This window comes from Pseudomonas sp. GM79 (genome assembly GCF_000282495.1).
In the GTDB taxonomy this organism is placed as follows: domain Bacteria; phylum Pseudomonadota; class Gammaproteobacteria; order Pseudomonadales; family Pseudomonadaceae; genus Aquipseudomonas.
The window spans coordinates 1-55,101 of record NZ_AKJE01000080.1; the positions used below are offsets into that span (position 1 = coordinate 1).

63 protein-coding genes and 4 tRNA genes (1 of these 67 only partly in view) are annotated in these 55,101 nt (G+C 56.1%); 55 read left to right on the forward strand and 12 right to left on the reverse strand.

Annotation, left to right across the window (positions count from 1 at the left end; translation table 11 throughout):
- Positions 1–98: 98 nt before the first annotated feature.
- The 50 genes from birA (at position 99) to bfr (ending at position 36,691) form a co-directional block, all read left to right on the forward strand.
- On the forward strand, positions 99–1,058 hold the full coding sequence (gene birA / locus PMI36_RS08520; protein ID WP_008073871.1) for a bifunctional biotin--[acetyl-CoA-carboxylase] ligase/biotin operon repressor BirA: 960 nt from the start codon (positions 99–101) through the stop codon (positions 1,056–1,058).
- Positions 1,048–1,797 (forward strand): pantothenate kinase, encoded by a 750-nt coding sequence (locus PMI36_RS08515; RefSeq protein WP_008073873.1) that lies wholly within the window; start codon positions 1,048–1,050, stop codon positions 1,795–1,797. Before birA ends, PMI36_RS08515 begins: the two co-directional genes overlap by 11 nt.
- A 7-nt stretch (positions 1,798–1,804) precedes the next feature.
- Complete coding sequence (locus tag PMI36_RS08510) at positions 1,805–2,245, forward strand: hypothetical protein (protein ID WP_008073874.1); 441 nt, start codon at positions 1,805–1,807, stop codon at positions 2,243–2,245.
- 142 nt (positions 2,246–2,387) lie between these two features.
- Positions 2,388–2,472: transfer RNA gene (locus PMI36_RS08505), tRNA-Tyr, on the forward strand.
- A gap of 24 nt (positions 2,473–2,496) precedes the next feature.
- A tRNA-Gly gene (locus tag PMI36_RS08500) sits at positions 2,497–2,570 on the forward strand.
- A 26-nt stretch (positions 2,571–2,596) separates the two neighbouring features.
- A tRNA-Thr gene (locus PMI36_RS08495) sits at positions 2,597–2,672 on the forward strand.
- A gap of 84 nt (positions 2,673–2,756) precedes the next feature.
- Positions 2,757–3,950 carry an elongation factor Tu gene (gene tuf, locus PMI36_RS08490; protein WP_007896619.1) on the forward strand — a complete coding sequence of 398 codons (1,194 nt, stop codon included), beginning with the start codon at positions 2,757–2,759 and terminating at the stop codon, positions 3,948–3,950.
- Positions 3,951–4,003: 53 nt separating this feature from the next.
- Positions 4,004–4,079: transfer RNA gene (locus PMI36_RS08485), tRNA-Trp, on the forward strand.
- 45 nt (positions 4,080–4,124) lie between these two features.
- Positions 4,125–4,493 carry a preprotein translocase subunit SecE gene (secE, locus tag PMI36_RS08480; RefSeq protein ID WP_008073875.1) on the forward strand — a complete coding sequence of 123 codons (369 nt, stop codon included), beginning with the start codon at positions 4,125–4,127 and terminating at the stop codon, positions 4,491–4,493.
- Between the two features lie 9 nt (positions 4,494–4,502).
- Positions 4,503–5,036 (forward strand): transcription termination/antitermination protein NusG, encoded by a 534-nt coding sequence (gene nusG / locus PMI36_RS08475; RefSeq protein WP_007896622.1) that lies wholly within the window; start codon positions 4,503–4,505, stop codon positions 5,034–5,036.
- Positions 5,037–5,153: 117 nt separating this feature from the next.
- Positions 5,154–5,585: a 50S ribosomal protein L11 gene (gene rplK / locus PMI36_RS08470; protein ID WP_008008888.1), complete on the forward strand. Its 432-nt coding sequence runs from the start codon at positions 5,154–5,156 to the stop codon at positions 5,583–5,585.
- Positions 5,585–6,280 carry a 50S ribosomal protein L1 gene (gene rplA, locus PMI36_RS08465; protein ID WP_007896626.1) on the forward strand — a complete coding sequence of 232 codons (696 nt, stop codon included), beginning with the start codon at positions 5,585–5,587 and terminating at the stop codon, positions 6,278–6,280. The genes rplK and rplA overlap by 1 nt, the downstream gene beginning before the upstream one ends.
- A 198-nt stretch (positions 6,281–6,478) precedes the next feature.
- The gene (rplJ, locus tag PMI36_RS08460; protein ID WP_007896629.1) at positions 6,479–6,979 is read left to right on the forward strand and encodes a 50S ribosomal protein L10; all 501 of its coding nucleotides are present in this window, start codon (positions 6,479–6,481) and stop codon (positions 6,977–6,979) included.
- An 80-nt stretch (positions 6,980–7,059) separates the two neighbouring features.
- A complete protein-coding gene (rplL, locus tag PMI36_RS08455) occupies positions 7,060–7,425 on the forward strand; it encodes a 50S ribosomal protein L7/L12 (RefSeq protein WP_008073881.1) in 366 nt (121 codons plus the stop codon).
- 220 nt (positions 7,426–7,645) lie between these two features.
- The gene (rpoB, locus tag PMI36_RS08450; RefSeq protein WP_007896631.1) at positions 7,646–11,719 is read left to right on the forward strand and encodes a DNA-directed RNA polymerase subunit beta; all 4,074 of its coding nucleotides are present in this window, start codon (positions 7,646–7,648) and stop codon (positions 11,717–11,719) included.
- A 64-nt stretch (positions 11,720–11,783) separates the two neighbouring features.
- A complete protein-coding gene (rpoC, locus tag PMI36_RS08445) occupies positions 11,784–15,983 on the forward strand; it encodes a DNA-directed RNA polymerase subunit beta' (protein WP_007896632.1) in 4,200 nt (1,399 codons plus the stop codon).
- 216 nt (positions 15,984–16,199) lie between these two features.
- Positions 16,200–16,571: a 30S ribosomal protein S12 gene (gene rpsL, locus PMI36_RS08440; RefSeq protein WP_002555494.1), complete on the forward strand. Its 372-nt coding sequence runs from the start codon at positions 16,200–16,202 to the stop codon at positions 16,569–16,571.
- Positions 16,572–16,689: 118 nt separating this feature from the next.
- Complete coding sequence (gene rpsG, locus PMI36_RS08435; RefSeq protein ID WP_002555493.1) at positions 16,690–17,160, forward strand: 30S ribosomal protein S7; 471 nt, start codon at positions 16,690–16,692, stop codon at positions 17,158–17,160.
- A gap of 30 nt (positions 17,161–17,190) precedes the next feature.
- Positions 17,191–19,296 carry an elongation factor G gene (gene fusA / locus PMI36_RS08430; RefSeq protein ID WP_007896659.1) on the forward strand — a complete coding sequence of 702 codons (2,106 nt, stop codon included), beginning with the start codon at positions 17,191–17,193 and terminating at the stop codon, positions 19,294–19,296.
- A 31-nt stretch (positions 19,297–19,327) separates the two neighbouring features.
- Positions 19,328–20,521 carry an elongation factor Tu gene (gene tuf, locus PMI36_RS08425; RefSeq protein WP_007896660.1) on the forward strand — a complete coding sequence of 398 codons (1,194 nt, stop codon included), beginning with the start codon at positions 19,328–19,330 and terminating at the stop codon, positions 20,519–20,521.
- Between the two features lie 157 nt (positions 20,522–20,678).
- Complete coding sequence (rpsJ, locus tag PMI36_RS08420; RefSeq protein WP_003186070.1) at positions 20,679–20,990, forward strand: 30S ribosomal protein S10; 312 nt, start codon at positions 20,679–20,681, stop codon at positions 20,988–20,990.
- Positions 20,991–21,070: 80 nt separating this feature from the next.
- On the forward strand, positions 21,071–21,706 hold the full coding sequence (rplC, locus tag PMI36_RS08415; RefSeq protein ID WP_003186059.1) for a 50S ribosomal protein L3: 636 nt from the start codon (positions 21,071–21,073) through the stop codon (positions 21,704–21,706).
- Between the two features lie 12 nt (positions 21,707–21,718).
- Positions 21,719–22,321, forward strand: coding sequence for a 50S ribosomal protein L4 (gene rplD / locus PMI36_RS08410; protein WP_007896707.1), 603 nt, complete (start codon positions 21,719–21,721; stop codon positions 22,319–22,321).
- Complete coding sequence (rplW, locus tag PMI36_RS08405; RefSeq protein WP_002555488.1) at positions 22,318–22,617, forward strand: 50S ribosomal protein L23; 300 nt, start codon at positions 22,318–22,320, stop codon at positions 22,615–22,617. The genes rplD and rplW overlap by 4 nt, the downstream gene beginning before the upstream one ends.
- 14 nt (positions 22,618–22,631) lie before the next feature.
- The gene (rplB, locus tag PMI36_RS08400; RefSeq protein ID WP_003176423.1) at positions 22,632–23,456 is read left to right on the forward strand and encodes a 50S ribosomal protein L2; all 825 of its coding nucleotides are present in this window, start codon (positions 22,632–22,634) and stop codon (positions 23,454–23,456) included.
- A 16-nt stretch (positions 23,457–23,472) separates the two neighbouring features.
- On the forward strand, positions 23,473–23,748 hold the full coding sequence (gene rpsS, locus PMI36_RS08395; RefSeq protein WP_002555486.1) for a 30S ribosomal protein S19: 276 nt from the start codon (positions 23,473–23,475) through the stop codon (positions 23,746–23,748).
- A 13-nt stretch (positions 23,749–23,761) separates the two neighbouring features.
- On the forward strand, positions 23,762–24,094 hold the full coding sequence (gene rplV, locus PMI36_RS08390) for a 50S ribosomal protein L22 (protein WP_003103908.1): 333 nt from the start codon (positions 23,762–23,764) through the stop codon (positions 24,092–24,094).
- 13 nt (positions 24,095–24,107) lie between these two features.
- Positions 24,108–24,794 carry a 30S ribosomal protein S3 gene (rpsC, locus tag PMI36_RS08385; RefSeq protein WP_003176422.1) on the forward strand — a complete coding sequence of 229 codons (687 nt, stop codon included), beginning with the start codon at positions 24,108–24,110 and terminating at the stop codon, positions 24,792–24,794.
- 12 nt (positions 24,795–24,806) lie between these two features.
- Positions 24,807–25,220, forward strand: coding sequence for a 50S ribosomal protein L16 (rplP, locus tag PMI36_RS08380; RefSeq protein WP_007896757.1), 414 nt, complete (start codon positions 24,807–24,809; stop codon positions 25,218–25,220).
- Entirely contained in the window at positions 25,220–25,411 is a 192-nt protein-coding gene (gene rpmC, locus PMI36_RS08375) for a 50S ribosomal protein L29 (protein ID WP_008030901.1), read from the forward strand. Before rplP ends, rpmC begins: the two co-directional genes overlap by 1 nt.
- 2 nt (positions 25,412–25,413) lie before the next feature.
- On the forward strand, positions 25,414–25,680 hold the full coding sequence (gene rpsQ, locus PMI36_RS08370) for a 30S ribosomal protein S17 (protein WP_003176419.1): 267 nt from the start codon (positions 25,414–25,416) through the stop codon (positions 25,678–25,680).
- A gap of 23 nt (positions 25,681–25,703) precedes the next feature.
- Positions 25,704–26,072: a 50S ribosomal protein L14 gene (rplN, locus tag PMI36_RS08365; protein WP_002555479.1), complete on the forward strand. Its 369-nt coding sequence runs from the start codon at positions 25,704–25,706 to the stop codon at positions 26,070–26,072.
- An 11-nt stretch (positions 26,073–26,083) separates the two neighbouring features.
- Positions 26,084–26,398: a 50S ribosomal protein L24 gene (rplX, locus tag PMI36_RS08360; protein ID WP_003176416.1), complete on the forward strand. Its 315-nt coding sequence runs from the start codon at positions 26,084–26,086 to the stop codon at positions 26,396–26,398.
- A 20-nt stretch (positions 26,399–26,418) separates the two neighbouring features.
- Positions 26,419–26,958, forward strand: coding sequence for a 50S ribosomal protein L5 (gene rplE, locus PMI36_RS08355; RefSeq protein WP_003176415.1), 540 nt, complete (start codon positions 26,419–26,421; stop codon positions 26,956–26,958).
- Positions 26,959–26,971: 13 nt separating this feature from the next.
- Positions 26,972–27,277: a 30S ribosomal protein S14 gene (gene rpsN, locus PMI36_RS08350; protein ID WP_003176414.1), complete on the forward strand. Its 306-nt coding sequence runs from the start codon at positions 26,972–26,974 to the stop codon at positions 27,275–27,277.
- A gap of 210 nt (positions 27,278–27,487) precedes the next feature.
- Complete coding sequence (gene rpsH, locus PMI36_RS08345; protein ID WP_003186040.1) at positions 27,488–27,880, forward strand: 30S ribosomal protein S8; 393 nt, start codon at positions 27,488–27,490, stop codon at positions 27,878–27,880.
- A 12-nt stretch (positions 27,881–27,892) separates the two neighbouring features.
- Positions 27,893–28,426 (forward strand): 50S ribosomal protein L6, encoded by a 534-nt coding sequence (gene rplF, locus PMI36_RS08340; protein ID WP_003176412.1) that lies wholly within the window; start codon positions 27,893–27,895, stop codon positions 28,424–28,426.
- Between the two features lie 10 nt (positions 28,427–28,436).
- Positions 28,437–28,787 (forward strand): 50S ribosomal protein L18, encoded by a 351-nt coding sequence (gene rplR, locus PMI36_RS08335; protein ID WP_003186037.1) that lies wholly within the window; start codon positions 28,437–28,439, stop codon positions 28,785–28,787.
- Between the two features lie 3 nt (positions 28,788–28,790).
- Entirely contained in the window at positions 28,791–29,291 is a 501-nt protein-coding gene (gene rpsE, locus PMI36_RS08330) for a 30S ribosomal protein S5 (RefSeq protein ID WP_003186035.1), read from the forward strand.
- A gap of 2 nt (positions 29,292–29,293) precedes the next feature.
- Positions 29,294–29,470: a 50S ribosomal protein L30 gene (gene rpmD / locus PMI36_RS08325; RefSeq protein ID WP_003186033.1), complete on the forward strand. Its 177-nt coding sequence runs from the start codon at positions 29,294–29,296 to the stop codon at positions 29,468–29,470.
- A 3-nt stretch (positions 29,471–29,473) separates the two neighbouring features.
- Positions 29,474–29,911, forward strand: a complete 438-nt coding sequence (gene rplO / locus PMI36_RS08320) for a 50S ribosomal protein L15 (RefSeq protein ID WP_007896782.1) — start codon at positions 29,474–29,476, stop codon at positions 29,909–29,911.
- Complete coding sequence (gene secY, locus PMI36_RS08315) at positions 29,912–31,240, forward strand: preprotein translocase subunit SecY (protein ID WP_008073883.1); 1,329 nt, start codon at positions 29,912–29,914, stop codon at positions 31,238–31,240.
- Between the two features lie 27 nt (positions 31,241–31,267).
- Positions 31,268–31,384 (forward strand): 50S ribosomal protein L36, encoded by a 117-nt coding sequence (gene rpmJ / locus PMI36_RS0129775; RefSeq protein ID WP_002555468.1) that lies wholly within the window; start codon positions 31,268–31,270, stop codon positions 31,382–31,384.
- 130 nt (positions 31,385–31,514) lie between these two features.
- Complete coding sequence (gene rpsM / locus PMI36_RS0129780; RefSeq protein WP_003186020.1) at positions 31,515–31,871, forward strand: 30S ribosomal protein S13; 357 nt, start codon at positions 31,515–31,517, stop codon at positions 31,869–31,871.
- A gap of 30 nt (positions 31,872–31,901) precedes the next feature.
- Positions 31,902–32,291, forward strand: coding sequence for a 30S ribosomal protein S11 (gene rpsK, locus PMI36_RS08310; protein WP_002555466.1), 390 nt, complete (start codon positions 31,902–31,904; stop codon positions 32,289–32,291).
- Between the two features lie 18 nt (positions 32,292–32,309).
- On the forward strand, positions 32,310–32,930 hold the full coding sequence (gene rpsD / locus PMI36_RS08305) for a 30S ribosomal protein S4 (RefSeq protein ID WP_003176404.1): 621 nt from the start codon (positions 32,310–32,312) through the stop codon (positions 32,928–32,930).
- Between the two features lie 22 nt (positions 32,931–32,952).
- Positions 32,953–33,954 (forward strand): DNA-directed RNA polymerase subunit alpha, encoded by a 1,002-nt coding sequence (locus tag PMI36_RS08300; RefSeq protein ID WP_003186012.1) that lies wholly within the window; start codon positions 32,953–32,955, stop codon positions 33,952–33,954.
- 42 nt (positions 33,955–33,996) lie between these two features.
- Complete coding sequence (rplQ, locus tag PMI36_RS08295) at positions 33,997–34,383, forward strand: 50S ribosomal protein L17 (RefSeq protein WP_007896790.1); 387 nt, start codon at positions 33,997–33,999, stop codon at positions 34,381–34,383.
- Positions 34,384–34,622: 239 nt separating this feature from the next.
- Complete coding sequence (locus PMI36_RS08290; RefSeq protein ID WP_008073886.1) at positions 34,623–36,071, forward strand: catalase; 1,449 nt, start codon at positions 34,623–34,625, stop codon at positions 36,069–36,071.
- Positions 36,072–36,226: 155 nt separating this feature from the next.
- Positions 36,227–36,691, forward strand: coding sequence for a bacterioferritin (gene bfr, locus PMI36_RS08285; RefSeq protein WP_007896795.1), 465 nt, complete (start codon positions 36,227–36,229; stop codon positions 36,689–36,691).
- Positions 36,692–36,754: 63 nt separating this feature from the next.
- On the opposite strand, the gene uvrA is transcribed toward bfr, so the two are convergent.
- Entirely contained in the window at positions 36,755–39,589 is a 2,835-nt protein-coding gene (gene uvrA / locus PMI36_RS08280; protein WP_008073888.1) for an excinuclease ABC subunit UvrA, read from the reverse strand.
- Positions 39,590–39,780: 191 nt separating this feature from the next.
- On the opposite strand from uvrA, the gene PMI36_RS08275 reads away from it, so the two are divergent.
- Both PMI36_RS08275 and PMI36_RS08270 read left to right on the forward strand, forming a co-directional pair.
- A complete protein-coding gene (locus tag PMI36_RS08275; protein WP_008073890.1) occupies positions 39,781–41,178 on the forward strand; it encodes an MFS transporter in 1,398 nt (465 codons plus the stop codon).
- Between the two features lie 9 nt (positions 41,179–41,187).
- Positions 41,188–41,715 carry a single-stranded DNA-binding protein gene (locus PMI36_RS08270; RefSeq protein ID WP_008073892.1) on the forward strand — a complete coding sequence of 176 codons (528 nt, stop codon included), beginning with the start codon at positions 41,188–41,190 and terminating at the stop codon, positions 41,713–41,715.
- Positions 41,716–41,776: 61 nt separating this feature from the next.
- Here PMI36_RS08270 and PMI36_RS08265 read toward each other — a convergent pair whose 3' ends face one another.
- The 10 genes from PMI36_RS08265 to PMI36_RS08220 all read right to left on the reverse strand — a co-directional run bounded on the left by PMI36_RS08265 (position 41,777) and on the right by PMI36_RS08220 (position 51,118).
- Positions 41,777–43,981 (reverse strand): OsmC domain/YcaO domain-containing protein, encoded by a 2,205-nt coding sequence (locus tag PMI36_RS08265; RefSeq protein ID WP_008073894.1) that lies wholly within the window; start codon positions 43,979–43,981, stop codon positions 41,777–41,779.
- 105 nt (positions 43,982–44,086) lie between these two features.
- Positions 44,087–45,244 carry a glutathionylspermidine synthase family protein gene (locus tag PMI36_RS08260; protein ID WP_008073896.1) on the reverse strand — a complete coding sequence of 386 codons (1,158 nt, stop codon included), beginning with the start codon at positions 45,242–45,244 and terminating at the stop codon, positions 44,087–44,089.
- Between the two features lie 12 nt (positions 45,245–45,256).
- Positions 45,257–45,982, reverse strand: a complete 726-nt coding sequence (locus PMI36_RS08255) for a DUF1190 domain-containing protein (protein WP_007896804.1) — start codon at positions 45,980–45,982, stop codon at positions 45,257–45,259.
- Between the two features lie 19 nt (positions 45,983–46,001).
- Positions 46,002–46,430 carry a DUF350 domain-containing protein gene (locus PMI36_RS08250; protein ID WP_008073898.1) on the reverse strand — a complete coding sequence of 143 codons (429 nt, stop codon included), beginning with the start codon at positions 46,428–46,430 and terminating at the stop codon, positions 46,002–46,004.
- Between the two features lie 15 nt (positions 46,431–46,445).
- Positions 46,446–47,120: a DUF2491 family protein gene (locus tag PMI36_RS08245; RefSeq protein WP_008073900.1), complete on the reverse strand. Its 675-nt coding sequence runs from the start codon at positions 47,118–47,120 to the stop codon at positions 46,446–46,448.
- The gene (locus tag PMI36_RS08240) at positions 47,107–48,141 is read right to left on the reverse strand and encodes an ion channel (protein WP_008073902.1); all 1,035 of its coding nucleotides are present in this window, start codon (positions 48,139–48,141) and stop codon (positions 47,107–47,109) included. Before PMI36_RS08240 ends, PMI36_RS08245 begins: the two co-directional genes overlap by 14 nt.
- A 71-nt stretch (positions 48,142–48,212) precedes the next feature.
- A complete protein-coding gene (locus PMI36_RS08235) occupies positions 48,213–48,776 on the reverse strand; it encodes a rhomboid family intramembrane serine protease (protein WP_008073904.1) in 564 nt (187 codons plus the stop codon).
- Between the two features lie 156 nt (positions 48,777–48,932).
- Entirely contained in the window at positions 48,933–49,631 is a 699-nt protein-coding gene (locus tag PMI36_RS08230) for a PspA/IM30 family protein (RefSeq protein WP_008073905.1), read from the reverse strand.
- Positions 49,632–49,655: 24 nt separating this feature from the next.
- Positions 49,656–50,237 carry a YjfI family protein gene (locus tag PMI36_RS08225; RefSeq protein WP_032830562.1) on the reverse strand — a complete coding sequence of 194 codons (582 nt, stop codon included), beginning with the start codon at positions 50,235–50,237 and terminating at the stop codon, positions 49,656–49,658.
- A 332-nt stretch (positions 50,238–50,569) separates the two neighbouring features.
- Positions 50,570–51,118, reverse strand: a complete 549-nt coding sequence (locus PMI36_RS08220) for a cysteine hydrolase family protein (RefSeq protein WP_008073908.1) — start codon at positions 51,116–51,118, stop codon at positions 50,570–50,572.
- Positions 51,119–51,219: 101 nt separating this feature from the next.
- Between PMI36_RS08220 and PMI36_RS08215 the strand changes: the two genes are divergently transcribed.
- The 3 genes from PMI36_RS08215 (at position 51,220) to PMI36_RS08205 (ending at position 54,379) form a co-directional block, all read left to right on the forward strand.
- Entirely contained in the window at positions 51,220–52,215 is a 996-nt protein-coding gene (locus tag PMI36_RS08215; protein WP_008073910.1) for a GlxA family transcriptional regulator, read from the forward strand.
- 306 nt (positions 52,216–52,521) lie between these two features.
- Positions 52,522–53,631, forward strand: coding sequence for a DUF3182 family protein (locus PMI36_RS08210; RefSeq protein WP_008073912.1), 1,110 nt, complete (start codon positions 52,522–52,524; stop codon positions 53,629–53,631).
- Complete coding sequence (locus tag PMI36_RS08205) at positions 53,621–54,379, forward strand: alpha/beta hydrolase family protein (protein ID WP_008073914.1); 759 nt, start codon at positions 53,621–53,623, stop codon at positions 54,377–54,379. Before PMI36_RS08210 ends, PMI36_RS08205 begins: the two co-directional genes overlap by 11 nt.
- Before the next feature lie 129 nt (positions 54,380–54,508).
- Here PMI36_RS08205 and PMI36_RS08200 read toward each other — a convergent pair whose 3' ends face one another.
- Positions 54,509–55,101: the 3' portion of a lysylphosphatidylglycerol synthase domain-containing protein gene (locus PMI36_RS08200; RefSeq protein WP_008073916.1), read on the reverse strand. It continues 394 nt past the right edge of the window; the window shows 593 of its 987 coding nt (coding positions 395–987); the start codon falls outside the window, past its right edge — the gene reads right to left on this strand; the stop codon is at positions 54,509–54,511.

Genomic DNA, 55,101 nt, shown 5'->3' on the forward strand with positions numbered 1-55,101 from the left:
GTTTTGTTTTGTCCGCAGGAAAATCTCGCTTGTAGGGTTTCTATGCAACAGCCCGGGGCATGGATATCATGCGGGCCTCATTGTGAGGCGAGACTTGCATGCTGACGTTGTTAAAGCTTCTTAAGGATGGTCGATTCCATTCGGGCCAAGCCCTGGGTGCTGCCTTGGGCGTCAGTCGTAGCGCTGTATGGAAGCAACTTCAGCACCTGGAAGCTGAACTCGGTTTATCCATTCACAAAGTGCGCGGTCGCGGCTATCAACTAACTGCGCCATTGACACTGCTTGATCCTGCGGAAATAAGCGCGCGGGCGCCTTCTTGTGAGTGGCCCATTCTAGTCTTCGACTCAATTGACTCCACCAACGCTGAAGCCTTGCGCGCTATCGAGCGTGGCCAGCCTGCGCCATTTCTGGTGCTCGCTGAGCGGCAAACGGCCGGTCGTGGACGGCGTGGGCGCAAATGGGTCAGCCCGTTCGCGGAAAACATCTATTACAGTCTGGTGCTGCGTATTGATGGCGGGATGCGGCAGCTGGAGGGCTTGAGTCTTGTTGTCGGGCTTGCCGTAATGCAGGCCTTGCGAGAGCTTGGTGTCTCGGGTGTGGGGTTGAAGTGGCCGAATGATGTTCTGGTGGGGCAGCAAAAGATTGCTGGAATACTGCTCGAGTTGGTGGGGGATCCTGCTGATGTGTGTCACGTGGTGATCGGTGTCGGAATAAATGTGAACATGCAGATGACCGATGAGGTTGATCAGCAATGGACGTCCATGCGCCTCGAGTCGGGTAAGGCAGTTGATCGCAATCATCTGGTTGCGGAGTTAGGGTTGATGCTCCAGGCCTATTTAAATCGCCACCAGGCCGGCGGATTTTCGGCTATCCAGGCGGAGTGGGAGCAAAATCATCTATGGCAGGGGCGGGCGGTATCGTTGATTGCCGGTGTGAGTCAGATAGATGGGGAGGTGCTGGGTATCGATAGTCAGGGTGCCTTGCGCTTGAAGGTGAATGGTGTGGAGAAGGTCTTTAGTGGTGGCGAGCTCAGCCTGAGGTTGCGTGATGATTCTTGAGCTCGATTGTGGAAACAGTTTCATCAAATGGCGTGTACTCGGCGAGGATGTCCGGCGGGTGATTGGCGAGGGGGTCGTTGATACAGATCTCGCATTGCTGGAGAGCTTGAGGGGGCTCAAGGGGCTCGCTCTCATGCATTGTCGTTTGGTTAGTGTCAGAACCGCCGAAGAAACCAGTGCATTGATTTCTCTGTTGACCGAGGCTTTTGGCGTTTCCGTCGTGTGCGCGGCACCGGCTCGGGAGATGTCCGGGGTTCGAAATGGCTATGAGGAGTTCGAGCGGCTAGGGCTTGATCGCTGGCTTGCAGTGCTCGGAGGATTTCATCTGGCTTCGGGTGCTTGTCTGGTGCTCGACTTTGGTACGGCTGTTACGGCTGACTTTATTGCAGGAGATGGTGAGCATCTCGGCGGATTCATCTGTCCAGGGATGCCTTTGATGCGCAACCAGTTGCGTACCCATACCCGTAGAATTCGCTATGGAGATCTTGCTGCCGAGCGCGCTTTGGAGAGTCTTGTTCCTGGGCGCACAACCGTCGAGGCGGTCGAGCGAGGTTGTTTGCTAATGTTGAGAGGGTTTGTCCTGACTCAGCTAGAGTTGGCGCGCAGCTATTGGGGAGAAGATTTCGCAGTCTTCCTGACAGGAGGGGATGCTGATCTGATCTCCGAGATTGTGCCCGAGGCCAGGGTGGTTCCAGACCTGGTATTTGTAGGTTTGGCGATGGCGTGTCCCTTGTCCTGAGGTTTTTATGCGTTGGTTGTTCCTGCTGTTGCTTGTTCTCAATGTGTTCTATTACGTCTGGCACCAACAGGAGGCTCCGCTTCGCGCGAAGGATGTAACCCCCTTGAGTTTGTATCGCGGCTCGCAGCAGGATATTCGTTTGTTGAGCGAGGCGACGGATACGGCTCGAGACAAAGGAAAATCCACGCAGGCGGATAGCAGTTGTCTCTATCTGGGAGGTTCTGCTCGGCAGGACGTCGCCCAGGTAATCGAGCGTCGATTGAGTGACATGGATATCATGTTTCAGTCCTTGCCGAAGGATCTCCCCGAATATGCTGGTTACTGGGTGCGCATAGCCCCGGAAAGCCGGCGTTTGCTGGGTGACTCGCAGTTGCAAAACCTTTCTAAAGAATTCAATGAGTTAAAACATAAAATAATGCCGTGCGAGGGGGTTGCACCCGTCGAATAGTTTGCATAGAATGGCGCCCGCTTCGCAGTGAAGACCTTTAGCGGTCAGCAGTGTGAAGCGAGGTCAACGCAGCTAACCTCAGGTTTTTAATGAGAAAATGCTTGACAGAAGGCTGGCATGATATAGAATGCCGGCTCGCTTAGGAGGGGTTCCCGAGCGGCCAAAGGGATCAGACTGTAAATCTGACGTCTACGACTTCGAAGGTTCGAATCCTTCCCCCTCCACCATTTTTAGCGAGAGCTGCAAGCTCCGCGGGTATAGTTTAGTGGTAGAACCTCAGCCTTCCAAGCTGATGATGCGGGTTCGATTCCCGCTACCCGCTCCAAGTTTGCAGGTCCTGCAAAGTGTTACGCTCTTGTAGCTCAGTTGGTAGAGCACACCCTTGGTAAGGGTGAGGTCAGCGGTTCAAATCCGCTCAAGAGCTCCATATAACAAGGCAGATATGAAAATATCTGCCTTTGTTTTAATGGCTGATAGTACTTGCTTAATTCTTCTGCTAGGGGTGATTTCGATGGCTAAGGAAAAGTTCGAGCGTAACAAGCCGCACGTCAACGTTGGCACCATTGGTCACGTAGACCATGGCAAGACGACCTTGACCGCTGCTCTGACCCGTGTCTGCTCCGAAGTGTTCGGTTCGGCAAAGGTTGACTTCGACAAGATCGATAGCGCCCCAGAAGAAAAAGCTCGTGGTATCACCATTAACACTGCTCACGTTGAGTATGATTCGGCTGTGCGTCACTACGCACACGTTGACTGTCCAGGTCACGCCGACTACGTAAAAAACATGATCACCGGTGCTGCGCAGATGGATGGTGCGATTCTGGTTTGCTCGGCCGCTGATGGTCCGATGCCGCAAACCCGTGAGCATATCCTGTTGTCCCGTCAGGTTGGCGTTCCGTATATCGTTGTCTTCCTGAACAAGGCTGACATGGTCGACGACGCTGAGTTGCTGGAACTGGTTGAGATGGAAGTGCGCGATCTGTTGAGCACTTACGATTTCCCAGGTGATGACACTCCGATCATTATTGGTTCGGCGCTGATGGCGCTGAATGGTCAAGACGATAACGAGATGGGTACTACTGCCGTCAAGAAGTTGGTCGAGACTCTGGATAGCTATATTCCGCAGCCTGAGCGTGCTATCGATAAGCCGTTCCTGATGCCGATCGAGGATGTGTTCTCGATCTCCGGTCGCGGTACTGTTGTGACTGGTCGTGTTGAGCGTGGCATTGTCCGCATTCAGGAAGAAGTTGAGATTGTTGGTCTTCGTGACACTGTCAAAACTACTTGTACTGGTGTTGAAATGTTCCGCAAGCTGCTCGACGAAGGTCGTGCGGGTGAGAACTGCGGCGTTTTGCTGCGTGGTACCAAGCGTGATGATGTTGAGCGTGGCCAGGTCCTGGTTAAGCCCGGCACTGTCAAGCCGCATACCAAGTTCACTGCTGAGGTTTACGTTCTGAGTAAGGAAGAAGGCGGTCGTCACACTCCGTTCTTCAAGGGCTACCGTCCACAGTTCTACTTCCGTACAACTGACGTGACTGGTAACTGTGAGCTGCCAGAAGGTGTTGAAATGGTGATGCCGGGCGATAACGTTCAAATGACCGTTACCCTGATCAAAACCATCGCGATGGAAGATGGTCTGCGTTTCGCTATCCGCGAGGGCGGTCGTACCGTCGGCGCTGGTGTCGTAGCAAAAGTCATCGAGTAAGTTGTTGTAATGTCTTTTTCGGGCCGGCATAATGGTCGGCCTGATTTTGTTTTAGGTCAGTAGCTCAATTGGCAGAGCGACGGTCTCCAAAACCGTAGGTTGGGGGTTCGATTCCCTCCTGACCTGCCAGATTCACTTGGTGTGTCTGGCTTTCTTTTCACAGGATCTTCATAGATGACTCCTAAAGCTGAAGCTCAAGGCTCTCGCTTCGATCTGTTCAAGTGGCTAGTAGTAGTCGCTTTGGTGGTTGTTGGCGTTGTTGGCAATCAGTATTACTCTGCTTCGCCGATCCTGTACCGCGTACTTGCTTTGCTTGTCATCGCTGCTGTAGCTGCCTTTGTAGGCCTGCAGACAGTCAAGGGCAAGTCTTTCTTTGTACTGGTTAAGGAAGCTCGCACCGAGATTCGTAAAGTCGTATGGCCAACTCGCCAAGAAACCACGCAGACCACGCTGATTGTTGTGGCTGTTGTCCTGGTTATGGCGTTGCTGTTGTGGGGGCTTGATTCCCTGCTCGGCTGGCTTGTTTCCTTGATTGTCGGCTAAGGGTGTCCCGTGGCTAAGCGTTGGTACGTTGTGCATGCTTACTCCGGTTACGAGAAGCATGTCATGCGCTCGTTGGTAGAGCGCGTAAAGCTGGCTGGCATGGAAGATGGCTTTGGCGAAATTCTGGTTCCCACTGAAGAAGTGGTTGAAATGCGTAATGGCCAGAAACGCAAAAGCGAGCGCAAGTTCTTCCCAGGTTATGTGCTGGTCCAGATGGACATGAACGAGGGTACTTGGCACTTGGTCAAGGATACTCCTCGGGTGATGGGTTTCATTGGCGGTACTGCTGATAAGCCTGCACCGATCACGGATAAAGAGGCAGAAGCGATTCTGCGTCGCGTTGCTGATGGTAGCGACAAACCGAAGCCGAAGACGTTGTTCGAGCCGGGTGAGTCGGTACGTGTCAATGACGGGCCGTTTGCTGATTTTACTGGCACGGTTGAAGAAGTTAACTACGAGAAGAGCCGGATCCAAGTGGCAGTGCTCATTTTCGGTCGCTCTACTCCGGTAGAGCTAGAGTTCAGCCAGGTCGAAAAGGTCTAGCTGAGCAAGCATCCCAACCCCGCAGCCCTAGGCTGTGGGGTTTTGTCGTCACTGGGATAAACGCGCAAGTAACCGGGGAGCCTTTCGAGGCGTTCGAACCCGTAATTGGAGTGCCTCATGGCCAAGAAGATTACCGCTTACATCAAGCTGCAAGTGAAGGCCGCTCAGGCTAACCCAAGTCCACCTGTTGGTCCTGCTCTGGGTCAGCACGGCGTGAACATCATGGAATTCTGCAAGGCTTTCAACGCCCGTACTCAGGGTATTGAGCCAGGTCTGCCGACTCCAGTGATCATCACTGTCTACAGCGACCGTAGCTTCACTTTCGAAACCAAATCCACACCTGCTTCGGTTCTGCTGAAGAAGGCTGCTGGTCTGACTAGCGGTTCCGCTCGTCCGAACACCGTTAAGGTTGGCACCGTGACCCGTGCTCAGCTGGAAGAAATCGCGAAAACCAAAAACGCGGATCTGACTGCAGCTGATATGGAAGCAGCCGTGCGTACTATCGCCGGTTCTGCTCGTAGCATGGGCCTTAACGTGGAGGGTGTGTAATGGCTAAGTTGACCAAGCGTCAAAAGGCTATCGCCGGCAAAATCGAAGCAGGCAAGTCCTACAACTTTGTAGACGCTGCTGCTCTGCTGGCTGAGCTGTCGACTGTAAAGTTCAGCGAGTCGTTCGACGTTGCTGTGAACCTGGGTGTTGACCCGCGTAAATCCGACCAGGTCGTTCGTAGCGCTACCGTGCTGCCACACGGCACTGGCAAGACTGTTCGCGTTGCTGTGTTCACCCAGGGTCCAGCTGCCGAGGCTGCTCTGGCTGCCGGCGCTGACCGTGTAGGCATGGACGACCTGGCTGCCGAAATGAAAGGCGGCGACCTGAACTATGACGTAGTTATCGCATCCCCGGATGCCATGCGCGTTGTTGGTCAGTTGGGTCAGATCCTGGGCCCACGCGGCCTGATGCCTAACCCTAAAGTCGGCACTGTAACTCCAGACGTAGCTACCGCGGTTAAAAACGCCAAGGCTGGTCAGGTTCGTTATCGCACCGACAAAAACGGCATCATCCACACCTCCGTTGGCAAAGTCGGCTTCGATGCCGTCAAGCTGAAGGAAAACGTTGAAGCCCTGATCGCTGATCTGAAGCGTATCAAGCCAGCTTCCTCGAAAGGTATTTACGTCAAGCGCGTTACCCTGAGCACCACCATGGGTCCAGGTCTGGTCATCGACCAAGGCTCGCTCGACGCGTAAGACACAGGTTGGCGCAAGCGATTGCGCCAATTGAAAGATTGGGGTCCCTGCCTGGCGGGGGCTATCCAAGACCGTAGGCGACGCAAGTCTTAAACCACAAGCCTACGCAGATGGTGCTCCCGGTTCCTTACCGAATCAGACACCAAAACGACATCCGGCTTCGGTTGGATGAAACGGTAACAAGCAGGAGTTAAACCCGTGGCAATTAAACTCGAAGACAAGAAGGCCATCGTCGCTGAAGTCAACGAGGCTGCCAATGTTGCCCTGTCTGCTGTTGTGGCTGATGCCCGCGGCGTGACAGTTGGCGCTATGACCGGACTCCGTAAAGAGGCTCGTGAAGCTGGCGTTTACGTACGTGTTGTACGTAACACCCTGCTCAAGCGCGCCGTTGCTGGCACTCAATATGACGTGCTCAACGACGTGTTCACCGGCCCGACCTTGATTGCATTTTCGAAAGAGCATCCGGGCGCTGCTGCTCGTATCTTCAAAGAATTCGCAAAAGGTCAGGATAAGTTCGAGATCAAGGCAGCTGCGTTCGAGGGCAAGTTCCTCGCAGCTAATCAGATCGACGTACTGGCAAGTCTGCCGACCCGTGACGAAGCAATTTCTCAGCTGATGAGCGTGATTCAAGGCGCAACCAGCAAATTGGCTCGTACTCTGGCGGCCCTTCGCGACCAGAAAGAAGCTGCCGCAGCCTAAGGCTGAGCGACTCCTTTCAGCGTTTATTGTTTATTTCGATGGCCGCGTAGGCTGTCACCCCAATACAGGAATTTATAGTCATGTCTCTGACTAACGACCAAATCATCGAAGCAATCGGCGAAAAATCCGTTCTGGAAATCGTTGAGCTGATCAAGGCCATGGAAGAGAAGTTCGGCGTTTCCGCTGCCGCTGCTTCCGCTGGTCCAGCTGCTGTTGCTGCCGTTGTTGAAGAACAAACTGAATTCAACGTCATGCTGACCGAAGCTGGCGAGAAGAAAGTTAACGTGATCAAGGCAGTGCGTGAACTGACCGGTCTGGGCCTGAAAGAAGCCAAGGCTGTAGTTGACGGCGCTCCTGCCATGGTTCTGGAAGCTGTTTCGAAAGACGCAGCTGACAAAGCCAAAGCAACTCTGGAAGAAGCAGGCGCTAAAGTCGAGCTGAAGTAAGCATCGACTTTGCACCTCCAGCCCGAGCGTTAAGCGAAAGGCTGATGGCTGGTGGCTCTTGCCACCGGCCTTTTTCCGTTATTGGCAGCCGACTGGGTCGGTGCTGGTAACGAGCTGTAACCACCCGATGCGGTGGCGCAAACCATGGGGTTTGCACGATTTTCTGGCTGCTCCCGTCGGGAGGGGCCAAACAAGCAGGTGACCAAGCTGGGGAACGCTGATGGCTTACTCATATACTGAGAAAAAACGTATCCGCAAGGACTTTAGCAAGTTGCCGGACGTCATGGATGTGCCGTACCTCCTGGCCATCCAGCTGGATTCGTATCGTGAATTCTTGCAAGCGGGAGCGACTAAAGATCAGTTCCGCGACGTGGGCCTGCATGCGGCCTTCAAATCCGTTTTCCCGATCATCAGCTACTCCGGCAATGCTGCGCTGGAGTACGTCGGTTATCGCCTGGGCGAACCGGCATTTGATGTCAAAGAATGCGTATTGCGCGGTGTAACTTACGCCGTACCTTTGCGGGTAAAAGTGCGCCTGATCATTTTCGACAAAGAATCGTCGAACAAAGCGATCAAGGACATCAAAGAGCAAGAAGTCTACATGGGTGAAATCCCCCTGATGACTGAAAACGGTACCTTCGTAATCAACGGTACCGAGCGTGTAATCGTTTCCCAGCTGCACCGTTCCCCGGGCGTGTTCTTCGACCACGACCGTGGCAAGACGCACAGCTCCGGCAAACTGCTGTACTCCGCGCGCATCATTCCTTACCGCGGTTCGTGGCTGGACTTCGAGTTCGACCCGAAAGACTGCGTGTTCGTGCGTATCGACCGTCGTCGCAAGCTGCCTGCATCGGTACTGCTGCGCGCGCTGGGCTATACCACTGAAGAAGTGCTGGACGCGTTCTACACCACCAACGTCTTCCACGTGCAAGGTGAAAACCTCAGCCTGGAACTGGTGCCTCAGCGCCTGCGTGGTGAAATTGCTGTCCTGGATATCCTGGATGACAAAGGCAAGGTTATTGTCGAGCAAGGTCGTCGTATCACTGCTCGCCACATCAACCAGCTGGAAAAAGCAGGGATCAAAGAGCTGCAAGTGCCTCTGGACTACGTCCTGGGTCGCACTACCGCCAAGGTCATCGTGCATCCGGCAACCGGCGAAATCCTGGCAGAGTGCAACACCGAGCTGAACACCGAGATCCTGGCAAAAATCGCCAAGGCTCAGGTTGTTCGCATCGAAACTCTGTACACCAACGATATCGACTGCGGTCCGTTCGTCTCCGACACTCTGAAGATCGACTCCACCAGCAACCAATTGGAAGCGCTGGTCGAGATCTATCGCATGATGCGTCCTGGCGAGCCGCCAACCAAAGACGCTGCCGAAACCCTGTTCAACAACCTATTCTTCAGCCCTGAGCGCTATGACCTCTCTGCGGTCGGCCGGATGAAGTTCAACCGTCGTATCGGTCGTACCGAGATCGAAGGTTCGGGCGTGTTGTGCAAAGAAGACATCGTCGCGGTACTGAAGACTCTGGTCGACATCCGTAACGGTAAAGGCATCGTCGATGACATCGACCACCTGGGTAACCGTCGTGTTCGCTGCGTAGGCGAAATGGCCGAGAACCAGTTCCGCGTTGGCCTGGTACGTGTTGAGCGTGCGGTCAAAGAGCGTCTGTCGATGGCTGAAAGCGAAGGCCTGATGCCGCAAGACCTGATCAACGCCAAGCCAGTGGCTGCGGCGGTGAAAGAGTTCTTCGGTTCCAGCCAGCTTTCCCAGTTCATGGACCAGAACAACCCGCTGTCCGAGATCACCCACAAGCGTCGTGTTTCTGCACTCGGCCCTGGCGGTTTGACTCGTGAGCGTGCTGGCTTTGAAGTGCGTGACGTACACCCGACTCACTACGGTCGTGTATGCCCGATTGAAACGCCGGAAGGTCCGAACATCGGTCTGATCAACTCCTTGGCTGCCTATGCGCGCACCAACCAGTACGGCTTCCTCGAGAGCCCGTACCGTGTGGTGAAAGACGCTCTGGTCACCGACGAGATCGTGTTCCTGTCCGCCATCGAAGAAGCTGATCACGTGATCGCTCAGGCTTCGGCCACGATGAACGACAAGAAAGTCCTGATCGACGAGCTGGTAGCTGTTCGTCACTTGAACGAGTTCACCGTCAAGGCGCCGGAAGACGTCACCTTGATGGACGTATCGCCGAAGCAGGTAGTTTCGGTTGCAGCGTCGCTGATCCCGTTCCTCGAGCACGACGACGCCAACCGTGCGTTGATGGGTTCGAACATGCAGCGTCAAGCTGTACCAACCCTGCGCGCTGACAAGCCGCTGGTCGGTACCGGCATGGAGCGTAACGTAGCCCGTGACTCCGGCGTTTGCGTCGTGGCTCGTCGTGGCGGCGTGATCGACTCCGTCGACGCCAGCCGTATTGTGGTTCGTGTTGCTGATGATGAGGTTGAAACCGGCGAAGCTGGTGTCGACATCTACAACCTGACCAAGTACACCCGCTCCAACCAGAACACCTGCATCAACCAGCGTCCGCTGGTGAGCAAGGGTGATCGGGTTCAGCGCAGCGACATCATGGCCGACGGTCCGTCCACCGACATGGGTGAACTGGCTCTGGGTCAGAACATGCGCATCGCGTTCATGGCATGGAACGGCTTCAACTTCGAAGACTCCATCTGCCTGTCCGAGCGTGTTGTTCAGGAAGACCGTTTCACCACGATCCACATTCAGGAACTGACCTGTGTGGCGCGTGACACCAAGCTTGGGCCAGAGGAAATCACTGCAGACATCCCGAACGTGGGTGAGGCTGCACTGAACAAGCTGGACGAAGCCGGTATCGTTTACGTAGGTGCTGAAGTTGGCGCAGGCGACATCCTGGTTGGTAAGGTCACTCCGAAAGGCGAGACCCAACTGACTCCGGAAGAAAAACTGCTGCGTGCCATTTTCGGTGAAAAAGCCAGCGACGTTAAAGACACTTCCCTGCGTGTGCCTACCGGCACCAAGGGTACTGTCATCGACGTACAGGTCTTCACCCGTGACGGCGTTGAGCGTGATGCTCGTGCACTGTCGATCGAGAAGACTCAACTCGACGAGATCCGCAAGGATCTGAACGAAGAGTTCCGTATCGTTGAGGGCGCCACTTTCGAACGTCTGCGTTCCGCTCTGGTCGGCCACAAAGCCGAAGGCGGCGCCGGTCTGAAGAAAGGTCAGGAAATCACCGACGAAGTTCTCGACGGTCTTGAGCATGGTCAGTGGTTCAAACTGCGCATGGCTGAAGATGCTCTGAACGAGCAGCTCGAGAAGGCTCAGGCCTACATCGTTGATCGCCGCCGTCTGCTGGACGACAAGTTCGAAGACAAGAAGCGCAAACTGCAGCAGGGCGATGACCTGGCTCCAGGCGTGCTGAAAATCGTCAAGGTTTACCTGGCAATCCGTCGTCGCATCCAGCCGGGCGACAAGATGGCCGGTCGTCACGGTAACAAAGGTGTGGTCTCCGTGATCATGCCGGTTGAAGACATGCCGCACGATGCCAATGGCACCCCGGTCGACGTCGTCCTCAACCCGTTGGGCGTACCTTCGCGTATGAACGTTGGTCAGATCCTTGAAACCCACCTGGGCCTCGCGGCCAAAGGTCTGGGCGAGAAGATCAACCGGATGGTCGAAGAGCAGCGTAAGGTTGCTGAGCTTCGCACCTTCCTGGACGAGATCTACAACCAGATCGGCGGTCGTAACGAAGATCTGGATAGCTTCTCCGACCAGGAAATCCTGGATCTGGCGAAGAACCTGCGTGGCGGCGTACCAATGGCCACTCCAGTGTTCGACGGTGCCAAGGAAAGCGAAATCAAGGCCATGCTGAAACTGGCAGACCTGCCAGAAAGCGGCCAGATGCAGCTGACCGACGGCCGTACCGGCAACAAGTTCGAGCGCCCGGTTACTGTTGGCTACATGTACATGCTGAAGCTGAACCACTTGGTAGACGACAAGATGCACGCTCGTTCTACCGGTTCGTACAGCCTGGTTACCCAGCAGCCGCTGGGTGGTAAGGCACAGTTCGGTGGTCAGCGTTTCGGGGAGATGGAGGTCTGGGCACTGGAAGCATACGGTGCTGCTTACACTCTGCAAGAAATGCTCACAGTGAAGTCGGACGATGTGAACGGTCGGACCAAGATGTACAAAAACATCGTGGACGGCGATCACCGTATGGAGCCGGGCATGCCCGAGTCCTTCAACGTGTTGATCAAAGAAATTCGTTCCCTCGGCATCGATATCGATCTGGAAACCGAATAACACGTGACGCGAATCGAGAGCGGGGCAGGATTGCCCGCTCTCTGCTCCGCCAGGAGGAAAGGCCTTGAAAGACCTACTGAATTTGCTGAAAAACCAGGGTCAAGTCGAAGAGTTCGACGCCATCCGTATTGGATTGGCATCGCCTGAGATGATCCGTTCGTGGTCGTTCGGTGAAGTTAAAAAGCCGGAAACCATCAACTACCGTACGTTCAAACCTGAACGTGACGGCCTGTTCTGCGCCAAGATCTTTGGCCCGGTAAAGGATTACGAGTGCCTGTGCGGTAAGTACAAGCGCTTGAAGCACCGTGGTGTGATCTGCGAGAAGTGCGGCGTTGAAGTCGCGCTGGCAAAAGTTCGTCGTGAGCGCATGGCGCACATCGAACTGGCCTCGCCAGTTGCCCACATCTGGTTCCTGAAATCGCTGCCGTCGCGTATCGGCTTGCTGATGGACATGACCCTGCGTGATATCGAACGCGTTCTCTACTTCGAGAGCTATGTCGTTATCGATCCAGGCATGACCACCCTTGAAAAGGGTCAGCTGCTCAACGACGAGCAGTACTTCGAAGCGCTGGAAGAGTTCGGCGACGATTTCGATGCCCGCATGGGTGCCGAAGCTGTCCGTGAACTGCTGCACGCTATCGACCTGGAGCACGAGATTGGCCGCCTGCGTGAAGAAATTCCGCAAACCAACTCCGAAACCAAGATCAAGAAGCTGTCCAAGCGTCTGAAGTTGATGGAAGCCTTCCAGGGTTCCGGCAACCTGCCAGAGTGGATGGTGCTGACCGTTCTGCCGGTTCTGCCGCCAGATCTGCGTCCACTGGTCCCGCTGGATGGCGGTCGCTTCGCGACTTCCGACCTCAACGATCTGTATCGTCGAGTGATCAACCGTAACAACCGCTTGAAGCGTCTGCTCGATCTGTCCGCTCCGGACATCATCGTGCGCAACGAAAAGCGTATGTTGCAGGAAGCCGTCGATGCACTGCTCGACAACGGTCGTCGTGGCCGAGCTATCACTGGTTCCAACAAGCGTCCTCTGAAATCCCTGGCTGACATGATCAAGGGTAAGCAGGGTCGTTTCCGTCAGAACTTGCTCGGTAAGCGTGTTGACTACTCCGGTCGTTCGGTAATTACCGTAGGTCCGACCCTGCGTCTGCATCAGTGCGGTCTGCCGAAGAAGATGGCTCTCGAGCTGTTCAAGCCGTTCATTTTCGGCAAGCTGGAAATGCGTGGTCTTGCTACCACCATCAAAGCTGCCAAGAAGATGGTCGAGCGCGAGCTGCCAGAGGTTTGGGACGTTCTCGCTGAAGTGATTCGCGAACACCCGGTTCTCCTCAACCGTGCACCGACCCTTCACCGTCTGGGTATCCAGGCGTTTGAACCGGTACTGATCGAAGGTAAGGCTATCCAGCTGCACCCTCTGGTCTGTGCTGCGTACAACGCCGACTTCGACGGCGACCAAATGGCCGTGCACGTACCGCTGACACTGGAAGCCCAGTTGGAAGCGCGTGCGTTGATGATGTCGACCAACAACATTCTGTCGCCAGCCAACGGTGAGCCAATCATCGTTCCGTCGCAGGACGTTGTATTGGGTCTGTACTACATGACTCGTGAAGCGATCAACGCCAAGGGCGAAGGTCGTGTGTTCGCGGATCTGCAAGAAGTTGACCGTGTGTTCCGTGCCGGCGAAGCCGCACTGCACGCCAAGGTCAAAGTGCGGATCAACGAAACCGTCAACGATCGTGATGGTGGCAGCGTCAAGAACACCCGTATCGTCGACACCACTGTCGGCCGTGCGCTGTTGTTCCAGGTTGTTCCACCTGGCCTGTCGTACGACGTCGTCAACCAGCCGATGAAGAAAAAGGCGATCTCCAAGCTGATCAACCAGTGCTACCGCGTGGTTGGTTTGAAAGAGACCGTGATCTTCGCTGACCAGTTGATGTACACCGGTTTTGCTTACTCGACCATCTCCGGCGTTTCCATCGGTGTTAACGACTTCGTTATCCCGGATGAAAAAGCCCGCATCATCGGTGCTGCTACCGACGAAGTGAAAGAGATCGAAAGTCAGTACGCCTCCGGCCTGGTAACCCAGGGCGAGAAGTACAACAAAGTGATCGACCTTTGGTCCAAGGCGAACGACGAAGTTTCCAAGGCGATGATGGCCAACCTCTCGAAAGAGAAAGTCATCGACCGTCATGGCGTTGAAGTCGACCAAGAGTCTTTCAACTCGATGTACATGATGGCCGACTCGGGCGCACGGGGTTCTGCTGCGCAGATCCGTCAGCTCGCCGGTATGCGTGGCCTGATGGCCAAGCCGGACGGTTCCATCATCGAAACGCCGATTACTGCGAACTTCCGTGAAGGTTTGAGCGTACTTCAGTACTTCATCTCCACTCACGGTGCTCGTAAAGGTTTGGCGGATACCGCATTGAAAACTGCGAACTCCGGTTACCTGACTCGTCGTCTGGTAGACGTGGCGCAGGATCTGGTTGTGACCGAGATCGATTGCGGCACCGAACATGGCCTGGTAATGACTCCGCACATTGAAGGCGGTGACGTTGTTGAGCCGTTGGGTGAGCGCGTATTGGGTCGTGTTATCGCCCGTGACGTATTCAAGCCAGGTACCGAGGAAATCATCGTTCCTGCCGGCACTCTGGTAGACGAGAAGTGGGTCGAGTTCATCGAGCTGAACAGCATCGACGAAGTGATCGTGCGTTCGCCGATCAGCTGCGAAACCCGCTACGGCATTTGCGCCAAGTGCTACGGCCGTGACCTGGCTCGTGGTCACCAGGTGAACATCGGTGAAGCGGTCGGCGTTATCGCTGCCCAGTCCATCGGTGAGCCGGGTACCCAGCTGACGATGCGTACGTTCCACATCGGTGGTGCGGCAAGCCGGACCTCCGCAGCCGACAGTGTTCAGGTGAAGAATGGCGGTACCGTCCGTCTGCATAACCTGAAGCATGTTGAGCGAGTGGATGGTTGCCTGGTTGCTGTGTCCCGTTCCGGTGAGCTGGCGATCGCTGATGACTTCGGTCGTGAGCGCGAGCGTTACAAGCTGCCGTACGGTGCTGTGATTTCGGTTAAAGAAGGTGACAAGGTCGACGCTGGCGCAATCGTGGCCAAGTGGGATCCGCACACTCACCCAATCGTTACCGAAATGAAAGGTACCGTTACCTACGTGGGCATGGAAGAAGGCATCACGATCAAGCGTCAGACTGACGAATTGACCGGTATGACCAACATTGAAGTACTCGACGCCAAAGACCGTCCAGCTGCCGGTAAAGATATCCGTCCTGCTGTGAAGATGGTTGATGATAACGGCAAGGATCTCTTGCTGCCGGGTACCGACGTAATTGCTCAGTACTTCCTGCCTGCTAACGCCCTGGTCGGTGTAGCGGACGGTGCGAAAATCGCGATCGGTGATGTTATCGCTCGTATTCCGCAAGAGACTTCGAAGACCCGTGACATCACCGGTGGTCTGCCGCGTGTTGCCGACTTGTTCGAAGCCCGTCGTCCGAAAGAAGCCTCGATTCTGGCTGAAGTCAGCGGCACCATCGCGTTCGGTAAAGAGACCAAAGGCAAGCGCCGTCTGGTTATCACCCCGAACGACGGCAGTGATCCGTACGAAGAGCTGATTCCGAAGTGGCGTCACCTGAACGTCTTCGAAGGCGAACAGGTAAACCGCGGCGAAGTTATCTCCGACGGCCCGAGCGACCCACACGACATCCTGCGTCTGCTGGGTGTGAGTGCGCTGGCCAAGTACATCGTGAACGAGATCCAGGACGTTTATCGTCTACAAGGCGTGAAGATCAACGATAAGCACATCGAGACCATCCTGCGTCAGATGCTGCGTAAAGTTGAAATCGCTGAATCCGGCGACTCCAGTTTCATCAAGGGCGACCAGATGGAATTGACTCACGTTCTGGTAGAGAACGAGCGTCTGGCTGGCGACGAGAAGTTCGTTTCCAAGTTCACTCGCGTACTGCTGGGTATCACCAAGGCGTCGTTGTCCACCGAATCGTTCATCTCGGCGGCTTCCTTCCAGGAAACCACTCGCGTACTGACCGAAGCGGCGGTAACCGGCAAGCGCGATTACCTGCGCGGCCTGAAAGAAAACGTGGTCGTGGGTCGTTTGATCCCGGCAGGTACCGGTCTGGCTTACCACAGCGAGCGTAAGCGCCGCCGTGATGCTGACAAACCGTTGCGCGTAAGCGCCAGTGAAGTGGAAGCTGCACTGACCGAAGCGCTGAACTCTAGCGGTAACTGAGTTCTGCGATAAATAAGCGTAAGGCCCTGGCCATTCCGTTCATCGAATCGAGACAATTTGTCGAGGTTGGATGAGCGGGGAGGTCGGGGCCTTGCCTTGACTGGGGGCAAGATCCTCTTTAGACTCTTGTACCCCTAAATTTGGCGGGAATTCGTTCCTGCCATTTTGCTTTTCTTGCAAGACAATAGCGTCGCAAGACAACAGTGGAGCTAGTAGATGGCAACTATCAACCAGCTGGTACGTCAGCCGCGTAAGCGTATCGTCGAGAAATCCGACGTGCCTGCGCTGCAGAACTGCCCGCAACGTCGTGGCGTATGCACCCGTGTGTATACCACCACGCCGAAAAAACCTAACTCGGCACTGCGTAAAGTATGCCGTGTGCGTCTGACCAACGGTTTCGAGGTTTCCTCGTACATCGGCGGTGAAGGCCACAACCTGCAAGAACACAGCGTGGTACTGATCCGCGGCGGTCGTGTAAAAGACTTGCCAGGTGTTCGTTACCACACCGTACGCGGTTCTTTGGATACTTCCGGCGTTAAAGGTCGTAACCAGGGTCGCTCGAAGTACGGTACCAAGAAGCCTAAGTAGTAGTGGCTTTTTGTAAAAACTGATTTTCTATTTTTCTGAGTCGATAAGAGTAAGGTCGGAGGCGTCCCGAAAGGGCACCGATTCCGAGCGAACCTGAAGACCGTTTGAGGGCTTATCCATGCCAAGAAGACGCGTAGCAGCCAAGCGCGAAGTGCTTGACGATCCAAAATACGGCAGCCAAATCCTGGCCAAGTTCATGAACCACGTTATGGAAAGCGGCAAGAAAGCCGTTGCCGAGCGTATCGTTTATGGCGCGCTGGAAAAGGTTAAAGAACGCAAGAACAGCGATCCCCTGGAAATCTTCGAGAAAGCTCTCGACGCCATCGCTCCGCTGGTCGAAGTAAAGTCGCGCCGTGTAGGCGGTGCTACTTACCAGGTTCCGGTCGAAGTTCGTCCGTCCCGTCGTAACGCTCTGGCAATGCGCTGGTTGGTAGACTTCGCCCGTAAGCGCGGCGAGAAGTCTATGGCTCTGCGTTTGGCTGGCGAACTGTTGGACGCTGCCGAAGGCAAAGGTGCTGCAGTTAAGAAGCGTGAAGACGTGCACCGTATGGCTGAAGCCAACAAGGCTTTCTCGCACTACCGCTTCTAATTTTAGCGTCACTAATTTTGCGAGGGCTTTATGGCTCGTACTACACCGATTAACCGCTACCGTAACATTGGTATCGTTGCTCACGTGGATGCTGGTAAAACCACCACCACCGAGCGCGTCCTTTTTTACACTGGCAAAAGTCACAAAATGGGCGAGGTGCATGACGGCGCCGCGACCACAGACTGGATGGTGCAGGAGCAGGAGCGTGGTATTACCATTACTTCTGCTGCAATCACCGCCTTCTGGCAGGGTTCCGAGAAGCAGCACAAGGACCAATACCGCTTCAACGTCATCGACACCCCGGGCCACGTTGACTTCACTATTGAAGTTGAGCGTTCCCTGCGTGTTCTCGATGGCGCGGTCGTTGTGTTCTGCGGCACCTCGGGTGTTGAGCCTCAGTCGGAAACCGTATGGCGTCAAGCCAACAAATACGGCGTTCCACGTCTTGTTTACGTAAACAAGATGGACCGTGCTGGTGCGAACTTCCTGCGCGTGATCGGTCAGATCAAGCAGCGTCTGGGTCACACTCCGGTGCCAATCCAGTTGGCCATCGGTTCCGAAGACAACTTCCAGGGTCAGATCGATCTGATGTCCATGGAAGCTGTTTACTGGAATGACGCTGACAAAGGCATGGTTCCAGTTCGCAAGCCTATCCCTGCTGAGCTGCAGGAGCTGGCTGACGAGTGGCGCGGCAACATGGTTGAGGCTGCGGCCGAAGCCAGCGAAGAGCTGATGAACAAGTACCTCGAAGGTGAAGAACTCACCAACGCGGAAATCAAGGCCGCTCTGCGTCAGCGTACAATCGCTGGTGAGATCGTTCTGGCTGTTTGCGGTTCTTCCTTCAAGAACAAGGGTGTTCCCCTGGTTCTCGATGCCGTGATCGACTACCTGCCTGCTCCTACCGACATTCCTGCCATCAAGGGTACTGACCCGGATGACGAGACCAAGGAAATGGAGCGTCACGCAGACGACAGCGAGCCGTTCTCGGCTCTGGCGTTCAAGATCGCTACCGACCCATTCGTGGGTACCTTGACCTTTGTTCGAGTTTACTCGGGCGTGTTGGCCTCCGGCGACGGCGTGATCAACTCGGTTAAAGGCAAGAAAGAGCGCGTGGGTCGTATGGTGCAAATGCACGCAAACGCCCGTGAAGAAATCAAGGAAGTACGCGCTGGTGACATCGCGGCCTTGATCGGCATGAAGGACGTCACCACTGGTGAAACTTTGTGCAACGCTGACAAGCCAATCATCCTGGTTCGCATGGACTTCCCGGAGCCGGTTATTTCGGTTGCCGTAGAGCCTAAGACCAAGGACGACCAGGAAAAAATGGGTATCGCTCTGGGCAAGCTCGCTCAGGAAGATCCATCTTTCCGCGTCAAGACTGATGAAGAGACTGGTCAAACGATCATCTCCGGCATGGGCGAGTTGCACCTGGACATCCTGGTTGACCGGATGCGCCGTGAGTTCAACGTCGAAGCCAACATCGGTAAGCCTCAAGTTTCGTACCGTGAGCGCATCACGAAGAGCTGCGAGATTGAAGGCAAGTTCGTTCGCCAGTCCGGCGGTCGTGGCCAGTTCGGTCACTGCTGGATTCGTTTTGCTCCTGCTGACGAAGGTCAGGAAGGTCTGCAATTCCTGAACGAAGTAGTGGGTGGTGTGGTTCCTAAGGAATACATCCCGGCTATCCAGAAGGGTATCGAAGAGCAGATGAAGAACGGCGTTGTTGCCGGCTATCCGCTGATCGGCCTGAAGGCTACCGTGTTTGATGGTTCCTACCACGACGTCGACTCCAACGAGATGGCGTTTAAAGTGGCTGCTTCCATGGCAACCAAGCAACTGGCCCAGAAGGGCGGTGGTGAGTTGCTTGAGCCGATCATGGCGGTAGAGGTTGTTACGCCTGAAGACTATATGGGTGACGTGATGGGCGACCTTAACCGTCGTCGCGGCATGATCCTGGGTATGGAAGACACGGTCTCCGGCAAAGTGATTCGCGCCGAAGTGCCGCTGGGTGAGATGTTCGGTTATGCGACCGACGTCCGTTCCATGTCCCAAGGTCGCGCAAGCTACTCTATGGAATTCAAAAAATACAATACAGCTCCGTCGCATATCGTCGAAACTGTTACCAAAAAACAAGGCTGATTCAGCCCCTTTAGGCTAGGAGTTAATTGTCGTGGCTAAAGAAAAATTTGACCGTACCCTCCCGCACGTCAACGTTGGCACCATCGGTCACGTCGACCACGGTAAAACCACGCTGACCGCTGCTCTGACTCGCGTCTGCTCCGAAGTTTTCGGTTCGGCCGTTGTTGCTTTCGACAAAATCGACAGCGCTCCGGAAGAAAAGGCTCGTGGTATCACCATCAACACTGCGCACGTTGAATACAACTCGCTGATCCGTCACTACGCTCACGTTGACTGCCCAGGTCACGCTGACTATGTGAAGAACATGATCACCGGTGCTGCTCAGATGGACGGCGCTATCCTGGTTTGCTCGGCCGCTGATGGTCCGATGCCACAAACCCGTGAGCACATCCTGCTGTCCCGTCAGGTTGGCGTTCCGTACATCGTTGTCTTCCTGAACAAGGCTGACATGGTTGACGACGCTGAGCTGCTGGAACTGGTTGAGATGGAAGTGCGCGATCTGCTGAGCACTTACGACTTCCCAGGTGACGACACTCCGATCATCATCGGTTCGGCTCTGATGGCTCTGAACGGCCAAGACGACAACGAAATGGGCACCACTGCCGTTCGTAAACTGGTTGAGACTCTGGACAGCTACATCCCGGATCCGGTCCGTGTTATCGACAAGCCGTTCCTGATGCCAATCGAAGACGTATTCTCGATCTCCGGTCGCGGTACTGTTGTAACTGGCCGTATCGAGCGCGGTATCGTCAAGGTTCAGGATCCACTGGAAATCGTTGGTCTGCGTGACACTACCGTCACCACCTGCACCGGTGTTGAAATGTTCCGTAAGCTGCTCGACGAAGGTCGTGCTGGCGAGAACTGCGGCGTTCTGCTGCGTGGTACCAAGCGTGACGACGTTGAGCGTGGCCAGGTTCTGGTTAAGCCGGGTTCGGTTAAGCCGCACACCAAGTTCGAAGCCGAAGTCTACGTTCTGAGCAAAGAAGAAGGCGGTCGTCACACTCCGTTCTTCAAAGGCTACCGTCCACAGTTCTACTTCCGTACTACTGACGTGACTGGTAACTGCGAACTGCCGGAAGGCGTTGAAATGGTAATGCCAGGCGACAACATCAAAATGGTTGTCACCCTGATCAAGACCATCGCAATGGAAGACGGTCTGCGTTTCGCTATCCGTGAAGGCGGTCGTACCGTCGGCGCTGGCGTCGTAGCCAAAATCATCGAGTAAGCGCTTTTTTGAGTAAGCTTCGATGAGTTGAGAAAGCCCCCGCTTAGCGGGGGCTTTTTTATTGGGTTGACACCTATATGGGGCGTCTATAGAATTGCGCCTCCTTTTAACGGGCGTATTGCGCTCGGTGGGAATAGCAGCCGGAGTCTGAAATCCAATGCAAAATCAGCAAATCCGTATCAGGTTGAAGGCTTTTGACCATCGCCTGATCGACCAATCCACCCAGGAAATCGTGGAAACCGCGAAACGTACTGGTGCTCAAGTGCGTGGTCCAATTCCACTGCCTACCCGTAAAGAGCGGTTCACCGTTCTGGTCTCCCCGCACGTCAACAAAGACGCGCGTGACCAGTACGAGATCCGTACTCATAAGCGCGTTCTGGACATCGTCCAGCCAACGGATAAAACCGTTGATGCACTTATGAAGCTTGATCTTGCGGCCGGTGTGGAAGTGCAGATCAGCCTCGGCTAAGACTCGGTCTTAGTCGTGTAACGCTCTGAAATGGGCGGCCATAGCGGGTGAAAGCCCCGTACACTCATGAGGTTTACAACATGACTATTGGTGTAGTCGGTCGTAAATGCGGTATGACCCGTATTTTCACCGAAGAAGGTGTCTCCATTCCGGTCACGGTCATTGAGATCGAGCCGAATCGCGTCACCCAGTTCAAAACTGAAGAGACCGATGGCTATCGTGCAGTGCAAGTCACTGTAGGCGAGCGTCGTGCTTCGCGTGTTACAGCTGCTCAGGCTGGCCACTTCGCTAAAGCGAACGTTGCCGCTGGTCGTACCGTAATGGAATTCCGCCTTGAAGAAGGCGAGTACCAGGCCGGCGATCTGATCAACGCTGAAATCTTCGCTGCTGGTCAACTGGTTGATGTAACCGGTCAGTCCAAAGGTAAAGGCTTCCAGGGTACGATCAAGCGTTGGAACTTTCGCGGGCAAGATAATACCCACGGTAACTCCGTGTCCCACCGCGTTCCAGGCTCTATCGGCCAGTGCCAGACTCCTGGTCGTGTATTCAAGGGCAAAAAAATGTCCGGTCATATGGGCGCTGAGCGCGTGACCGTGCAGTCCCTCGAAGTAGTGCGCGTGGACGCTGAACGCAATCTGTTGTTGGTCAAGGGCGCTGTTCCTGGCGCTACTGGCGGCAACTTGGTTGTACGTCCAGCAGCCAAGGCTCGCGGTTAAGGGGAAGCTGACATGCAATTAAATGTAAATGACGCTCAAGCGATCGAAGTTTCCGAACTGACATTTGGCGGCGAATTCAACGAGACGCTGGTTCACCAAGCAGTCGTGGCCTACATGGCCGGCGGCCGTCAAGGTAGCAAGCAGCAAAAGACCCGTTCCGACGTTCGTGGTGGCGGTAAGCGCCCATGGCGTCAGAAAGGTACTGGCCGTGCTCGTGCCGGTACTATCCGTAGCCCAATCTGGCGTGGCGGCGGTACCACTTTCGCAGCTCGTCCTCAGGATCACACCCAGAAGCTGAACAAGAAGATGTATCGCGCAGCAATGCGTTCCATCCTTGCTGAGCTGGTGCGTACTGATCGTCTGGTTGTGGTTCAGGACTTCGCTGTTGATGCACCGAAGACCAAAGATCTGCTGAACAAACTGACCGGCATGGGCTTGACTGACGTCTTGATCGTGTCTGAAGTGGTTGATCAGAACCTGTACCTGGCTGCTCGCAACCTGCCACACGTTGATGTACGTGACGTGCAAGGTTCCGATCCAGTTAGTCTGATCGCATACGACAAGGTGTTGATCACCGTGTCGGCCGTGAAGAAATTCGAGGAGCTGCTGGGATGAACCAGGAACGCGTATTTAAAGTTCTGCTTGGCCCGCACGTTTCCGAGAAGGCTACGGTTCTGGCTGACAAGAAAGGCCAGTTCGTTTTCAAGGTTGCAACTGACGCAACCAAGCTGGAAATCAAGAAGGCCGTCGAAAGCCTGTTCAGCGTGAAAGTAGAGCGTGTTACTACCCTGAATGTTCTGGGTAAGAGCAAGCGCACTGCTCGCGGTCTGGGCAAGCGTAATGACTGGAAGAAGGCAGTTATCTCCCTTCAGCCAGGCCAAGATCTCGATTTCAGCAGCAGTGCTGAGTAAGGAAGGGGTGCATCATGGCAATCGTTAAATGCAAACCGACTTCCCCTGGCCGCCGTTTTGTGGTCAAGGTGGTCAACCAGGAGCTGCATAAAGGCGCTCCTCACGCACCGCTGCTCGAGAAAAAATCGAAGACTGGTGGTCGTAACAACAATGGTCGTATTACCACTCGTCACATCGGTGGTGGCCATAAGCAGCATTATCGTCTGGTCGATTTCCGTCGCAACGACAAAGATGGCATCTCTGCCACTGTCGAGCGTATTGAATACGATCCAAACCGTACTGCTCACATCGCTCTGCTGCTGTACGCAGATGGCGAGCGTCGCTACATCATCGCCCCTAAGGGCGTGAGTGCTGGTGACCAGCTGATCGCAGGTGCTTTGGCGCCGATCAAGCCGGGCAACGCTCTGCAACTGCGTAACATTCCAGTTGGTAGCACCGTACACGGCATCGAATTGAAGCCAGGTAAAGGCGCGCAAATCGCTCGTTCCGCTGGTGCTTCGGCTCAGCTGATCGCTCGTGAAGGTGTCTACGTGACCCTGCGTCTGCGTTCTGGTGAGATGCGTAAAGTGCTGGCTGAATGCCGCGCGACCCTGGGTGAAGTCTCGAACTCCGAGCACAGCCTGCGTTCGCTGGGTAAAGCTGGTGCCAAACGCTGGCGTGGCGTTCGCCCAACCGTTCGTGGTGTTGCCATGAACCCGGTTGACCACCCGCATGGTGGTGGTGAAGGTCGTACCTCTGGTGGTCGTCATCCGGTATCGCCATGGGGCTTCCCGACTAAGGGCGCGAAGACTCGTGGTAATAAGCGTACCGACAAAATGATCGTCCGTCGTCGCAAGTAAATAGAGGGATACGACAGTGCCACGTTCTCTGAAAAAAGGTCCTTTTATTGATCTTCACCTACTGAAGAAGATCGAAGTGGCGGCGGAAAAGAACGATCGCAAACCAGTTAAGACCTGGTCGCGCCGTTCCATGATCCTGCCACAAATGGTCGGTTTGACCATTGCTGTGCATAACGGTCGTCAACATGTTCCAGTTCTCGTGAACGAAGACATGGTCGGCCACAAACTGGGCGAGTTTGCCGGTACCCGCACATATCGTGGGCACGTGGCAGACAAGAAAGCCAAGCGTTAAGGGGTAAGGAACGATGGAAGTAGCCGCTAAGTTGTCGGGCGCTCGAATCTCCGCCCAGAAAGCCCGCTTGGTCGCCGACCAGATCCGCGGGAAGAAGGTGGGCGAAGCGCTCAACCTGTTGGCTTTCAGCAGTAAGAAAGCCGCCGAGATCATGAAGAAAGTGCTGGAGTCGGCCGTAGCCAACGCCGAGCATAACGAAGGCGCAGACGTTGATGACCTGAAGGTCAGCACCGTTTTCGTCAACGAAGGGCGTTCGCTGAAGCGAATCATGCCACGTGCCAAAGGCCGTGCTGATCGCATCGTCAAGCGGTCTTGCCATATCACTGTCAAGGTTGCTGACAAGTAACGGAGTCGAAGAGATGGGTCAGAAAGTACATCCCATTGGCATTCGCCTGGGAATCGTCAAGGAGCACACCTCCGTCTGGTACGCAGACGGTCGGACTTATGCGGACTATTTGTTCGCTGATCTGAAGGTGCGTGAGTATCTCCAAGACAAACTAAAAAGCGCGTCCGTAAGCCGTATCGATATCCATCGTCCGGCTCAGACTGCACGTATCACCATCCACACCGCTCGTCCAGGTATCGTTATCGGGAAGAAAGGTGAAGATGTTGAGAAACTGCGTCAGGACCTGACCAAGCAAATGGGTGTGCCTGTGCACATCAATATCGAAGAGATCCGTAAGCCGGAGCTCGACGGTATGCTGGTTGCGCAGAGCGTAGCTCAGCAGCTGGAGCGTCGCGTAATGTTCCGTCGCGCTATGAAGCGCGCTGTTCAGAACGCCATGCGCATTGGTGCCAAAGGCATCAAAATCCAAGTGAGCGGTCGTCTCGGCGGTGCTGAAATCGCACGTACTGAATGGTATCGCGAAGGTCGTGTGCCACTGCACACCCTGCGTGCCGACATCGACTATGCCAACTACGAAGCTCACACCACTTACGGTGTGATCGGTGTAAAGGTTTGGATCTTCAAAGGCGAAGTAATTGGTGGTCGCCAAGAAGAACTGAAACCACAAGCACCAGCGCCTCGTAAAAAAGCTGCTAAGTAAGGGGTACGCCAAATGTTGCAACCAAAGCGTACGAAGTTCCGCAAGCAGATGACAGGCCACAACCGTGGTCTGGCTCAGCGCGGTAGCAAAGTCAGCTTCGGCGAGTTCGCGCTGAAGTCTGTAGCTCGTGGTCGTCTCACCGCTCGTCAGATTGAGTCAGCGCGTCGTGCACTGACCCGTCACGTTAAACGTGGCGGCAAGATCTGGATCCGTGTATTCCCGGACAAGCCTATTTCCAAAAAGCCACTCGAAGTTCGGATGGGTAAAGGTAAGGGTAGTGTGGAGTACTGGGTTGCCCAGATTCAGCCAGGCAAAGTCCTGTATGAAATCGAGGGCGTTTCTGAAGAGCTGGCGCGTGAGGCTTTTGCCTTGGCTGCTGCAAAGCTGCCGCTCGCCACCGCTTTTGTTAAACGGACGGTGATGTGATGAAAGCGAATGAACTTCGTGAAAAAGACGCGCCGCAGCTTAACGAGCAACTGCTCGGCCTGCTGCGCGACCAGTTCAATCTGCGGATGCAGAAAGCAACTGGCCAGTTGGGGCAGTCTCACCTGCTCCGGCAAGTTAAGCGTGACATCGCTCGCGTGAAGACTGTGCTCAAACAGCAGGCAGGTAAGTAATCATGGCTGAAGCCGAAAAAACCGTCCGTACGCTGACTGGCCGTGTTGTCAGCGACAAAATGGACAAGACCATCACCGTTCTGATCGAGCGTCGCGTTAAGCACCCGATCTACGGTAAATACGTTAAGCGTTCGACTAAGCTGCACGCGCACGACGAAACCAATCAGTGCCACATCGGCGACAAAGTCACTATTCGTGAAACTCGTCCTTTGGCCAAGACCAAGTCTTGGGCGCTGGTTGATGTTCTCGAACGCGCTGTGGAAGTCTAAGGACTAGGGGTCGGAGAAATTATATGATTCAGACTCAATCCATGCTCGATGTGGCCGATAACTCTGGCGCTCGCCGTGTTATGTGCATCAAGGTGCTGGGTGGCTCCCATCGTCGTTACGCTGGTATCGGTGACATCATCAAAGTTACCGTGAAGGAAGCAATTCCTCGCGGTAAAGTGAAAAAAGGCCAAGTGATGACTGCTGTTGTAGTCCGCACTCGTCACGGCGTACGTCGTGCTGATGGCTCCATTATCCGCTTTGATGGCAACGCTGCTGTTCTTCTGAACAACAAGCAAGAGCCGATCGGCACCCGTATCTTTGGGCCAGTGACCCGTGAACTTCGTACTGAGAAGTTCATGAAGATCGTCTCGCTCGCCCCAGAAGTGCTGTAAGGAGATCCGACATGCAAAAGATTCGTCGTGACGACGAGATCATCGTGATCGCCGGCAAAGACAAAGGTAAGCGCGGTAAGGTGCTTAAGGTTCTCGCTAATAACCGTCTGGTTATCGGTGGTCTGAACCTGGTTAAGCGTCATACCAAGCCTAACCCGATGTCGGGCGTACAAGGCGGTATCGTCGAAAAAGAAGCTCCACTGGACGCTTCTAACGTCGCCATTTTCAACGGCGAAACCAACAAGGCTGATCGCGTTGGTTTCAAAGTAGAAGACGGCAAGAAAATTCGTGTCTTCAAGTCGACCCAAAAAGCGGTTGATGCTTGAACACTGCTAGGTAGAAGACCATGGCACGACTAAAAGAGATTTACTGGAAGGAAATCGCACCGAAGCTTAAGGAAGAACTTAAGCTTTCGAACGTGATGGAAGTTCCACGCGTTACCAAAATCACCCTGAACATGGGTCTGGGCGAAGCAGTCGGTGACAAGAAAGTCATCGAGCACGCTGTTGCTGACCTGGAAAAGATCACCGGTCAGAAAGTCGTTGTGACTTACGCTCGGAAATCCATCGCTGGCTTTAAAGTCCGTGAAGGTTGGCCGATCGGCGTCAAAGTGACTCTGCGCCGTGAGCGTATGTATGAATTCCTGGATCGTCTGCTGTCGATCTCCCTGCCTCGGGTTCGCGACTTCCGCGGCCTGAATGCCAAGTCCTTCGATGGTCGTGGTAACTACAGCATGGGCGTTAAAGAGCAGATCATCTTCCCGGAAATCGACTACGACAAGATCGATGCTCTCCGCGGTCTGGACATTACCCTGACCACCACTGCCAAGAACGATGATGAAGGTCGCGCTCTGCTGCGCGCTTTCAAATTCCCGTTCCGCAACTGATTGGAGTAGGAAAATGGCCAAGATGAGCATGAAAAACCGCGAGCTGAAGCGTCAGCTCACGGTTGCCAAGTACGCCAAAAAGCGTGCAGCACTGAAAGCTATCATCGTTGATCTGAACGCAAGTCCAGAAGCGCGTTGGGAAGCTACAGTAGCTCTGCAGAAGCAGCCACGTGACGCAAGCGCCTCGCGCATGCGTAACCGCTGCCGCCTGACCGGTCGTCCACACGGCGTTTACCGCAAGTTCGGCCTCGGCCGTAACAAACTGCGTGAAGCTGCTATGCGTGGTGACGTACCTGGTCTGGTTAAAGCCAGCTGGTAAGCACTATCAAAGTCTCGGTGTTCGGGATCGCAAGATCCTGACCATCGGTGACCTTGAACTTGAATCAAGCCCCTATTGGGGCTTGATTCATTTGTGGGGTGTGTCTAGAATACCCGGCTCGCCTGAGCCCGTGCTTTTTTCGCGCGGATGTGCTCGGCGACACGTAGTAGCCGCAAGGCTAATTTTTTGTGTATTAGGAGCGTCTAGCCCATGAGTATGCAGGACCCGTTAGCGGACATGCTAACTCGAATCCGTAATGCCCAGATGGCTGAAAAGTCCGTCGTAAGCATGCCATCTTCTACTTTGAAGGTAGCTGTTGCCAAAGTCCTGAAGGACGAAGGTTACATTGCGGGTTATCAGATCAGCAGCGAAATCAAACCACTGCTGTCCATCGAGCTGAAGTACTTCGAAGGCCGTCCGGTCATCGAAGAAGTGAAGCGCGTTAGCCGTCCAGGCCTGCGTCAGTACAAGTCCGTCGATGATCTGCCAAAAGTTCGTGGCGGTCTCGGTGTGTCTATCGTCTCCACCAACAAAGGTGTGATGACGGATCGTGCTGCGCGCGCTGCCGGTGTCGGCGGCGAAGTTCTTTGCACTGTGTTCTAAGGGGGGATAAGCATGTCACGCGTCGCTAAGAACCCCGTTAAGCTGCCAGCCGGTGTCGAAGTCAAATTCGCAGGCCAACAGCTTTCGGTGAAGGGTGCCAAGGGTACTCTCGAACTGAACATCCATTCGTCCGTTGAGATTGTTGAAGAAGCTGGTGAGCTGCGTTTTGCTGCTCGCAATGGCGATCAACAGACTCGCGCAATGGCTGGTACCACTCGTGCGTTGGTTAACAACATGGTCCAAGGCGTAAGCCAAGGCTTCGAGCGCAAGCTCCAGCTGGTCGGTGTTGGTTACAAAGCGCAAGCAAAAGGCACAGTGCTGAACCTGGCTCTTGGCTTCTCGCACCCAGTGGATTATGAACTGCCGGAAGGCATCACCGCTGAGACTCCTAGCCAGACCGATATCCTGATCAAGGGCATCGATAAGCAGCTGGTAGGTCAAGTGGCCGCCGAGATCCGCGACTTCCGTCCACCAGAGCCGTACAAAGGCAAAGGTGTGCGCTACGCGGACGAAGTCGTCCGTCGTAAAGAAGCCAAGAAGAAGTAGGGCATAGCAAATGACCGACAAAAAAGTTACTCGACTGCGTCGCGCTCGCAAAGCACGCCTGAAAATGCACGAACTCGAAGTCGTGCGTCTCTGCGTGTTCCGCTCGTCGCAGCACATCTACGCCCAGGTCATTTCGGCCGACGGCAACAAAGTCCTGGCAAGTGCCTCGACTTTGGATAAAGAACTGCGTGATGGCGCCACTGGCAACATCGACGCGGCCACTAAGGTTGGCCAGCTGGTCGCTACGCGTGCTAAAGCCGCTGGCGTCTCGCAGGTGGCTTTCGACCGCTCTGGCTTCAAGTACCACGGTCGCGTCAAGGCGCTGGCTGATGCTGCTCGTGAAGCTGGGCTGGAGTTCTAAGTTATGTCAAATAACGACCAAAAGCGCGACGAAGGCTACATCGAGAAGCTGGTTCAAGTTAACCGCGTAGCCAAAACCGTTAAAGGCGGCCGTATCTTCACTTTCACCGCGTTGACCGTGGTTGGTGATGGTAAAGGGCGTGTTGGCTTCGGCCGTGGCAAGTCGCGTGAAGTGCCTGCTGCGATCCAGAAGGCAATGGAAGCTGCTCGCCGCAACATGATCCAAGTTGATCTGAACGGCACCACTCTGCAGTACGCAATGAAGTCCGCCCATGGCGCTTCGAAGGTGTACATGCAGCCTGCTTCTGAAGGTACCGGTATCATCGCTGGCGGCGCTATGCGTGCTGTTCTCGAAGTTGCTGGCGTTCAGAACGTTCTGGCCAAGTGCTACGGCTCGACTAACCCGGTAAACGTGGTTCACGCCACTTTCAAAGGTTTGAAAGCTATGCAGTCTCCTGAATCCATTGCCGCCAAGCGTGGCAAAAGCGTCAAGGAGATCTTCTGATCATGGCTACCGTTAAAGTTACGCTGATCAAAAGCATGACCGGCCGCATCCCTAACCACAAACTGTGCGTTAAGGGTCTGGGTCTGCGTCGCATCGGTCACACTGTAGAAGTGCTTGATACTCCCGAGAATCGCGGGATGATCAACAAGGCTTACTACATGCTGCGTGTCGAGGGTTAATCGATGAAACTCAATGATCTGAGTCCAGCGCCGGGTTCCCGTCGCGAAAAGCATCGTCCGGGCCGTGGTATCGGTAGTGGTTTGGGTAAGACCGGTGGCCGTGGCCACAAAGGTCAGTCCTCCCGCTCCGGTGGCACCATTGCTCCAGGCTTTGAAGGCGGTCAACAGCCGCTGCATCGTCGCCTGCCGAAGTTCGGTTTCGTTTCCCTGAAAGCCATGGATCGCGCAGAAGTGCGTTTGTCCGAGCTGGCTAAAGTGGAAGGCGACATCGTCACCGTGCAGTCCCTGAAAGATGCCAACGTGATCAACGTCAACGTTCAGCGTGTGAAAATCATGCTGTCCGGCGAAGTTACTCGCGCTGTCACCATCGGAAAGGGAATCGGCGCCACCAAAGGTGCGCGTGCGGCTATCGAAGCAGCTGGCGGCAAGTTCGAGGAATAAATGGCTAAGCAAGGTGCTCTCTCTGCGCTCGGCAAAGGCGGTATGTCTGAACTCTGGGCTCGTCTGCGTTTTCTATTCTTGGCGATTATCGTCTACCGAATAGGCGCACACATCCCGGTTCCAGGTATCAACCCGGACCGACTCGCGGACCTGTTTCGACAGAATGAGGGGACCATTCTTAGCTTGTTCAACATGTTTTCCGGCGGCGCGCTGGAGCGGATGAGCATCTTTGCACTGGGGATCATGCCGTACATTTCGGCATCGATCATCATGCAGCTGATGACCGCCGTCAGCCCGCAGCTGGAGCAGTTGAAGAAGGAAGGTGAAGCTGGGCGTCGCAAGATCGCTCAGTACACCCGCTACGGCACTGTCGTTCTCGCTCTCGTTCAGGCAATTGGCATGTCCATTGGTCTGGCGGGGCAGGGCGTTTCGTTCACTGGTGACTTTGGCTTCCATTTCGTCGCGGTATCCACTTTTGTGGCTGGTGCGATGTTCATGATGTGGCTGGGTGAGCAGATTACTGAGCGTGGTGTTGGCAACGGTATCTCGATGTTGATTTTCGCAGGTATCGTCGCCGGTCTTCCGAGAGCGATCGGGCAGTCTTTCGAGTCTGCGCGTCAGGGTGATATCAACATTTTTGCCCTGGTTGCCATCGGTTTGCTGGCAGTAGCGATTATCGGTTTCGTGGTGTTCATTGAGCGTGGTCAGCGTCGTATTGCTGTTCATTACGCCAAGCGCCAGCAGGGCCGCAAGGTCTTTGCTGCGCAGACTAGCCACTTGCCGTTGAAGGTGAACATGGCCGGTGTTATTCCGGCCATTTTCGCGAGCAGCATTTTGCTGTTCCCGGCTTCGTTGGGTACCTGGTTTGGTCAGTCTGAAGGTATGGGCTGGCTGCAGGACATCTCGCAGTCGATCGCTCCTGGTCAGCCGTTGAATATTCTGCTGTTTAGTGCAGGGATTATTTTCTTCTGCTTCTTCTATACGGCGTTGATGTTCAATCCGAAAGACGTAGCGGAAAACCTGAAGAAGTCCGGTGCCTTTATTCCGGGCATCCGTCCAGGAGAGCAGTCTGCGCGCTACATTGATGGCGTTCTGACTCGTTTGACCCTGTTCGGTGCTCTATATATGACGGCCGTGTGTCTGTTGCCCCAGTTCCTGGTGGTTGCGGCAAACGTTCCGTTCTACCTTGGCGGGACCTCGTTGCTGATCGTCGTCGTGGTTGTGATGGACTTCATGTCCCAAGTACAATCGCACCTCGTTTCGCACCAGTACGAATCCCTGATGAAGAAAGCCAACCTGAAGGGTTACGGCAGCGGCATGTTGCGCTGAGTACCCATAAGGTTCGAGGAGTTGGTGATGAAAGTTCGTGCATCGGTGAAAAAGCTGTGCCGTAACTGCAAGATTATTCGCCGCGAAGGTGTTGTTCGAGTAATTTGCAGCGCGGAACCGCGTCACAAACAGCGCCAAGGCTGAGTGTGATTGTGCTTCAAGCCCGGCAGCTAGTGCGCTGCCGGGTTGATTATTTGTTATTACAGCGATATTATCTCGCGCCCTATTTCTTGGCTTCCGGGGCGTAGGTAGCTGTCAATTGGAGTCCCACTGAATGGCCCGTATTGCAGGCGTTAACATTCCAGATAACAAGCATACTGTTATCTCGCTGACCTACATCTATGGTGTTGGTCGCACTACTGCACAGAAAATTTGTGCAGTGACTGGGGTAAACCCAGCCGCAAAGATCAAAGATCTGAGCGACGAGCAGATTGAACAGCTGCGTGGCGAAGTGGCGAAGTTCACCACTGAAGGTGACCTGCGTCGCGAAATCAACATGAAAATCAAGCGTTTGATGGACCTCGGTTGCTATCGCGGTCTGCGTCATCGTCGTGGTCTTCCAGTGCGCGGTCAGCGTACGAAGACTAACGCGCGTACCCGTAAAGGTCCGCGTAAGCCGATCCGCAAGTAATCGCCCCAGCGAATCGACAGGAAATTAATCATGGCTAAACCTGCTGCTCGTCCTCGTAAAAAAGTTAAAAAGACAGTGGTTGATGGCATCGCCCACATCCATGCTTCTTTTAACAACACAATCGTGACCATCACCGACCGTCAAGGCAACGCTCTTTCCTGGGCTACCTCCGGTGGTTCGGGTTTCCGCGGTTCCCGCAAGTCCACCCCGTTCGCTGCTCAAGTAGCTGCTGAACGTGCTGGTCAAGCTGCGCTGGAATACGGCCTGAAAAACCTCGACGTTAACGTCAAAGGTCCAGGCCCAGGTCGTGAATCCGCAGTCCGCGCTTTGAACGGCTGTGGCTACAAGATCGCCAGCATCACCGACGTGACGCCAATCCCGCACAACGGGTGCCGTCCGCCGAAGAAGCGCCGCGTGTAATCCAGGAGATTGTAAAGAATGGCTCGTTACATTGGTCCAAAATGCAAACTCGCTCGTCGCGAAGGCACCGATCTCTTTCTGAAGAGCGGCGTGCGCGCGATCGAATCGAAGTGCAACATCGAAGCAGCACCTGGTATCCACGGCCAACGCCGCGGTCGCCAGTCCGATTACGGCACCCAACTGCGTGAAAAGCAGAAGGTCCGTCGTATCTACGGCGTTCTCGAGCGTCAATTCAGCGGCTACTACAAAGAAGCTGCTGGCAAGAAAGGCGCAACTGGCGAAAACCTGTTGCAGCTGCTCGAATGCCGTCTGGACAACGTTGTATACCGTATGGGTTTTGGCTCTACTCGTGCCGAATCCCGTCAGCTGGTATCGCACAAGTCGATCAGCGTTAACGGTCAGACCGTAAACGTTCCGTCTTACCAGGTTCGTGCTGGTGACGTGGTTGCAGTTCGCGAGAAAGCAAAGAACCAACTTCGCATTGTCCAAGCTCTCGATCTGTGTGCCCAACGTGGCCGCGTAGAATGGGTAGAAGTAGACACTGAGAAGAAGTCGGGCGTTTTCAAGAACGTTCCAGCTCGCAGTGATCTGTCCGCCGACATCAACGAAAGCCTGATTGTCGAGCTCTACTCCAAGTAAGGGCTAGAAAATAGGTGCATCCATGCAGATTTCGGTAAATGAGTTCCTGACACCCCGCCATATTGATGTGCAGGTTGTCAGTCCAACCCGCGCCAAGATCACTCTCGAGCCTCTCGAGCGTGGTTTTGGCCACACCCTGGGCAACGCGCTGCGCCGCATCCTGTTGTCCTCAATGCCCGGCTGTGCAGTAGTCGAGGCCGAGATTGACGGTGTGCTCCATGAGTACAGCGCCATCGAAGGTGTACAGGAAGACGTAATTGAAATCCTGTTGAACCTTAAAGGTCTGGCTATCAAGCTGCACGGTCGAGACGAAGTTACGCTGACCTTGTCGAAGAAGGGTTCGGGGGTGGTTACCGCTGCCGATATTCAGCTGGATCATGATGTCGAGATCGTTAACCCCGATCACGTAATCGCTAACCTGGCGTCTAACGGCGCCCTGAACATGAAGCTCACCGTAGCTCGTGGTCGTGGTTATGAGCCGGCAGACTCGCGTCAGAGCGATGAAGACGAAAGCCGCAGCATTGGTCGCTTGCAGCTTGACTCTTCGTTCAGCCCGGTTCGCCGTATCGCTTACGTGGTGGAAAACGCCCGTGTCGAACAGCGTACTAACCTGGACAAGCTGGTTATTGATCTGGAAACCAACGGTACCCTGGATCCTGAAGAGGCTATCCGCCGTGCTGCAACCATCCTGCAACAGCAGTTGGCTGCGTTCGTCGATCTCAAAGGTGACAGTGAGCCAGTGGTTGTCGAGCAGGAAGACGAGATCGATCCGATCCTGCTTCGCCCGGTTGACGATCTGGAACTGACTGTACGTTCGGCTAACTGCCTTAAGGCGGAAAACATCTACTACATCGGTGACCTGATTCAGCGCACCGAAGTAGAGCTGTTGAAGACTCCGAACCTTGGCAAGAAATCCTTGACCGAAATCAAGGACGTTCTGGCCTCCCGCGGTCTGTCCCTCGGCATGCGCCTCGACAACTGGCCGCCTGCAAGTCTTAAGAAGGACGACAAGGCGACTGCCTGATCGTCGTAATCACCGAACGTTGTGTTTGGTAAGGAATGAACCATGCGTCATCGTAAAAGTGGTCGTCACCTGAGCCGCACCAGCTCGCACCGCAAGGCCATGTTTCAAAACATGGCGGTGTCGCTGTTCGAGCACGAGCTGATCAAAACTACACTGCCAAAAGCCAAAGAACTGCGTCGCGTTGCTGAGCCGCTGATCACTTTGGCCAAGACAGACAGTCTGGCTAACCGCCGTCTGGCTTTCGACCGTACTCGTTCGAAAGCTATCGTTGGTAAGCTCTTCAACGACCTGGGCAAGCGTTACGCTACCCGTGAGGGTGGCTACCTGCGCATCCTCAAGTGCGGCTTCCGCACTGGCGACAACGCGCCTATGGCGTACGTCGAGTTGGTTGATCGTCCTGTCGGCGGTGAAGCTGTATCCGCTGAGTAAGACGTCAGTCTGAAACAAAGAACCGGGCCTAGTGCCCGGTTTTTTGTGCGTGTAAGAAACGCGCTGTTTGTACAAGCTTCTTTGCGGTTCATGCCTTCAGTATATGAGCGGGATTGTTGGTAGTATTTTTCTATTGATGTCTGCAAATTAATGAATTTGTAGGTGTCATGATTGATGGTCAATACTCCCTCCCACGCCGATTAGCCGGCAGTTCCAAAACTGACAGAGGATGAGATCGCATGAGCCAAAACAAAACGCTTACGACCGCCAGTGGCGCTCCTGTCGCCGACAACCAGAATTCCCGCTCCGCCGGCCCTCGTGGCCCTTTGCTGCTCGACGATTTCCACCTGATCGAGAAGCTTGCGCACTTCAATCGTGAAAACATTCCTGAGCGTCGTGTACACGCCAAAGGTTCGGGTGCGTACGGTACGTTCACCGTGACTCGCGACATCACCGAATACACCAGCGCCAAGCTGTTTGAGTCCGTCGGCAAACAAACCCCGACATTCTTGCGATTCTCCACCGTAGGTGGCGAGCGTGGTTCGGCTGACACCGAGCGTGATCCGCGCGGTTTCGCCCTGAAGTTCTACACAGAAGAAGGCAACTGGGACATCGTTGGTAACAACACGCCAGTGTTCTTCATTCGCGACCCGCTGAAATTCCCTGACTTTATCCACACCCAAAAGCGCTTGCCGCAAAGCAACCTGAAAAGTGCGCAGGCGATGTGGGATTTCTGGTCGCATTCGCCTGAGGCGTTGCACCAGGTCACTATCCTGTTCTCGGACCGTGGCATCCCAGACGGCTATCGCCACATGCATGGCTTCGGCAGCCACACCTACAGCCTGATCAACGCCAATGGCGAGCGTCACTGGGTGAAGTGGCACTACAAAACCAGGCAAGGGATCAAGAACCTCACTCCTGCAGAAGCGGCACGTCTGGCCGGTACTGACCCGGATTACGCGCAACGTGATCTGTTCGGCGCCATTGAGCGCGGTGACTTCCCGAAATGGAGCGTCAACATTCAAGTCATGACTGAGGCTCAAGCCGCGGCTCATTACGAAAACCCGTTTGACGTGACCAAAACCTGGTCGCAGAAAGAGTTTCCGCTGATCGAAGTGGGTGAGTTGGAGCTCAACCGTAATCCGTTGAATTACTTCGCTGAAGTCGAGCAGGCGGCGTTCGGTCCGAGCAACATGGTGCCGGGTGTTGGTTTATCGCCTGATCGCATGCTGCAAGGTCGTGTGTTCGCGTACGCTGATGCCCACCGCTACCGCGTGGGAACCAACCACCAGCAACTCCCGGTGAATGCACCTCGCAGCCCGGTTAATACTTATCAGCGCGACGGTTCGATGGCCTTTGGCAGCAATGGTGGTGCAGCCCCGAACTACGAGCCGAACAGCTATGTGGAATCACCAAAACAGGCACCGCGCTATGCGGAACCTGCCTTGGCCTTGAGTGGCGCGGCTGATCGTTACGATCATCGCGAAGATACCGACTACTACAGCCACGCTGGTGCGCTGTTCCGCTTGATGAGCGATGAGCAGAAAACGCTGCTGATCAACAACATTGCCGGCGCAATGGCTGGTGTTTCCAGCGATGTGGTTGATCGCCAATTGCAGCATTTCTTCAAGGCCGACCCGGCGTATGGAGAAGCAATCGCAAAGGCACTCAACGTACAGCTTAACTAAGTCTAAACGATAAGCAGAACCGCCCTCATTTGGGCGGTTTTTGCGTTATTTAAACTGCTTTTCTCAGAATATCTTCGCTTTTATAGCGTCGGGCGAGTGACCTTCCGGTCAGGTTGGTTCAAACTACAGACTTTCAAGCAGGGAGATGTAGGGCGATGCAAGGTCACCCAGACGTAATCGATTACCTCAACACGTTGCTGACAGGCGAACTGGCAGCCCGTGATCAATATTTCGTCCATTCGCGGATGTATGAGGACTGGGGTTTCACCAAGCTCTACGAACGTATCAACCACGAGATGGAAGAAGAAGCCGGGCACGCTGATGCCCTGATGCGTCGTATTCTGATGCTCGAAGGCACGCCTCGCATGCGTCCGGACGACCTTGATGTTGGCACCACTGTGCCGGACATGCTCGCCGCTGACCTGCGCCTGGAATACAAAGTCCGCGCCGCGCTCTGCAAGGGCATTGAACTCTGCGAGCAGCACAAGGACTATGTCAGCCGCGAGATGCTGCGGGTTCAATTGCATGACACCGAAGAAGACCACACCTACTGGCTTGAAAAGCAGATGGGTCTGATCAAGTTGATCGGTCTCGAGAACTACCTGCAATCCCACGCCTGATCGCACCGATACAAAAAGCCCCTGTCACTGAGCAAGTGACAGGGGCTTTTTTTGGAGCCGGATTCAGGCCCGATCACGCTCCAGCAGCGGCTTCAAGTAGAAGCCGGTGTGCGACTGCTTCATCTCCGACACTTCCTCTGGCGTTCCGACGGCAATGATCTGCCCACCCTTGGAACCGCCCTCCGGCCCCAGGTCCACCAACCAGTCGGCGGTCTTGATCACGTCCAGGTTGTGCTCGATCACCACCACGGTATTGCCGTGGTCGCGCAGACGATGCAACACATCGAGCAGTTGCTGGATATCCGCAAAGTGCAGGCCGGTGGTCGGCTCATCGAGGATGTACAGGGTCTTGCCAGTATCACGCTTGGACAGTTCGCGAGACAGTTTCACCCGCTGGGCTTCACCGCCGGACAGCGTCGTCGCCGATTGCCCCAGCTTGATGTACGAAAGGCCTACGTCCATCAGCGTCTGAAGCTTGCGCGCCAAAGCTGGAACGGCGTCGAAGAACACCCGGGCTTCCTCGATGGTCATCTCGAGGGTTTCGTGGATGCTCTTGCCCTTGTACTTGATCTCCAGCGTTTCGCGGTTGTAGCGTTTGCTCTTGCAGACGTCGCACGGGACATAGATGTCCGGCAGGAAGTGCATTTCCACCTTGATCAGGCCATCGCCCTGACAAGCTTCGCAGCGTCCGCCCTTCACGTTGAAGGAGAAACGCCCCGGCCCGTAACCGCGGGAGCGCGATTCCGGCACACCGGCGAACAACTCGCGAATCGGCGTGAACAACCCGGTATAGGTCGCGGGGTTGGAACGCGGCGTGCGACCGATCGGGCTCTGGTCGATGTCCACAACCTTGTCCAGATGTTCCAGGCCTTTAATGCTGTCGTGAGCAGCCGCTTCCAGGGTCGTTGCTCCATTGAGTGCGGTAGCGCTCAAAGGAAACAGAGTGTTGTTGATCAGCGTTGACTTGCCCGAGCCGGAAACACCCGTCACGCAGGTCAACAGGCCGATCGGAATCTCCAGATCGACATTGCGCAAATTGTTGCCGCGAGCGCCCTTGAGGGCCAGCGACAACTTCTTGTTACGCGGCGTGCGTTTGGCTGGCACTGCGATCTTCACTCGCCCCGACAAGTACTTGCCGGTCAGCGAATCAGGGTGAGCCATGACCTCGGCCGGCGTACCTTCGGCGACGATATGCCCGCCGTGTACCCCCGCGCCCGGGCCGATATCCACCACATAGTCGGCCAGACGAATCGCGTCTTCGTCGTGCTCGACCACGATCACCGTGTTACCGATGTCCCGCAGGTGCTTGAGGGTGCCCAGCAACCGGTCGTTGTCCCGTTGGTGTAGGCCAATTGACGGTTCGTCGAGGATATACAGAACCCCCACGAGGCCGGCGCCAATCTGACTGGCCAGGCGGATACGCTGGGCCTCACCGCCGGACAGCGTGTCGGCACTGCGATCCAGTGACAGATAGTCCAGGCCAACGTTGACCAGGAACTGCAAACGCTCGCGGATTTCCTTGAGAATCTTGTCGGCAATTTCGCCACGGCGGCCGGTCAGTTTCAGTACGCCGAAATATTCACACGCGTCGCCAATTGGCAGATTGGTTACCGCCGGCAAGGTCTTCTCGCCAACCCACACGTGCCGCGCCTCGCGACGCAGACGGGTGCCACGGCAATCGGGGCAGGGCTGGGTGCTGAGGAATTTGGCCAGTTCTTCACGGACCGAAGCCGATTCGGTTTCGCGGTAGCGGCGTTCCAGGTTTGGCACGATGCCTTCGAACGGGTGCGAGCGTTTGACGATATCGCCACGGTCGTTCAGGTACTTGAAGTCGACATTCTGCGAGCCGCTGCCGTGCAGGATGAATTTCTGCTGATCGGCCGGCAGGTCGTTGAACGGCACTTCAAGGCTGAACTTGTAGTGGGCGGCCAGCGAACCAAGCATCTGGAAGTAATAGACGTTGCGCCGGTCCCAGCCGCGGATCGCACCTTCGGCCAGGGTCAGTTCACCGTTCACCAATCGTTTGGTATCGAAGAACTGTTTAACCCCCAGGCCATCGCAGGTCGGGCAGGCGCCGGCCGGGTTGTTGAAGGAAAACAGCTTGGGTTCCAGCTCGCTGATGGCGTGGCCGCAGATCGGGCAGGCAAAGCGCGCGGAGAAGATGATTTCTTCGCCGGGCTCGTCATCCATTGGCGCCACAAGAGCGATACCGTCCGCCAGTTTCAGCGCGGTCTCGAACGATTCGGCCAGGCGTTGTTGCAGATCAGCGCGGACCTTGAAGCGGTCGACCACGACGTCGATCGAATGCTTCTTCTGTTTATCCAGCTTCGGCAGTTCGTCCAGCTCGCACAATCTGCCGTTGACCCGGGCTCGTACAAAACCCTGGGCGCGCAGTTCTTCGAAGACCGAAAGATGTTCGCCTTTGCGCTCACGGATCACCGGGGCCAGCAGCATCAGTTTGCTGCCCTCAGGTTGTGCCAGCACCAGGTCGACCATCTGGCTGACGGTCTGGGCTTCCAGCGGAATGTCGTGATCCGGGCAGCGCGGAATACCGACGCGAGCGTAGAGCAGGCGCAGGTAGTCGTAGATTTCGGTAATGGTGCCAACCGTCGAGCGCGGGTTGTGCGAGGTCGACTTCTGTTCGATGGAGATCGCTGGCGACAGACCTTCAATGGTGTCGACGTCAGGTTTTTCCATCATCGACAGGAATTGCCGGGCGTAAGCCGACAGCGATTCGACATAACGGCGCTGGCCTTCGGCGTACAGCGTGTCGAAGGCCAGGGACGACTTGCCGGATCCGGACAAGCCGGTGATGACGATCAGTTTGTCCCGTGGCAGGGTCAGGTCGATGTTCTTCAGGTTGTGGGTTCGGGCCCCACGAATCAGGATCTTGTCCAAAGTGGCCTCGCTCGGCGGGCGTCGAAAACGTAGGAGTATACGGCCAAATACTGGATGGATGCACACTATCAAATGAGGGGCGCGCAGCCTTGCATGAAGACTGTGTCATCTATACGCGTCATAGCGTCGCGATATACCCCGTCAATCGATGGGACTGGTAGAATCGCCGCCGGTTCACATGAGGTTTTTCCATGCACGATCCCCACAGCGAACGCATGAGTGGCAGTGAGACCCGCGCAGCAAGCGGTCTGGCCCTGGTGTTCGCCTTCCGTATGCTTGGCATGTTCATGGTGTTGCCGGTTCTGGCGACCTATGGGATGGACCTGGCGGGAGCGACCCCGGCCCTCATCGGGTTGGCGATTGGCGCTTACGGCCTGACCCAGGCGATCTTTCAGATTCCTTTCGGCTTCATTTCCGACCGCATCGGTCGTCGTCCGGTGATTTACCTGGGGCTGATCGTCTTCGCCCTGGGCAGCGTGCTGGCGGCCAATGCCGATTCGATCTGGGGCGTCATCGCCGGACGCATCCTGCAGGGCGCAGGGGCGATTTCCGCGGCGGTGATGGCGTTGCTGTCAGACCTGACCCGGGAACAGCATCGGACCAAAGCCATGGCCATGATCGGCATGACGATTGGTCTGTCGTTCGCTGTCGCCATGGTTGTAGGCCCGTTGCTGACCCGTGTCTTCGGTCTGTCCGGGTTGTTCTTCGTCACCGGTGGCATGGCGCTGGTCGGCATCGTCATCGTGATGTTCATGGTGCCGCGTGCAACCGGGCCGTTGCAGCACCGCGAGTCCGGCGTTGCGCGCCAGGCGCTGATACCGACACTCAAGCATCCGGACCTGCTGCGCCTGGACCTGGGTATTTTTGTGTTGCACGCGATGTTGATGTCGAGCTTCGTTGCATTGCCCCTGGCCCTGGTCGAAAAAGCCGGGCTGCCCAAAGAGCAGCATTGGTGGGTGTACCTGACCGCGTTGCTGATTTCCTTCTTTGCCATGATCCCGTTCATTATCTACGGCGAGAAGCGACGCAAAATGAAACGAGTTTTGCTCGGTGCCGTCGTGACGCTGATGTTCACTGAGCTATTCTTCTGGCAGTTCGGCGACAGCTTGCGGGCTCTGGTGATTGGTACGGTGGTGTTCTTCACCGCGTTCAATCTGCTGGAAGCCTCCTTGCCATCGCTGATCAGCAAGGTTTCACCCGCAGGCGGCAAGGGCACAGCGATGGGGGTTTATTCCACCAGTCAGTTCCTCGGTTCGGCACTGGGCGGGATCCTCGGCGGCTGGATGTTCCAGCACGGCGGTTTGTCGGTTGTATTCCTCGGATGCGCCGGCCTGGCTGCCCTCTGGCTGGCCTTTGCTGTTACCATGCGCGAACCACCTTACGTCACGAGCCTGCGCTTGCCGTTGTCGCCCGAGGCGATCCGCGAAGCGGGTCTGGTCGAGCGCCTGAAGGCCGTCGTAGGGGTAACAGATGCAGTGATCGTCGAAGATGAAGCGGCGATTTACATCAAATTGGACACAGAACTATTGGATCGCACCACCCTTGAGCGCCTGGTGAACAACCCGGCCGAGGCAGCGTGCGTAGCCTAGGAGAACGTTATGGCCCGTGGGGTTAACAAAGTCATATTGGTCGGCACTTGCGGCCAGGATCCCGAAGTTCGCTACTTGCCTAACGGTAACGCCGTGACCAACCTGAGTCTGGCGACCAGCGAACAATGGACCGACAAGCAAACCGGTCAGAAGGTCGAGAAGACCGAATGGCACCGTGTTTCGATGTTCGGCAAGGTTGCCGAAATTGCCGGCGAATACCTGCGCAAAGGTTCGCAGGTGTACATCGAAGGCAAGCTGCAGACCCGCGAATGGGAGAAAGACGGTATCAAGCGTTACACCACTGAAATCGTGGTCGACATGCAAGGCACCATGCAACTGTTGGGCGGCCGTCCACAGCAGGGCGACCAACAAGGCGGGGGCAATAACTACCAGCAGTCCGCCCCGGCTCCACGCCAACAGGCTCCGCGTCCGCAGCAGTCGGCACCGCAACAGTCGCGTCCGGCTCCACAGCAGCAGCAGGCCGCTCCTCAGCCGGCTCCGGATTTCGACAGCTTTGATGACGATATCCCGTTCTAAAAAACAGTAAGTAATAAAAAAGCGAAGCCAGTGATCTGGCTTCGCTTTTTTGTGGGCGCTATTAACTGAATACAGCAGTCACATTGGCCCGTGCCGAGTGCAGTTTCTTGTAGCTGTCGATCAGTCGCAAGTGCCTGTCGAGCCCCTCCAGTTTCATGCTGGTCGGCGTCAAGCCATGGAAGCGCACGCTGCCGTCCACCGATCCGATTGCTGCATCCGTCCGCTCGTTGCCAAACATCCGGCGGAAATTGGCCTCGTAGTCTTCCAGTTCCAGGTCTTCGTCCAGCTTCATCTCCAGCACCACATTGACGGCCTGGTAGAACAAGCCACGCTCAACCGTGTTGTCGTTGTACTGAAGGAACATCTCCACCGCCTCTTTCGCCTCTTCGAATTGCTGCAAGGCGAGATAAATCAGCAGCTTCAACTCCAGGATCGTCAGCTGACCCCAAGCCGTATTGTCGTCGAATTCGATGCCGATCAAGGAGGTGATGTCGGTGTAGTCGTCCAGCTCACTTTCCACCAGGCGCTCAACCAGCGCTTTCAGTTCGTCTTCGTCCAGGCGATGCAGGTTCAGGATGTCGGTGCGGAAGAACAGCGCTTTGTTGGTGTTGTCCCAGATCAGATCGTCCGCGGGATAGATTTCCGAATAGTTCGGCACCAGGATGCGGCACGCCTTCGCGCCGATATGCTCGTAGACCGCCATGTACACTTCCTTGCCCATGCCTTCGAGAATGCCGAACAAGGTCGCGGCTTCCTCTGCGTTCGAGTTTTCACCCTGGCCGGAGAAGTCCCACTCAACGAACTCGTAATCCGATTTGGCACTGAAGAAGCGCCACGACACCACGCCGCTGGAGTCGATGAAGTGCTCGACGAAGTTATTCGGCTCGGTCACCGCATGCCCTTCAAACGTCGGCTGGGGCAAGTCGTTGAGGCCTTCGAAGCTGCGGCCCTGCAGCAATTCGGTCAGGCTGCGTTCCAGCGCCACTTCCAGGCTCGGATGCGCGCCGAACGAGGCGAACACACCGCCGGTACGCGGGTTCATCAACGTGACGCACATCACCGGGAATTCACCTCCCAGGGACGCATCCTTCACCAGCACGGGAAACCCTTGCGCTTCCAGCGCCTGAATACCGGCCAGTATCCCGGGGTACTTCGCCAGCACGTGGGCGGGCACATCCGGCAGGGCAAATTCGCCTTCGATGATTTCGCGTTTTACCGCACGTTCGAAGATCTCCGACAGGCACTGCACCTGGGCTTCGGCCAGCGTGTTACCGGCACTCATGCCGTTGCTCAGGAACAGGTTTTCAATCAGATTGGACGGGAAATACACCACCTCGCCATCCGACTGGCGCACGTACGGCAGCGAGCAGATGCCGCGCTCTTCATTGCCCGAGTTGGTATCGATCAGATGGGAACCACGCAGCTCGCCGTCGCGGTTGTAAATCTTCAGGCAGTACTCGTCGAGAATTTCAGTTGGCAGCTCATCTTTACGGCCAGGCATGAACCAGCGTTCGTCCGGGTAGTGCACAAACGCTGCGTTGGCGATGTCTTCGCCCCAGAACTGGTCGTTGTAGAAGAAGTTGCAGTTGAGTCGCTCGATAAACTCGCCCAACGCCGACGCCAACGCGCCTTCCTTGGTCGCACCCTTACCGTTGGTAAAGCACATCGGCGAGTGCGCATCGCGGATGTGCAGCGACCACACATTGGGCACGATATTGCGCCACGAGGCGATTTCAATCTTCATGCCCAGGTCCGCCAGAATGGCCGACATATTGGCGATGGTTTGCTCCAGCGGCAGATCCTTGCCTGCGATATAAGTGCTCGCCTCTGAACTGGACGCAGGCATTAGCAACGCCTGGGCATCGGCGTCGAGGTTTTCGACTTCTTCGATCACAAACTCAGGCCCGGCTTGCACCACTTTTTTTACGGTGCAACGGTCGATGGAACGCAGGATTCCCTGACGGTCCTTGTCGGAGATGTCCGCCGGCAACTCGACCTGGATCTTGAAAATCTGGTTGTAGCGGTTTTCCGGATCAACAATGTTGTTCTGCGACAGGCGGATGTTATCTGTGGGAATACTGCGAGTGTCGCAGTACAACTTCACGAAATAAGCCGCACACAACGCCGATGAAGCCAGAAAGTAATCGAACGGACCCGGTGCCGAGCCATCGCCCTTGTAGCGGATAGGTTGATCGGCCACCACCGTGAAGTCATCGAACTTGGCTTCAAGTCGAAGGTTGTCGAGAAAGTTGACCTTGATTTCCATGGGGGATTACCAGAATAACGGCTAAACGAATGGCCGCCATTATCCGGTATTTCAGCCGTAAGTCTTGCGGACATCGTACTTATGTCCACACCGGCGATGGATGGGTCAGTCGAGTATCAGGTGCGGCAAAAACCGGCTCGAATCCTTGGTGATCAAACTGTTGTCTTCCCGCACGCCGATACCGGCCGCTTGATCGCCGATAACCCAGGAACCCACCAGCGTAAAGCTGTCGCCAAACTTCGGCAGCGGGGCGAACTCCTGAAGGATAAATGGTGCGTCGGTGTAGGGCCCGTCCTCTTTCACGATCAGACCGTCAGCGGTTTGCAGCTCAATGTTGGCGCCTTCCCGGGAGAAGAACGGTTTGCGCACCCAACCTTTAGGCACCGCTTTGCCTGGGTCGGTATCCAGGTGCGCCGCGAGCAGGTTCGGGTGATCTTTGTTGAACTCCCACAGCAACGGCAGGATGCCCTTGTTGGAGATGATTGATTTCCAGGCCGGCTCGAAAAACTGTGTATCGCTCTGGGCAATCGCTGCACCGAAGGGCTCGTGGAAGATGAACTCCCAGGCATGCAGCTTGAACAAATGAGGGATCCAGCGATCTTCGAGGTCGACGAAACGTCCATCGCTGGTGAGGCCAATGTCTTCGATATCGATGTGCCGCGATTCGATGCCGACCTTTTCCGCGATCAGGCGCAAGTAGTCGGTGGTGCCTTTGTCTTCGACCGAGTCTTTCATCGAGGCGAAATAGAAGGGGCGTTTGAGCTGCAGTTGGGCAAAGGCCTGATGCAGCTTGGTGTCGATGCTGTTGAACTGGTCGGCATGCTTGGGCAGCAAGCCGCGCTCGATGCATTGCTCCAACCAGCCCCATTGAAACGCCGCGGCCTCATACAGGCTGGTCGGCGTGTCGTAGTTGAGTTCCAGCAATTTGGCCGGCCCGCTGCCGTTGTAGGAGAAATCCATGCGTCCATACAGGTGCGGGTGGCCTTCGAGCCATGAAGTGCGAACCATGTCGAAGAATGGTGCGGGAATGCTCAGGCGCTCCAGCAATTCCTCGCTCTGAACCACGCGGGCCACCAGGTCCATGCACATCTCATGAATCTCGGTGGTCGGGTCTTCGAGATCGTTCTCGATCTGTTTGAGCGTGAACTGGTAATACGCGCTCTCGTCCCAATAGGGTTCGTCGTCAATGGTATGGAACAGAAAGCCGAGACTTTCGGCGGTCTGTTTCCAGTCATGACGCTCTGCGCAGAGGATCTTCTTCATGGTGCCCGTTCCTTAACTGCTCGATCGGCCAGCGCTGCTTGAACCGCCCCAACCGCTGCGGGCGCTGGCTTTGCTGCCGAAGCCGCCACGGGAGGTGGATGAGGCAACGGACATCGGCTTGCTGCCGGAACGGATTGAGTCGGCGTAGCTGCTGCTGCCATACCTCGCCTGATTGGACTTGGTAAAGGTTGAGCCTTTGGAAATCCGCTGGTTGAGCGTCGAGGAGCCATAGTTGCCGCGATCATCGCGGTAGCGGTAGACCGGCTCGGAGAAGTAGCTGTTGCGGTTGCTGCTCAGCATGTTGCCGATCAGCAGGCCGGTCAGCAGGCTGGTGCCGGAGAACCCGGAGCCTCCACTGTTCGCTTCCGAGGCTGGTAATTGAGCCTTGGCTGCGTCCACTTGGGATTGTGTTACCTCGCCATCGGCAGTCAGTTCGAAACCACCCAGCTTGGGGATGAACTTGCCGGCGGAATCCTGTTGGCACCAGTCGGCGACAAAGTCGGCATCGCAATCGGCCTGGTTGTCGTAGACCGGCGCGATGCGGCGGTGCTCGGCCATGGCGCTCATGTAGGCGTCAGAGCAGACGTCCACCGGGAGCTTTTCATCGGCGCACTGCTGAACGGACTGGAAGTTGTATTTCTTCTGCACCGGGTAGGTTTTTTCCGCTTGCCCGCAGCCTGATATGGCCATGGCGACCGACGCGGCCAGCGAGAGCTGAACGTACTTGCTTCGTTTCATCGGGATCTCCGTGGCGCAATCAGTTCTGGGAAGGGGTCATGCAGGCGGCGTTCAACATGCCGACGCTGATGGCCACTGCCGCGATATAGATACCCGCAGCGATTTCACCTTTTTTAATGCGTTCAGAGGCGCCTTTAAGCACCAGGCTGGTCACCAGAAACGCCAGCAGTTGTACGAAAGCGGCGATCACTGCCCAGACGACGAAATCCAGAATGCTGATCGAGTAGGCGATCACATTGCTGGCCGGAATGGCGAAACCGATGATGGCACCACCCAGTGCGATCGAGGCCGCAACGTTGCCAGAACGGATCAGTTCGAACTCTTTGTGCGGGGTGATTCGGGTGTAGATGAATTGGAACAGCGCGAACAATACGGCGGCACCGAGGATGTACAACACAAACCCGAGCACGGCGGCTTTGTTCAGGGAGATGGAGAGCGCTTCAAGCATGGACTTCTTCCTTATTTAAAAAGTGTTCAGGTCAGTGGTGTACAACGAAATGCCCAGCGAAGTGCTCAAGCTGATGGTGCCTTCGGCGTCTTCTTCGACGGAAAACAGCAGGAATTCCCGGCGATCGGTCAGGCCGGTTTCGCGGGCATACAGCATCGAACGGTGCTCGATGCTGTAGGACTCATCCGGGTTTTTCAGGTGTTCGCTCAGCGCCACCAGTTCTGTCTGGCCGTTCTCGGTGCCCCATTCGCGGGTGTATTCGACACCGTTGTGGGTGTAGGTCGGCAGGCCGATCAAGCTTTCAGGGCCGGCCAGTCGACGCAGCTCCGCTTCACTGTTGATGGTGATGTAGTTGAGGTAATTGAACAGGATCACCGACTCGACCTGTCCGGCAATGTCGCCGGTGGTGTGCACTTGCAACCAGTAGTCTTCGTCGTTCATGTAATAGCGCGACAGCCAGGTCGACTGCCCGAGATCAATGGTGCCGGCGCTCCAGACTTGCTGGGAGCCAGGGATGACCACATCGGTGTTGCCATCGAGCAACAATTTCAGGGTCGTGTCGAACATCACGCCTTTGCCCAATGCCAGGCCCAGCGGGCCGATGGCGGGCAGGGTTTCGTTGGCTGTCCATTTCGATTCCGTATTCGCTTTCGGGGCCTCAAGCCCCATCAACTGTTTAAACCATCCCATTGGTGATTTCCTTGAGGCGAGAGGAGGCGATGTAGAAGAGTTCGCCGCCCTCAACGCGAGTGGTGCCGGGCGGATTGATCCAAGGCTGTCGGGCGCCTTTGGCGCGGTAGCCGATAAGGGTCGCGTTGTGCTGTTCTTTCAGCTGTGCGTACAGATCGCCGAACGTGGCTTCAAAGGTCTCGGGCAGTTTCATCAGGTACTGGGTGGCACCTTGACCCACGCACAGCAATTCATTGATGACCGCGGATGAGCCCGGATCCTGGGAGGCGCGTACCAACATCTCGATGGCCATGCTTGAGGTGCATTCCAGGCTGGGCGCGTAGGCGCTGGCAAGGGCGGCGATTTCGCTTTCATTGAAGTGGGCGACCACATGGCCGACAGGGCCCAGTTGATTGACTGCCAGCACGGTGGCCAGGGTCAGGTCGTCTGAATGGGTTCGCACCAGCACGCGTTCGGCACCGGGAACACCGGCCCGCAGCAACAGCGCGGCAGAGGACAGGCTTTCGCCTTTGATAAAGTCCGCTTTGCCCGGCATGGGATTTTCTTCGAGGTCGCAATCGCAAATGACGATCAGGTTGTCATTGGAGGTTTCGTCCTGCAGCAATAATTCAATGACCCGCTCGCTGGACGCGCCTTCCCAGCCGATGAGTACGGTATGGCCGACCTTGCCGGTGAAATCGCCTTTGCCTTTCATGCCTTTTCTCCATACATCGATGACACTGCTGGTGGTTTTGCCGATGGCTGCCGTCAGCAGCGCAATGCCCCCGAGCATGACCCAGGTAGCCACGAAAATTCGTCCCGCGGCTGTCTGTGGCGCAAGATCGCCATAGCCGACGGTGAGCGTGGTGGTGAGATAGAAATAGATAAACGTGGCGGGAGCGGTGAGGTGTTGTTCGCCCAGAAGCACCAGGCCGATATAGGCCGTGCTTATGTGTATACCCAGCGCAATGGCCAGGCCTGCCCAGCCGAACCGATGGAAGAAGGACGAGGCGTACGTGCGCAATAAAAGGAAAATCGACATTACATCCCTGACTCCGTGGGGGCTCATTCCTGGCGACGTAATCGCTCTGGCGTCTGAGTGCTCAAATGCGGTTACCGGGTGGCATTAAACCTGCTGCGCGGCGTAGATAACAGTACCTTGGCTGCAATAAATCCGGCGATCGCACCAAAGATATGCCCTTCGAAGGACATGCCCTGGCGAGGAAGGAAGCCAAAAATCAGGCCGCCATAGAGCAGGACCACGACACTGGCTGTTATCAGGTTGCTCCAGCTCCTTTGGAACCAGGCGCGCGACAGGAGGTACGCCCACAGCCCGAATACCCATCCGCTGGCACCGATGTGAACGCCTGCAAAACCGAACAGCCAGACCAGCGAACCGCCCAGCAGAATAATGATAGCGCTGACGGCCATGAAGCGGCTGAGCCCGTCGACAATGACTAGGGTACCTAGGATCAAAAAGGCAATCAGGTTGGTGCTCACGTGCGCAAAGGACCCGTGCAAGAAAGGCGAGGTGATGATGCCGACCAGTCCCTGCCATGTTCTCGGGACCAGGCCGAAGGCAATAAGGCTGTAGCCGGTCGCCACATTGAGCAGTTGCAGCGCGACCATGAAGAGGGCCACACCCGCGATTGTCTTGAAACCCTTCAGGGCATCCATCCATGACCTCGAGTCGACAAAAAATATGGCAACGAATCCATGTGGGAGCGGGCTTGCTCGCGAAGGCGGTGTGTCAGGCAACATTGATGTCGACTGATACTCCCTCTTCGCGAGCAAGCCCGCTTCCACAGGTTATGCGCCAGGCATCAGGGCCGGTTACTCAGCAGATTTTTTCTTCAGGCGTTCCAGAATCGCATTGGCGCTGCCTTCGTTCGGCGTGATGCCGGCATCGCGCAGCTTGCGCTCCAGGTCGGTGCCGGTCGACGCATCGGCCAGTTGGTCCTGGGCTTCCAGTTCTGCGGCGCGTTGCTGCTGCTTGGCTTGCAGGCGGTTCAGCGTACCGACGGCGGTTTCCAGCTTGCCGTTGGCGCCGCCACTGGCGATCGAAGCACTGACCTGGGCTTTCTGTACGCTTTCACGCGCCTTGGCCATGTCCACTTGCTGACGCAGGCTTTTGATGCGGCTTTCGGCCTTGGTGATGTCTTTGCGCATGTTGTCCGCGTAACCGCCGAATTCGGTGGCCTGCTTTTGCTCGACATCCAGTTCGTTGGTCAGGGTCGAAATGGCTTCTGCCACTTCCAGTGCCAGGTCTTCGCGGTTGGCCTGGATCGCGGCCAGAGCCTTGGATTCCAGATCCTTGATCTTGGCGTTGTACTCGCTGACGCGATCAGCCGACAGTTTGTGCTTGGCCATGATGGTGACCAGCTCACGCTTGGCGTTGGCCAGCGCGCTGTCAGCATCGCGAATTTCCTGGTCGAGGATGCGCAGGGCCTGTTGGTCGACGATCGATTCGCCGACTTCGTTGGCACCGCCACGCAGCGCGGTGAACAATTTGCTCCAGATGGACTGAGTCATTGGATATTTCCTGTTCCCGAAAAATTAGATGAAGAAACGTTCAAAGGCTTCGCTGGCGCGCTGGACGTTGTCGACGAGGGTTTTGACCTCGGTCACGACGTTGGTCAGGCTGGAGTCGGAGCTGAGTGCGCCGAACATGTTGTAAACGATCTGCCCGTTGGGCATGGACTCGATACCGATCGAGGACAGCGGGAACATTTCCCGGCTGCGCAGAACGGCATCGTTGAATGCCGGTACGTCGTTGATGGACTCGACATCGACCAGAACGGTATCGACAATGATCTGATCGCCAACCACTGCGATGTAAATCGGCAAGCCACCGAAATCGTTCATTTCCAGCTTGATGCTGGACTCGGCGCCTTGAACCAGGGAGAGGGTGATGTCGTTCGCAACCACTTCGTCGAGGGCCTGAAGGGCGCTGTAGAGGCGATCGATGTTCCAGTTATTACCTGCGCTCATGTAATTCTCCGACATGAATGAGCCAGCCAGAATCGGTTGGCGTAGCTGTTTCTCCATCTGCTTGAGCAGGCTTCGATTTTCGGGAAGCACCCAAGTCTCGTGTTTCACATAACCGGCGGCACCCAGGCCCGCGCGCATTTGCTTCATATAGAAACTAGATGGTTTTTTCGCGGACGGTTTCGAGCGCTCTCCCTTTTGGCTCGCTGAATCGGTCACAGATCCGGTAGGCGGATCTGATGGAGAGCTGCTTTTCATGATGCTGACCTCGTTGTGAAAAATCTCACGCGTGAGAAACACTACAGGCAATTTTTACGGCCATCAATAGCTCACGCGTGAGATTTTTCGGACTGTTGCACACGTGTATGACAATAGAAGGTTATGTGGGAGCGGGCTTGCTCGCGAAGGCGGCGAGACAGTCAACATTGATGTTGCCTGATACACCGCTTTCGCGAGCAAGCCCGCTCCCACAGGTTTCTCACTTAACCAACCAGGAAGTCGTCAGTGGACACCACGCTCGCATAGGCAAAACCCAGGGCCGACATGAAGGCGGCGTGAACGTGGGCGGCCGGGACGGTGACGCCGTTGAATTCCAGGTCTCGGGTGGCACAGGCGTCGTGAATCACCGTGACGGTATAGCCCAGGTCGGCCGCGGCGCGGGTGATGCCGTCGATGCACATGTGGCTCATGCTGCCGACGATTACCAGGTGTTCGATGCCTTGCTGGTCGAGGATGGCTTCCAGTTCGGTTTCGCGGAACGAGTTGACGAAATGTTTAAGCACGACCGTCTCGTCTGTGCGGTTGAGAACTTTAGGGTGCAACTTCGCGCCGTCGGAGCCCGGAGTGAAGAACGGCGCGGCGTCGGAGGTGAATTCGTGGCGGATATGCACCACCGGATCACCGGCCTCGCGAAACGCCTGAATCATCCGTGCGGCGTTGTCTGCTGCGGCGTCGGCGCCGACCAAAGGCCACTTGCCCTGGGGGAAGTAGTCGTTCTGGATATCGACTACGATGAGTGCTTGCTTGGCCATGAGTGTTTCCTCGAAGTGTTTGTTGGGTGTGAATCAAGTATTAGGTTTTGCTGGCCGCCCGAGGATTGGCCGCACCGACAATAGAAGGGGGAAAACTGACAATGGGTGCAGAAAGGACAGTCGCCGAACTGGGCGTGCTGATCTATCCCGGTGCGCAGATGGCGGCGGTGCATGGGCTGACGGACCTGTTCGGCGTGGCCAACCGGATCGCCGCCGAGCATCAGTCGGCGCAGCTGCCGTTGCTGCGGGTCAGTCATTGGCAGGTCGAGGGTGATCAAGTGCCCGAGCGGGTCTATGACACTGATCCCGGCCCGGCCGGCGCATTGGTTGCCGTGTTGATTCCGCCCTCGATCGGAGGTTTTTCCGAGGGGCAGGCGCCCCAAGGGCTGATTCGCTGGCTTCGTCAGCAACATGCCAACGGTGCAACCCTCGGCGGGGTCTGCGTGGGTTCTATTCTGTTGGCTGAAAGTGGCTTGCTCGATGGCCGTAGCGCGACTACCCACTGGACCTCGGCCAAGGCTTTCGCCGAGCGTTACCCGGCGATCAAGCTCAAGGCTGACACGCCGATTGTCGACGATGGTGACCTGATCACCACTGCCGGGTTGATGGCCTGGTCAGAGCTGGGATTACGATTGGTGAACCGCTTGCTCGGGCCGAGCATCGCCACCGGCACAGCGCGGTTTCTGGTGGTGGAACACAGCGACAGTGCGAGCGAGTGCGGCAGTAATTTTTCACCGATTCTCAACCATGGCGATGCGTCGATTCTCAAGGTCCAGCATTGGCTGCAAAGCACCGGGGCGAGCGATGTCTCATTGGCGGCAATGGCCGAGCGGGCGGGGCTGGAAGAGCGCACTTTCCTGCGGCGATTCCGTGCGGCAACCGGGTTGAAACCCACCGAGTACTGCCAACACCTGCGGGTTGGCAAGGCGCGGGAAATGCTTGAATTCACCAACGGCACCATTGATCACATTGCCTGGACCGTGGGTTACCAGGACCCGAGTGCGTTTCGGGCAACGTTCAAGAAGATTACCGGGCTGGCGCCGAGCGATTACCGGGCGCGGTTTGGTGTATCTGCGACCGCAGCCATGGCTCGGTAGCGAGTATCACCACAGAACTCATGTGGGAGCGGGCTTGCTCGCGAAAGCGGTCCATCAGTCGACATTGATGCTGACTGACCCACCGCCTTCGCGAGCAAGCCCGCTCCCACATTGGGTCTGTGCCAGACTTTGAGTCGTGCAAAATGCCGGGAGTATTGAAAGGTGTCGTGCAGAATAAAACAGGCCTTGTGCTATCGCATATTTCACAAACGGCTGATTTGAAACCCGTTTCTCTCCAGTCGCCGTTGGCCTGATCTCTGCACCTCCTTCAGCTACATTCATCAAGCGCAAATTGAAGGGGAACGCATGACCCCAACAAACCGCAAGAAACTGGTGCTCGCCCATTCGGTGCGCCCCGATGCCCCGCTGCACGAAGTCGAAACCAACCGCGCGCTGGCCCGTTGGCTGGCGAAGGTCGTCGGGCTCGAATACGGCGGCAGTTATGACGTGGAGCTGCACAGCGGTCGTGACGTTTATCTGTTGCCGACCCAGACGCTGGTGGGCGTTGCTGCCGCCCGGCAGCTGGGCGTCAAAGGCCCGGAGGATTTGTGGGGCGGTTACGTCGACCACGCTTTCATCTGTACCAAAGCCATCAGCCATGGGTTGTTGAACCGCTATGCGTTCGCGCCCGAAGGCTGGTCGTCGTTGTTTTCCGAACGGGTACGCGGTGTTGTGCTCGATGGCCTCAGCGTGTTCTCCCTGGACGATGCTCGCCCGGCAGCGGAGCACCTGCTCTACAGCGGTCCGATCCGCATGAAGCCGATTCATGCCTGCGCCGGGCGCGGTCAGGAAGTGATCAAAAGCCTCGACCAGTTCGACGCCATCCTCGCTCGCCCCGATGCCAAAACATTGTTCACCGAAGGTGTGGTGCTGGAACAAGACTTGACCGAGGTGGTCACCCATAGCGTCGGTCAGAGTTTTATTGGCGACAAAGTGCTGAGTTATTGCGGTGATCAATACTTGACCGAAGACGGTCAGGGCGAGCAGGTTTATGGCGGGTCCAATCTGTTGGTGGTCCAGGGTTATTACGAGGACCTGCTGGCGCTGGAGCTCCCGGACGACACGAGGCTGGCGATCCAGCAAGCGCAGGTATTCGACAGCGCGGCCGATGAAGCCTACCCCGGTTTCTATGCCTCGCGGCGCAACTACGACATCGCCCAGGGGCTGGATTGCGATGGCAAACAACGCAGCGGCGTGCTCGAACAGTCCTGGCGCCTGGGCGGTGCCAGCAGTGCTGAAGTCGCGGCGCTGCAGAGCTTCGTCAACAACCCCGGCTTGCGCGCGATTCGCGTGTCGTCGGTCGAAACCTATACCGATCAACCTCTGCCGGCCAACGCCATTGAGGTCTACCGGGGGCCTGCGCAACACAGTGACTTTCTTCTCAAGTACGTAACGGTCAAATCCTATGACGGCTAGAAGCGAAACCATTGCGATCGACATCGACGATGAACAGATGAGCGGAACCTTCCTCAGCCCCAAATCGAAAGTCCCGGGTGTGCTTTTCGTACACGGCTGGGGCGGTAGTCAGGAGCGCGACCTGGCGCGCGCCAAAGGCATCGCCGGGTTGGGTTGCGTGTGCCTGACATTCGACTTGCGCGGCCACACCGGCGGGACCGGTATTCCGTTGTCCCGGGTCACCCGCGAAGACAACCTGCGTGACCTGCTGGCGGCCTACGATCGACTGCTCGCCCATCCGGCGCTCGACACGTCTGCGATCGCCGTGGTCGGCACCAGTTATGGTGGTTATCTGGCGGCGATCCTGACGTCCTTGCGCCCGGTGCGCTGGCTGGCGCTGCGGGTGCCAGCGTTGTATCGCGACGACTTTTGGCACACACCCAAGCGTGAACTGGACAAGCTCGATCTGCGCGATTACCGCAGCACGCGGGTCAGCGCCGACAGCAATCGCGCACTGCATGCCTGCTCGCAATTTACCGGGGATGTGTTGCTGGTGGAGTCCGAGACCGACGCCTATGTGCCCCACGCGACCATCATGAGTTACCGCGCGGCGTGTCAGCAGACCCACTCGCTGACTCACCGGATTATCGACGGCGCCGATCACGCCTTGAGCGAGCCGGTCTCACAACAGGCGTACACCTCAATCCTGGTGGGCTGGATCACGGAAATGGTGGTGGGTGAGCGGTTGAGCATTATTCAGTCGAGTTGAGATTTGTGGTGTTCTTGCGATCATTCGCGAGCAAGCCCGCTCCCACATTGATCGCGTTCAGGCAGGCAGTGCGGATCAAATGTGGGAGCGGGCTTGCTCGCGAAAGCGGCATCCGTTTCAACCAATCTCTCAAGAAGGTTTCTTCTGGATCCGCAACGACCTGGCCTTGGCTTCCACCACCAGGTACATCACCACGGTAATCAGCAGCGGCAGCAGGAAATAGATCGCCCGATAAGCAAGCAACCCCGCCACCAGGCTTCCCCGCGAGACCTCGTGCTGCAACAGCGCCACGAACACCGCCTCCAGCACGCCAAGCCCGGCCGGAATGTGGGTGATGACCCCGGCAATGGCGCTGATCAGCAACACGCCAAGCACCAGCGGATAGTCCAGTTTGCTCGGCAACAGGGTGAAGATCACCGCCGCCATCAGTGACCAGTTCAGCGCGCCGAGGGCCAGTTGCAGAATCGCCATGTGCAGCGACGGCAGGTTGATTTCCACGCCACGAATCGACCATTCCCGTCGCCTGGAAAACCGGCAGGCCGCCAGATAACCCGCGCTCAGCAGCAGCAATAACACGCCCACGCCTTGCAGGGCGTCGCTGCTCAGTTTCCAGCCTGGCGGCATTCGCACCAGTCCGCTGCTGAACACCGTGCCGGCAATCACCATGTAGCCGAACCAGTTGGTCGCCAGGCTCAGCCCGAGGATTTTCGCGATGTTGCTTT

Excerpts from the sequence above, each read along its gene's own strand:
- rpsH (WP_003186040.1), top strand. The coding sequence starts at position 27,488 with ATGAGTATGCAGGACCCGTTAGCGGACATGCTAACTCGAATCCGTAAT.
- PMI36_RS08250 (WP_008073898.1), bottom strand. The coding sequence starts at position 46,430 with ATGCTTGAAGCGCTCTCCATCTCCCTGAACAAAGCCGCCGTGCTCGGG.
- rpsK (WP_002555466.1), top strand. The coding sequence starts at position 31,902 with ATGGCTAAACCTGCTGCTCGTCCTCGTAAAAAAGTTAAAAAGACAGTG.
- bfr (WP_007896795.1), top strand. The coding sequence starts at position 36,227 with ATGCAAGGTCACCCAGACGTAATCGATTACCTCAACACGTTGCTGACA.
- PMI36_RS08300 (WP_003186012.1), top strand. The coding sequence starts at position 32,953 with ATGCAGATTTCGGTAAATGAGTTCCTGACACCCCGCCATATTGATGTG.
- rpsJ (WP_003186070.1), top strand. The coding sequence starts at position 20,679 with ATGCAAAATCAGCAAATCCGTATCAGGTTGAAGGCTTTTGACCATCGC.
- rpmD (WP_003186033.1), top strand. The coding sequence starts at position 29,294 with ATGGCTACCGTTAAAGTTACGCTGATCAAAAGCATGACCGGCCGCATC.
- PMI36_RS08275 (WP_008073890.1), top strand. The coding sequence starts at position 39,781 with ATGCACGATCCCCACAGCGAACGCATGAGTGGCAGTGAGACCCGCGCA.
- PMI36_RS08265 (WP_008073894.1), bottom strand. The coding sequence starts at position 43,981 with ATGGAAATCAAGGTCAACTTTCTCGACAACCTTCGACTTGAAGCCAAG.
- PMI36_RS08515 (WP_008073873.1), top strand. The coding sequence starts at position 1,048 with ATGATTCTTGAGCTCGATTGTGGAAACAGTTTCATCAAATGGCGTGTA.
- rpsE (WP_003186035.1), top strand. The coding sequence starts at position 28,791 with ATGTCAAATAACGACCAAAAGCGCGACGAAGGCTACATCGAGAAGCTG.
- PMI36_RS08220 (WP_008073908.1), bottom strand. The coding sequence starts at position 51,118 with ATGGCCAAGCAAGCACTCATCGTAGTCGATATCCAGAACGACTACTTC.
- PMI36_RS08245 (WP_008073900.1), bottom strand. The coding sequence starts at position 47,120 with ATGGGATGGTTTAAACAGTTGATGGGGCTTGAGGCCCCGAAAGCGAAT.
- rplK (WP_008008888.1), top strand. The coding sequence starts at position 5,154 with ATGGCCAAGAAGATTACCGCTTACATCAAGCTGCAAGTGAAGGCCGCT.
- rpsQ (WP_003176419.1), top strand. The coding sequence starts at position 25,414 with ATGGCTGAAGCCGAAAAAACCGTCCGTACGCTGACTGGCCGTGTTGTC.
- secE (WP_008073875.1), top strand. The coding sequence starts at position 4,125 with ATGACTCCTAAAGCTGAAGCTCAAGGCTCTCGCTTCGATCTGTTCAAG.
- rpsC (WP_003176422.1), top strand. The coding sequence starts at position 24,108 with ATGGGTCAGAAAGTACATCCCATTGGCATTCGCCTGGGAATCGTCAAG.
- fusA (WP_007896659.1), top strand. The coding sequence starts at position 17,191 with ATGGCTCGTACTACACCGATTAACCGCTACCGTAACATTGGTATCGTT.
- secY (WP_008073883.1), top strand. The coding sequence starts at position 29,912 with ATGGCTAAGCAAGGTGCTCTCTCTGCGCTCGGCAAAGGCGGTATGTCT.
- PMI36_RS08270 (WP_008073892.1), top strand. The coding sequence starts at position 41,188 with ATGGCCCGTGGGGTTAACAAAGTCATATTGGTCGGCACTTGCGGCCAG.
- rpmC (WP_008030901.1), top strand. The coding sequence starts at position 25,220 with ATGAAAGCGAATGAACTTCGTGAAAAAGACGCGCCGCAGCTTAACGAG.
- birA (WP_008073871.1), top strand. The coding sequence starts at position 99 with ATGCTGACGTTGTTAAAGCTTCTTAAGGATGGTCGATTCCATTCGGGC.
- PMI36_RS08240 (WP_008073902.1), bottom strand. The coding sequence starts at position 48,141 with ATGTCGATTTTCCTTTTATTGCGCACGTACGCCTCGTCCTTCTTCCAT.
- PMI36_RS08290 (WP_008073886.1), top strand. The coding sequence starts at position 34,623 with ATGAGCCAAAACAAAACGCTTACGACCGCCAGTGGCGCTCCTGTCGCC.
- rplD (WP_007896707.1), top strand. The coding sequence starts at position 21,719 with ATGCAATTAAATGTAAATGACGCTCAAGCGATCGAAGTTTCCGAACTG.
- PMI36_RS08260 (WP_008073896.1), bottom strand. The coding sequence starts at position 45,244 with ATGAAGAAGATCCTCTGCGCAGAGCGTCATGACTGGAAACAGACCGCC.
- rpsM (WP_003186020.1), top strand. The coding sequence starts at position 31,515 with ATGGCCCGTATTGCAGGCGTTAACATTCCAGATAACAAGCATACTGTT.
- rplQ (WP_007896790.1), top strand. The coding sequence starts at position 33,997 with ATGCGTCATCGTAAAAGTGGTCGTCACCTGAGCCGCACCAGCTCGCAC.
- rpsG (WP_002555493.1), top strand. The coding sequence starts at position 16,690 with ATGCCAAGAAGACGCGTAGCAGCCAAGCGCGAAGTGCTTGACGATCCA.
- rplW (WP_002555488.1), top strand. The coding sequence starts at position 22,318 with ATGAACCAGGAACGCGTATTTAAAGTTCTGCTTGGCCCGCACGTTTCC.
- tuf (WP_007896619.1), top strand. The coding sequence starts at position 2,757 with ATGGCTAAGGAAAAGTTCGAGCGTAACAAGCCGCACGTCAACGTTGGC.
- PMI36_RS08510 (WP_008073874.1), top strand. The coding sequence starts at position 1,805 with ATGCGTTGGTTGTTCCTGCTGTTGCTTGTTCTCAATGTGTTCTATTAC.
- rplV (WP_003103908.1), top strand. The coding sequence starts at position 23,762 with ATGGAAGTAGCCGCTAAGTTGTCGGGCGCTCGAATCTCCGCCCAGAAA.
- rpoB (WP_007896631.1), top strand. The coding sequence starts at position 7,646 with ATGGCTTACTCATATACTGAGAAAAAACGTATCCGCAAGGACTTTAGC.
- rplF (WP_003176412.1), top strand. The coding sequence starts at position 27,893 with ATGTCACGCGTCGCTAAGAACCCCGTTAAGCTGCCAGCCGGTGTCGAA.
- rplP (WP_007896757.1), top strand. The coding sequence starts at position 24,807 with ATGTTGCAACCAAAGCGTACGAAGTTCCGCAAGCAGATGACAGGCCAC.
- PMI36_RS08225 (WP_032830562.1), bottom strand. The coding sequence starts at position 50,237 with ATGAAGCAAATGCGCGCGGGCCTGGGTGCCGCCGGTTATGTGAAACAC.
- PMI36_RS08235 (WP_008073904.1), bottom strand. The coding sequence starts at position 48,776 with ATGGATGCCCTGAAGGGTTTCAAGACAATCGCGGGTGTGGCCCTCTTC.
- rplO (WP_007896782.1), top strand. The coding sequence starts at position 29,474 with ATGAAACTCAATGATCTGAGTCCAGCGCCGGGTTCCCGTCGCGAAAAG.
- rplN (WP_002555479.1), top strand. The coding sequence starts at position 25,704 with ATGATTCAGACTCAATCCATGCTCGATGTGGCCGATAACTCTGGCGCT.
- PMI36_RS08210 (WP_008073912.1), top strand. The coding sequence starts at position 52,522 with ATGACCCCAACAAACCGCAAGAAACTGGTGCTCGCCCATTCGGTGCGC.
- rpsD (WP_003176404.1), top strand. The coding sequence starts at position 32,310 with ATGGCTCGTTACATTGGTCCAAAATGCAAACTCGCTCGTCGCGAAGGC.
- rpmJ (WP_002555468.1), top strand. The coding sequence starts at position 31,268 with ATGAAAGTTCGTGCATCGGTGAAAAAGCTGTGCCGTAACTGCAAGATT.
- PMI36_RS08230 (WP_008073905.1), bottom strand. The coding sequence starts at position 49,631 with ATGACTCAGTCCATCTGGAGCAAATTGTTCACCGCGCTGCGTGGCGGT.
- rplX (WP_003176416.1), top strand. The coding sequence starts at position 26,084 with ATGCAAAAGATTCGTCGTGACGACGAGATCATCGTGATCGCCGGCAAA.
- rplR (WP_003186037.1), top strand. The coding sequence starts at position 28,437 with ATGACCGACAAAAAAGTTACTCGACTGCGTCGCGCTCGCAAAGCACGC.
- rpsL (WP_002555494.1), top strand. The coding sequence starts at position 16,200 with ATGGCAACTATCAACCAGCTGGTACGTCAGCCGCGTAAGCGTATCGTC.
- PMI36_RS08255 (WP_007896804.1), bottom strand. The coding sequence starts at position 45,982 with ATGAAACGAAGCAAGTACGTTCAGCTCTCGCTGGCCGCGTCGGTCGCC.
- rplA (WP_007896626.1), top strand. The coding sequence starts at position 5,585 with ATGGCTAAGTTGACCAAGCGTCAAAAGGCTATCGCCGGCAAAATCGAA.
- rpsN (WP_003176414.1), top strand. The coding sequence starts at position 26,972 with ATGGCCAAGATGAGCATGAAAAACCGCGAGCTGAAGCGTCAGCTCACG.
- PMI36_RS08205 (WP_008073914.1), top strand. The coding sequence starts at position 53,621 with ATGACGGCTAGAAGCGAAACCATTGCGATCGACATCGACGATGAACAG.
- rplC (WP_003186059.1), top strand. The coding sequence starts at position 21,071 with ATGACTATTGGTGTAGTCGGTCGTAAATGCGGTATGACCCGTATTTTC.
- rplE (WP_003176415.1), top strand. The coding sequence starts at position 26,419 with ATGGCACGACTAAAAGAGATTTACTGGAAGGAAATCGCACCGAAGCTT.
- PMI36_RS08215 (WP_008073910.1), top strand. The coding sequence starts at position 51,220 with ATGGGTGCAGAAAGGACAGTCGCCGAACTGGGCGTGCTGATCTATCCC.
- rplL (WP_008073881.1), top strand. The coding sequence starts at position 7,060 with ATGTCTCTGACTAACGACCAAATCATCGAAGCAATCGGCGAAAAATCC.
- rplB (WP_003176423.1), top strand. The coding sequence starts at position 22,632 with ATGGCAATCGTTAAATGCAAACCGACTTCCCCTGGCCGCCGTTTTGTG.